This is a genomic window from Streptomyces sp. NPDC001770, from assembly GCF_053596135.1.
Window position 1 is genome coordinate 56013 of the sequence record NZ_JBSFFN010000029.1, and the last position, 57671, is coordinate 113683.

Sequence of the window (57671 nt, forward strand, 5' to 3'; positions counted from 1 at the left end):
CGCCCTCTCCGTCGTCGAACGGACCCGTGAGATCGGCCTGTTGAGGGCGATCGGCCTCTCCCGCCGGCAGCTGCGCCGGATGATCCGCCTGGAGTCGGTGGTCATCGCCCTCTTCGGAGCGCTGCTCGGCCTCGGCCTCGGCATGGGCTGGGGCGCCTCCGCCCAGCAACTCCTCGCACTGGAAGGGCTGAACGCGCTGGAGATCCCCTGGCCGACGATCATCACCGTCTTCGTCGCCTCCGCGTTCGTCGGCTTGTTCGCCGCCCTCGTACCCGCCTTCAGGGCGGGACGGATGAACGTCCTGGCGGCCATCGCCACGGACGGCTGAGCACGGCACCGCGCGGGACCGGGTCCCCGGCACGTTCGGCCGAACGTGCCGGGGACCCGGTGCGTCGCGAGCGGGCCGGGTGGCCGCTACACGCCCCGGCCGGCCTCCCTCGCGGCCCGCTCCACCCGGTCCCGGTGCCCCTCCCACCACGCCTCGTCGCCGGGCGCCGTGTTGCGGCCCTTCTGCCGCTGCCCCACGGCCCCGTCGACGAGTTCCCGTACGACATCGGCGTGGCCGGCGTGCCGGTGGGTCTCGGCGACCACGTGTACGAGGGCCCGGTGCAGGGTCAGCTCGGGGCGCGGCCCGCCGGGCATGCGGCCGACCGTGTCGAGCGGCAGGGACCGGACCGTCTCGTCCGAGTGGGCCCACACCCGGCGGTACCCCTCGACGATCTCCTCGCGGGACTCCCCGGCGGTCGCCCAGAGGTCCGCGTTAGGCTCGGCGTCGCCCGCGATCCACAGCCGGGGGGCGGCACCGGCGAACGGGCGGCCGAAGGTCTCGCCGAGGTACAGCACCTCGGCGCCGGTCACATGCTTCACGAGCCCCAGCAGATTGGTCCCGGTCGGGGTCAGGGGACGCCGGACGTCGTACTCCGAGAGCCCCTCCAGCTTCCACAGGAAGGCGTCGCGGGCGTCCTGCACGTACAACTGGAGATCCGTGGTGAAGTCGCGTGCGGTCATCGCGTCAGTCTGCGCACCCCGCCGTCCGGGCGCACCGCATTTTCGCGCCGGTGGAGCCCGCCGGAGCCGCCCTCCCCGGGCCCGGCGCCGCAGGGCGCCACCCCGCCCGCACCGGCGCCCGTACCGGCCCACGCGAGCCCTCCCGGGCGTCTCCCTGCCACCCCGCCCGCACCGGCGCCCGTACTGGCCCACGCGAGCCCTCCCGGGCGTCTCCCCGCCACCCCGCCCGCACCGGCGCCCGCACCGGCCCCGCGAGCCCTCCCGAGCCCCTCCGCCACCCCGTCCCGCACGCGACCACCCGCCGCGAGTCGTAGGGTGGAGACCCCGGCCCGTTCCACGTGTCGGGCCCTTCGCGTTGCGTCCCCTCACGGCGCGGCGCGCAGCTCCTGGCAGCAGCCGGCTGCCGGGAAGCCCGAAGCCACCCCGGACGGAACCCCTCCATGAGCCTGCACGGTCTGCTGGATCTCGTCGCACGCGATCCCGCGCTCTCCGAAGCGGTGAAGGCCGCCACCGACGGTCACCGGATGCACGTCGACCTGGTGGGGCCGCCCGCCGCCCGCCCCTTCGCCGTGGCCTCGCTGGCCCGGGGGACGGGGCGCACGGTCCTCGCGGTCACCGCCACCGGACGGGAGGCCGAGGACCTGGCCGCCGCGCTGCGCACCCTGCTGCCCGCGGACTCCGTCGCCGAGTACCCGTCCTGGGAGACCCTGCCGCACGAGCGGCTCTCGCCGCGCTCGGACACCGTGGGCCGGCGCCTGGCCGTGCTGCGGCGCCTGGCGCACCCGCGCACCGACGACCCGGAGACGGGGCCGGTGAGCGTGGTCGTGGCGCCCGTACGTTCCGTACTCCAGCCGCAGGTCAAGGGCCTCGGCGACCTGGAGCCCGTAGCGCTGCGGAGCGGGCAGAGCGCCGATCTGGGCGACGTCGTGGCGGCGCTCGCGGCAGCCGCGTACTCGCGGGTCGAACTGGTCGAGAGGCGCGGCGAGTTCGCGGTTCGCGGCGGCATCCTCGACGTGTTCCCGCCGACCGAGGAACACCCCCTGCGGGTGGAGTTCTGGGGCGACGACGTCGAGGAGATCCGGTACTTCAAGGTCGCCGACCAGCGCTCCCTGGAGGTCGCCGAACACGGGCTGTGGGCGGCGCCCTGCCGGGAGCTGCTCCTCACCGACGAGGTACGCGAGCGCGCCGCCGTACTCGCCGAGGCCCACCCGGAGCTGGGCGAGCTGCTGAGCAAGATCGCCGAGGGCATCGCGGTGGAGGGCATGGAGTCCCTGGCGCCGGTCCTCGTGGACGACATGGAGCTGCTGCTCGACGTCCTGCCCAAGGGTGCGATGACGCTGGTCTGCGACCCCGAGCGGGTCCGTACCCGCGCCGCCGACCTCGTCGCCACCAGCCAGGAGTTCCTCCAGGCGTCCTGGGCGGCCACGGCGGGCGGCGGCGACGCCCCGATCGACGTGGGCGCCGCCTCGCTCCGGTCCATCGCCGACGTACGCGACCGGGCCCGCGAGCTCTCCATGATGTGGTGGTCCACCTCCCCGTTCGCCGCCGACGACGAGCTGGACGAGGACACCCTCAAGCTCGGGATGCGCGCCCCGGAGGCGTACCGCGGCGACACCGCCCGCGCACTCGCCGACACCAAGGGGTGGATCGCCGACGGCTGGCGCACGGTGTACGTCACCGAGGGCCAGGGGCTCGCCTCGCGCACCGTCGAGGTGCTCGGCGGCGAGGGCATCGCCGCCCGGCTCGACCCCGACCTCACGGAGATCTCGCCGTCCCTCGTCCACGTCTCCTGCGGCGCCATCGACCACGGGTTCATCGACGCCGCGCTGAAGCTCGCGGTGCTCACCGAGACCGACCTCACCGGCCAGCGCACCGCCACCAAGGAACTCGGCCGGATGCCGGCCCGCCGCCGCAAGACCATCGACCCGCTGACGCTGGAGGCGGGCGACTACATCGTCCACGAGCAGCACGGCGTCGGCCGGTACATCGAGATGGTGCAGCGCACCGTGCAGGGCGCCACCCGCGAGTACCTGCTCGTCGAGTACGCCGCCGCCAAGCGCGGCCAGCCCGGCGACCGGCTCTACATCCCGACCGACCAGCTGGAACAGGTCACCAAGTACGTGGGCGGCGAGGCCCCGACCCTGCACCGGCTCGGCGGCGCCGACTGGACGAAGACCAAGCAGCGCGCCAAGAAGGCCGTCAAGGAGATCGCCGGCGACCTCATCAAGCTCTACAGCGCCCGCATGGCCGCCCCCGGCCACGCCTTCGGCCCCGACACCCCGTGGCAGCGCGAACTGGAGGACGCCTTCCCGTACGCGGAGACGCCCGACCAGCTCTCCACGATCGCCGAGGTCAAGGAGGACATGGAGAAGACGGTCCCGATGGACCGCCTGATCTGCGGCGACGTCGGCTACGGCAAGACGGAGATCGCGGTGCGCGCCGCCTTCAAGGCCGTACAGGACGGCAAGCAGGTCGCGGTGCTCGTCCCCACGACTCTCCTCGTCCAGCAGCACTACGGCACATTCACCGAGCGGTACTCCCAGTTCCCGGTCAACGTTCGGGCGTTGAGCCGATTCCAGTCCGAGGCGGACTCCAAGGCGACCCTCGCCGGACTGAAGGACGGCGCCGTCGACCTCGTCATCGGAACCCACCGCCTGTTCTCCTCCGAGACCAAGTTCAAGGACCTCGGCCTGGTCATCGTCGACGAGGAACAGCGCTTCGGCGTCGAGCACAAGGAGCAGCTGAAGAAGCTCCGCGCCAACGTCGACGTCCTCACCATGTCCGCCACCCCCATCCCCCGTACCCTCGAAATGGCCGTGACCGGCATCCGCGAGATGTCCACCATCACGACCCCGCCCGAGGAGCGGCACCCCGTACTGACCTTCGTCGGCCCGTACGAGGAGAAGCAGATCGGCGCCGCCGTACGACGCGAACTCCTGCGCGAGGGGCAGGTGTTCTACATCCACAACCGGGTGGAGTCCATCGACCGTGCCGCCGCCCGGCTGCGCGAGATCGTCCCCGAGGCCCGGATCGCCACAGCACACGGCCAGATGTCCGAACAGGCCCTGGAACAGGTCGTGGTGGACTTCTGGGAGAAGAAGTTCGATGTCCTCGTCTCCACCACCATCGTCGAATCCGGCATCGACATCTCCAACGCCAACACCCTCATCGTCGAACGCGGCGACAACTTCGGCCTCTCCCAGCTCCACCAGCTGCGCGGCCGGGTGGGCCGAGGCCGCGACCGCGGATACGCCTACTTCCTCTACCCGCCCGAGAAGCCGCTCACCGAGACCGCCCACGAGCGCCTCGCCACGATCGCCCAGCACACCGAGATGGGCGCCGGCATGTACGTCGCCATGAAGGACCTGGAGATCCGCGGCGCGGGCAACCTCCTCGGCGGCGAACAGTCCGGCCACATCGCGGGCGTCGGCTTCGACCTCTACGTCCGCATGGTCGGCGAGGCCGTCGCCGACTACCGGGCCCAGATGGACGGCACGGTCGAGGAGGAGGCGCCGCTGGAGGTCAAGATCGAGCTCCCGGTCGACGCCCACGTCCCGCACGACTACGCCCCCGGCGAGCGGCTGCGCCTCCAGGCGTACCGTGCCATCGCCTCCGCCAACTCGGAGGAGGACGTCCGCGCCGTCCGCGAGGAACTCACCGACCGCTACGGCAAGCTCCCCGAGCCCGTCGAGAACCTCCTCCTGGTGGCCGGCCTGCGCATGCTGGCCCGCGCCTGCGGAGTCGGCGAGATCGTCCTCCAGGGCTCCAGCATCCGCTTCGCGCCGGTGGAACTGCGCGAGTCGCAGGAACTGCGCCTCAAGCGGCTCCATCCGAAGACCGTCATCAAGGCCGCCACCCACCAGATCCTGGTCCCGCGCCCGACCGCCGGCCGCATCGGCGGCAAGCCGGTCGTGGGCCGCGAACTGCTGGCGTGGACGGGAGAGTTCCTGACCACGATCCTGGGGTCGTAAGCCGCATTCCGAAAGGCCCTGGCCTCTACGGGCCCGTACACCGCGGGCCGCCCTCCCGTCGCCGGGAGGGCGGCCCGACGGTGTACGCGGCATCGGCGCCACCCGACGCACGCGGCCCGGCCCGGGCCGCAACTCCGTCCACGGGTTCCCGATGGCAACACTTCGGTGTACGCGCCACGTTCGGGTGGACTTCGGGCTGCCGCGGGCATCCTGGCGCGGGGTGGGCAGCCTTCAGCCGACCGCTGATCCTCGGCCCGAGAGGGTAATTCGTGGGACTGCCTCGTCCGTACACCCGCGCCATCACTGAGGGACCGACCCCTGCCGACCTTGCGGGCGTACCCGCCCTGCCCTACCCCAGCGGCTGGGCCGCTCTCGCCTTCGCCTCCGAACTGAAACCCGGCACCGTGCTGACCCGGCCGCTCGCCGGGGAGGACGTGGTGCTGTACCGGCTCCGGTCGGGAGCGTTACGGGCCATCCGGCCGTACTGCCCCCACCTCGGCGCACACCTCGGACTCGCGCGCGTCGACGGTGACGAACTCGTCTGCCCCTTCCACCAGTTCGCCTTCGGACCCGACGGCACCTGCGTCCGTACGGGGTACGAAAGCCCGCCCCCCAGGTCGCCGCTGACGCGGCTGCCCGTGCACGAGGTCAACGGGGCCGTCTTCGTCTGGCGGCACCACGACGGCCGGGAGCCCGACTGGTTCGTCCCGCCGTGGCACGAGATCGGCCACCGGCCCGCCCGGGAAGCCGCGTGGGAGCTCGGCGGGAACGTCCAGGAGGTCATCGAGAACTCCGTGGACCTCGGCCACTTCGCCACCCTGCACGGCTGGCAGCGGGCGGAGATGGGCGGGCCGGTCGTGTACGAGGACGCCGGCTTCCACGTCTCCATGCGTGCCCACGAGTCGGCACCGCTCCTCGGTGACTTCGTCGTCGAGATCGAGGTGGACGGGTACGGCCTCGGCTGCCTCCACGCCGACGTGTACACCCCCCGGCTCGGGCTGCGGATGTGCACGATGGTGCTGCCGACCGCCATCGGGCCGCACCGGATGCAGTTCCGGCAGCGCAACCGCATCGCCTTCACCGAGCCGTCCGGGCTGCCCGCCCCGCTCGCCCGCACCCTGAGCCGTACCGCCGCCCGGCTGCTGGACCGGGCGGTCTTCCGGTCGAGCTGCGAGTTCACCGCCGCGGACTTCCCGATCTGGAACCACAAGCGGTACCTCCAGCCCCCGAAACTCGCCCACGGCGACGGCCCGATCGGCCCGTTCCGGCGCTGGGCCCGCCGGTTCTACCCGCCGGTGGACGTGAACGTGGACGTGGACGTGAACGGGGCGGGGGGAGGCGGTACGGCGGTGACCGCGTGGGGCGGGCGCGACAGCGAGGTGGCGCGCCGGTCGGGGGCTTGAGGGTCTGCGGGCCTGAGGGTCTGCGGGCCTGAGGGTCTGAGGGCCTGAGGCCCGAAACGGCCGCGACACGGCACCTTCATGCGAATGATCGATTCAGGTGTTTCCCTACCGAACATCCGCGTTGATCACGGGACGCCGGACCTGTTCCGGCGCCCCTCCCGTGAAGGACCTCCCCTTGAGCGAACCCGGCACATCCAGTACATCCGGCACATCCAGCGCCTCAGACGCATCCCGCAGGCGCTTTCTGACCGCCGCCGCCGTCACCGGCTTCGGGGCTTCTCTCCCCGCACTGCTGCCCGGCTCGGCCGCCGCCGCGACCCGCACCACCGACCAGCTCGGCGATGCCACCCGCGACTACCTGGCAACCCAGCGCAAGGCCGGTCTGGCGGCGGTGAAGCGGGGCACCGCCCTCCCTTTCCTCACCGGCACCCAGCTGGCCGCGATGCTGCTGGCCCGGGACGTCACCAGCACCCAGGTGACCCGGGCGTTCCTGGCCCGGATCGACGCCCTCAACGGCGACGGCATGTTCTCGGTGCCCTCCCGCAACCCCGACATCCCCGTCTTCGGCGACAACGGCAAGCTCAACGCATACGTGCGCACCACCTCCGAGCTGGCCCTCACCATCGCCAAGGCCGCCGACAAGGCGCTGGACGCGGCGGCCAGGGGCGGCGATCCCGTGCCGTTCGGCTGCGGTGTACCGGTGGCGCTGAAGGACATCTACGCGGTCAAGGACACCGAACTGACCATCGGCTGCCCGCTGGCGGCCGGGAACATCGCCACCGGCGACTCGGTGGTCGCCGAGCGACTGCGCGCGGCCCACATGCCGATCCTGGGGCTGACCCACACCGGCCCGTGGACCAACGACGACACCTGCCCGCAGACCGCCAACCCGTGGAACCGCGAACTCTGCGTCGGCGGCTCATCCGGCGGCTCGGCCGCCGCGATCGCGTCCCGGCTCGCGGTCGTCGCGACCGGCTCGGACACCGGCAACTCCCTGCGCAACCCCGCGCAGAACGTAGGAGTCGGCTCCATCAAGCCCAGTTACGGCCTGGTGCCCAAGCACGGAGTCACCGTGTCCAGCACCAGCCTGGACACCTGCGGACCGATGGGCCGGTCGATGGCGGACGTGTCGATGCTGCTCGGCGTGATAGCCGGTCCCGACCCCCGCGATCCGCGCTCCGAGCAGGCACCCGGCTTCCCCAACGGCTTCCCGCTGGCGCCGCGTCCCGGCCGCAAGCCGTTCGCCGGTCTGCGGATCGGCTCCACCGTGGAGACCGAGACCTCACCGGCCCGCGACAGGTGGACGGCGGGGATACTCGCCCGGCTGCGGGCCGCCGTCGCACAGTTCGAGGAGCTGGGCGCCGAGATCGTCCCGATCACCCCGCCCGCCTCCAACCTGGGCAACACCGCCTACTGGGCGGCCGCGGCCGTCGACCCGGTGACCGGCGCGAAGGTCTCGGCGAGCAGTACGTACGCCAACGCCGAGAACGCCTGGACGCTGCGAGGGACCTACGCCGTGACGGCGGAGGAGGACGAGGCGATCGAAGGCGCCGTACGCACCCGGTTCCGCACCTCGCTCAGCACCATGGAGACCCAGAAGCAGCAGCTCCAGCAGCGGGCCGCCGCACTGACGGCCGCGGACCTCTTCGGCGCCCACCGGGTGCGCCGGGAGTACTCCGAGATGTGGGCGAAGGTCTTCGAGGAGAACGACATCGTCGCCTGCCTCTGGCCGCAGAAGGTGCAGACCCCGCCGGCCCGGGCCAACGACAGCACCGGCAGTTTCTCGGGCGTCGAGTCCAGCCGCCCGAACACCACGGGCTGGCCCTGCCTGAACCTCCCGGTGGGCCGCGACACGGACACCGGCATCCCGGTCGGCATCGACATGGCCGCCCCGTACGGCGGCGACGCGATCATCCTGCAACTGGCGATCGACTACCAGGAGCACCACCCCTACCACCTCGACATACCGACGGACCTGTGATGACGATGACGACGACCGACCCCACCAACGCCCGGCTGCGCGACCTCGACATCCCGGTGATCATGCCGCGCTTCGACCTCACCGGACTCCCCGCCTTCGAGGCAGCCGTGTCCACCGGCGACATCCCGGCCGCCACCTGCGGTCCGGCGGAGAAGAAGAAGCACAGCGGTTCCCGCTGAACCCCGGCCCGCGGCCCGCGCTGAACCGGCCCGCGCCGAACCGGCGGCGCTCTCTCGTCAACTCCCCCCCCGGGAGGGAGCCGCCACGACGTGGCCCTGCGACCCCTACGGCCCTCCGAACACCCCGTTCGCGACGGACCGGAACGCCTCTTCGGGGTCGCGGCCGCCGAGGAAGTCCGTCAGGTTGTGGCTCAGCACCAGGGAGGCGAAGCCGTGTGCCAGGGACCAGGCGGCCACCCCCGTCCGGCGGGCGTCATCGGCTCCGGGGTGGCCGGTGCCGTCGGGCGCCAGGCCGGCCACGCCCTCGCGGAGCGTGCGGGTGGCGCGTTCGCGGGCGGCGGTCAGGGCGGGGTCGTCGGCGCGGTAGAGGTCGGGCTGGAACATCACCTGGAAGTGCGCGGGGTGGTCGGCGGCGAACCGTACGTACCGGGCGCCCTTCTCCGTGAGGTCGGTGACCTCGGAGAGGGAGTCCGCGAACAGGGTGTACGCCTCCGTGGCCACGGCCGTCAGCAGACCCGCCCGGTCCTTGAAGTGATGCGTGGGGGCGGCGTGCGAGACCCCGGCGCGGCGAGCCAGGTCGCGCAGGCTGAGGGCGGCCGGTCCCTCCGTGGCGATCACCTCCACGGCCGCCGCCAGGATCGTGCGCCGGAGATCTCCGTGGTGGTACGAGGACTGGTCCAGGGACTGGTGCGGGGCCTGGCGCCGGGCCTGTTCGCTGCTCATGTCCGTACCGTACGCCGTATCTAGGCATTGACAAGTTCGGGGGGTGGGTGCAGGGTGGGAATCTAGGCAGTGACTAGATGGCTCGGTCGCGCGGCTTCAACGGCTTGGCGCCTTCACGGCTTCACGGCTTCACGGGGAGATGGAGATCATGGCTGAGGAAACGGTCCAGGGGCGGGGCCAGGGACGGGCGGAGGAGTTGGGGCGCGTCCGGCAGATGTGGCACCTGCTGGAGCCTCTGCACGCCGTCCTGTACTACGCGCCGGAGGCCTTCGAGGAGGCCGCCGCGCTGGGATACGGCATCGAGGAGCGCTGGCCGAGCTACTTCGCCTGGCGGGCCGCGCCGGCCGGAGCGGCCGGAGGTGCCGTCCCCTCGGCGGAATACGTCACCGGGGCCTTCTGCAGCTTCAGCCCCGAGATGGTGCGCGCGTACGTCCCCGGCGTCTGGTCCACCGCCACCCCGGAGGCGGTGCTCGCCGCGAGGGGCGTGGCCGTGGACCGTGCGTACCGGGCGCTGCTCGGGGCCTGGGTCGACGGGCCCGAGGCGGCCGAAGCGGCGGCGCTGGCCCGCCGCGCGGCCGAGGCGGTCACCGCCGCCGAACCGGCCCCCGCCGCCGAACCGGCCGCCCAGGGTCTGCCGCTCGGTGCCGCCAACTCCGCGCTTCCCTGGCCGGACGCCCCGCACCTCGTGCTCTGGCAGGCGGCCACGATCCTGCGCGAGCACCGGGGCGACGGCCACCTCGCCGCGCTGTGGGAGTCCGGTCTCGACCCCGTCGAAGCGCTGGTCTCCTTCGCGGCCGTGGGGGCCGCCCCCGTCGCGGTGTTCGCGAGCCGGGGGTGGAGCGAGCGGGAGTGGAAGGCCGCCCGGGAGCGGCTGACGGCCCGGGGGCTGCTGGCGGGGGACGGTACGGCGACGGAGACCGGGCGGGCGCTCCGTGCGGAGGTGGAGCGGCGCACCGACGAGCGGGCCGCCCGGCCGTGGCGTGCGCTCGGGGAGGCGGACCGGACCCGGCTCGCGGAGTTGCTGGGCACCCCGTGGCTGGAAGTCATCGGTTCCGGGCTGCTGCCCGCCGAGAACACGCTCGGCATCGGGAAGGTCTGAGGGGCGCCGGGCCGCGAAGGAGAGGCCACGGAGACGGGGCCGTGAAGGCGGGGCCGTGAGGACGGGTTCGCGGAGAGGCGGTCGCGGACCGAGCGACGGCGGTCGGAGCGGGGGCCCGGGGCGAGCGGGGGCTGGAATGTGCACCCGGGCCCCCGCGTTCCGTTACATATGGGAAGTATATCCACCCGCGTTCCCCTCCCCGAGCCGGACCCCGCAGGCTCCGGCGACCGGCTCCCGGAGCGTCCCGGGCCGGAGAACGTACGGATGCTGATCGCCGCCGAGCGCGTCTCCACGAGCGAGCAGATCGAGGCGCTCCGGCGCGACTTCGAGGGGATCGTCGAGGCGAACGCCCTGGTCGCCGTCGACGACGAACACGACCCGGAGGGCTCCAGCACCGCGTTCGAGCGGGCCCACGTCGCCGCCCTTCTCGCCCGCGCCGACGCACACCTGGCCGAGCTGGACCGCGCGCTGGAGCGGCTGGACCGCGACGACTACGGCCGGTGCCGGAGCTGCGGCGAGCCGATTCCGGCCGCCCGCCTGGAGGTGCGCCCGGAGGCGACCCTCTGCATCGGCTGCGCGGAGGCGCAGGAGAGCAGCCGTAGGCGCTGAGACGCAGGGGTGCAGCCGTAGGCGCTGAGACGCAGGGGTGCAGCCGTAGGCGCTGAGACGCAGGGGTGCAGCCGTAGACGCGGAGGCGCAGGGGAGCGGCGGTAGGCGCTGAGGCGTACTCCGCAGTCCGGCTGAGAGTCCGTCACGTGAATCCGTGGCCCGAGGACCCACGCGCCATGAATGGCAGCCGACGGGGAAGACGTCCGTAGGATTCCCGGGTTCGGCTCTCTCCCCGTCAGGACGGCTGCCAGTGATATCTCTCCGTACGTACCGCGTGGCTCTGCCCGCCCTGAGCGCCTTCGCCGTACTGGCCCTGGCCGGCTGCGACCCCGACGACCTCGCCGTCCCGGAAGAGACCCCGGGCGCGGGGGCGAACGACGGCGGGCGGTCCACCGAGGGATTCGGCGCGAGCCCGCTGGACAACCCCGACGGTACGAAGCCCGGTCTGGCCCCGCTGACCACCGACGCGGACCGGGCCGAGGCGCGGAAGGTCATCCAGAAGGTACTCACCAAGGGGCGCGGCCCCAAGACCGGTTACGACCGGGACGAGTTCGGCTCCGCGTGGAAGGACACCGTGAACGGCATAGCGCTGGCCCGCAACGGCTGCGACACCCGCAACGACCTGCTCAAGCGGGACGGGCAGCAGGTGCGGTTCCGCAGCGGCTCCGACTGCGTGGTGGCCTCGCTGACGCTCAAGGACCCCTACACCGGTTCGACGATCGCGTGGACCAAGACGAAGGCCACGAAGATCCAGATCGACCATGTGATGCCGCTGTCCTACGACTGGCAGATGGGCGCTTCACGCTGGAGCGACGCCAAGCGCCAGCAGATCGCCAACGACCCGCTCAACCTCATCCCCGTCGACGGCCCCACCAATGGCTCGAAGAGCGACTCCGGCCCCGCCGCCTGGCTGCCGCCGTACAAGCCGATCCGCTGCTCGTACGCGCTCCGCTTCGCCCAGGTCTCACTGAAGTACGAACTGCCGGTGACCACGGCCGACAAGGCGATGATGCTCAAGCAGTGCGGCGCCTGATTCCTGGGCCGCCGGCCTCCACGGGCGCGCGGGCCGGCTCGGTCGAGGACGGGCGCCCCGGGGCCGTCCCCGCGCATCCGGGATCGTCATGGCCGCCCCGCTCCGCCCCGGCCTGCGCGCCGGGCAGCGTCGAGCCCCCCGACTCGACGCTGCCCGGCTCCCCCTTCCCCCAGGCGCACCACCCCCAGGCGCCCCCGACGCCCGGCCCCCCGGTGCCCCCGCCCCACCCCGGCGCCCCCTCCCGCGCCGGGGCGTCATGAGTGGCGCCCCCGCAGCCTCTTCGGCGCCAGCCGCCCCCCAGTCGCCCCCTCGTCGGCCTCAGCTCACGTCCACCATGTCCTCAGCGGCCGGCTTCTCCGCCACGACGGGCTTGTCGAAGTCGGAGAAGGTCATGGTCATCGGCTCGTCGCCGCCCGTGGAGCTGACCTGGAGGAGCTGCGGGTCACTGCCGGTGGAGACCAGGATCGAGTAGGTCTCCTTGCCGTCCTTCTCGCTCAGGCGGAAGGCGGGAGCGCCCGCGTGGGTGGTGGGGCCCACCTTCTTCGCCTCCGTGTCGCCGTCCTCGAACTCCTTGAGGAGTGACTCCAGTTCGCAGAACTCGACCATGTCCTTGGTGTCCGGGTCCGAGGCCTTCTCGGTCATCCAGTGGTCGGCGACCATGTCCACCGCGGCCTGTATGTCCGCCTCGGACTCGCCCTCGGACTGTGCGCGCAGCATGGCCTCGTCGAGCTTCAGGTAGACGGCCTCGCCGATCTTGATGATCGACATCGAGCCCTGGTCGCCCATGCTCATGGAGCCGGTGCACGTCCCGCTGCCGATGCTGGTGGAGAACTGGGCCTTCATGGGGCCGTCGGCCGTCTTCATGTCGAGGGCGAGGTGCAAGGCGGTCGCCTTGCGGATGTTCTTGAGCGCCGCGTTGACGACGTCCGGGCCCGACTTGTCCGCGAAGGGTTCGGCCGTCTTCGTCGCGGACGAGGACGACGAGGCCGCGCCGCCCTCCTCGGCGCCGCAGGCGGCCAGGGTGAGGACGGAGAGGGTGCAGACGGCGGCAGCGGCGGTACGCGCGACTCGGCGCATGGCTGTACTCCAGGAGAAGGAAGAGGCGGAGGGGGCGACGGGAAACGTCGCTCCGGCGCCGTCCGGGCACGCCGGACGACGCCCGGACGGCTCACGGATGACGCCCGGACAGCAACGGAACAACGGGACTTGAGCACCGGCGGCAGTCACCGGTGCGGGCACAGCCCCATCACAGCAGAGCCTGTGAACCGAGTCAACATCGAATTCTGTGAACACTGAACATTCGACTGTGAATCGATCGGTGCGGTGAGCGTCGGTATGCTCGCCTGCACAGCGCGAACGGTGGCGCGAACGGTGACGATTCGGACCAGGGAGAGCAAGTGCCGGAGAACGCCTCTGAGGTGACCGCCGCCGGGATCGCCCGCCTGGCTGGAGTCGGACGGGCCGCCGTCAGCAACTGGCGTAGGCGTCACGCGGACTTCCCCAAGCCGGTCGGCGGTACGGAGGCCAGCCCGGCCTTCGCGCTCGCCGAGGTGGAGGAATGGCTCCGGGGGCAGGGGAAGCTGGTCGAGGTGCCGCTCCGGGAGCGTGTGTGGCAGCAGCTCTCCGGGCATCCGGCCGGTACGGTCGCCGCCCTGATCCACGTCGGCTGCGCCCTGCTGCTCGTGCGCGACCGGCCCACCGCCTGGCTGGAGTTGGCGGCTGTTTCGGACGAGCGTGTCGCCCGCCTGCTGCCCGATGCCCTGGCGCCCGTACTCGACGCCCGGTTCGGGCCGGAGGTGCCGGACCGGCGCGAGGGTGCCGGATCGGCGCCCGGCGCGACCCCCGCCCCGCCCCCCGTCCGGGCCGTCCAGGTGCCCGCGCCCGAGGCGCTGCTGCCGTCCGTGCCGCTGCTGCGCGGGGCTGCCGCGTTGTCGGCCGAGTCCGGGGCGGGGCAGGCCTTCGAGTTCCTGTTCGGCCGCCAACTGGACGCCAATCCACGGCAGTACACCCTCACCCCGCCCGATCTGGCCGCCCTCATGGCCGACCTCGCCGTCCCGGCCGGAGGTTCCGGCCGCCGCCCGTCCCGGAAGACGCCCGCCCCCGCCGTGCTGGATCCCGCGTCCGGGACCGGGGCGCTGCTGCGCGCTGTCGGCCGGCCGGTCGCCCTGTACGCGCAGGAGTCCGACCCCGACCTCGCGGCGCTCACCGCTCTCCGCCTCGCCCTGGGCGCGGGTGGCGGTGCGGCCCCCGAGGCGCCGGAGCTCGCGGTGCGTACCGGCGACACCCTGCGCGCGGACGCCTTCCCGAAGCTGGCGGCCGACGTGGTGCTCTGTCACCCGCCGTTCAACGAACGCAACTGGGGCCACGACGAACTGGCCTACGACCCCCGGTGGGAGTACGGCTATCCGGCTCGTGCCGAGTCCGAACTCGCTTGGGTGCAGCACGCGTTGGCCCGGCTGCGGCCCGGTGGCACCGCCGTCCTGCTGATGCCCCCGGCCGCCGCCTCCCGCCGCTCCGGCCGCCGCATCCGCGCCGACCTGCTGCGCCGGGGCGCGCTGCGGGCCGTCGTCGCGCTGCCCGCCGGGGCCGCCCCGCCGTACGGCGTCCCGCTGCACCTGTGGATCCTGCGCAGGCCGGACCACGGCGTGCAGCCCTCGCCCGCACTCCTTCTCGTGGACACGGCCGAGTCCGCCGACCTGGCGACGGGCGCGACCGGGGCGGCCGGCGGCATCGGCGGGCTTGTCGGCGGCCTTGCCGGAGGTGTCGCGGGAAGCGGCCGCGAACGGATGGACTGGCCGCTCGTCCGGCGTACGGTGCTCGACGCCTGGCACGCCTTCGCCGCCACCGACCCCGGCCCCGGGTCCGAAGCCACCCCCGGCAACGCCCCCGCGCCGGGGCCGAGCCGGGCGGTGCCCGTCATCGAGCTTCTCGACGACGAAGTCGACCTCACCCCCGCCCGCCACCTGCCCCGGCCCGCCACCGGCGGGGGGGTCGCCGAACTGGCCGACGTACGGGACCGGTTGACGGACGGGCTGCGGCTCACCCTCCGGCTGACCCCGCCGCCCGCCGATCTGACCGAGCCCTCGTCCCGGCCGTTCACCACTCTCGGCGAACTCGCCCGCGCGGGCGCCCTCCAGCTCACCACCGGCGGCTCCGGCCACTCCGGCGGCGCCCCTGGCGGCACCCCCGCCTCCGTCCTCACCGAACACGACGTGCTCGGCAACACCCCGCCCAGCGGCCCCCCGGCCGCCGCCGGAGCCGCGTCCGCGAAAGCCCCCGGGGCCACAGGGACCGCCGGGCCCGCCGAGGACGCCGTCGTCCTCCGCACCGGTGACGTCGTCGTACCCGTCCTCGGCGGCGGCTCGGTCGTCCGGGTCGTGGACGAGGCGACCGCCGGGGCCGTGCTCGGCCGCAACCTCCAGCTTCTGCGCCCCGATCCGGCCGTGCTGGACCCCTGGTTCCTCGCCGGCTTCCTGCGCGGCACCGCCAACAACCGCCGCGCCAGCAGCCACGCCTCGACCGCCTCGCGTCTCGACGCCCGGCGCATCCGGCTGCCCCGGCTCCCGCTGGACGAACAGCGGCGGTACGGTGAGCAGTTCCGCGCCCTCGCCGCCTTCGAGGACGCACTGCGCACGGCGGGCCGACTCGGCGGACTGCTGGTCCAGGGCATGTACGACGGGCTCACGGACGGGACGGTCGCCCCGGAGTGAGCTGAGCCACATCCGTTGTGCACAACCGGGGAACGGCTGTCCGCGTGGATGTATACGCTCGCACCACACATCCGCCCATCGCCTCCCGGGAGCGGCACATGCACGGCTACGGCTATCCGCCGGAGCTTCCCTCGGCGCGCCCTTCCTCGACGGCACTGACGGTCCTGCGCGTGGTCTTCGTGGCACTGACCGTGCTGAGTTGCAGCTTTCTTGCCTGGACGGCGATGCTGCGGCTCGCGATCGTGACCCGCCGCCCGCGCGACTGGATACTGCTCGTCCTGTCCCTCGTGCTCACCGCCGGGCTCGTCGCCTACACGGCGACCATTCCCGAGGACCAGGAGGAGCTGACGGACGCCCAGGCATTGTCCTTCCTCGGCTGGGTGCTGGCCCTCATCGTCGCGGTCACCTGGTACTACCTCCAGCAGGACATCCGCCACTTCGGCCCGCACGGTCCCCGCGCCGTCGCGGCCCGCGCGGGGACCGGCCCCGGCTACCCGCCGTCCGGCCCCGCCCCCGGGTACGGCTACCCGAACGTCTCCGGCGCCCACCCGGCCCCGCCCTACGGCGCCCCGCCCGCCCAGCACCTCCCGCAGGGCGGCCCCACCGCGCCCTACCAGCCCTCCCCGCCGCAGCGGCAACTCCCCGTACAACCGCAGCCCACCCCGCCCCCGAAGCGCCCCGGCCCGCCCCAGCGGCTCGACCAGGTACGCGCCGAGCTGGACGAGCTGAGCGACTACCTCCGCAAGGAGGGCGAGGGCCGGTGAGCGGTCGCGTCGTCGCCGGGCGGTACGCACTCGCGGCGATCCTCGGCCAGGGCGGCATGGGCCAGGTCTGGACGGCGTACGACCAGCGGCTCGACCGCCGGGTCGCGGTGAAGCTGCTGCGCCCCGACCGGATGGGCGTGCCCGGCGGCCCGGAGGAGGCCGACGAGCTGCGCCGCAGGTTCGCCCGGGAGTGCCGGGTGACCGCGCAGGTCGACCACCCCGGACTGGTGACCGTCCACGACGCCGGGGGCGACGGCGACGACCTCTTCCTCGTCATGCAGTACGTCGAGGGCTCCGACCTCGCCGACCACCTCGCCGAGCACGACCCCTACCCATGGCCCTGGGCCGTCGCGGTCGCCGCCCAGCTCTGCGCGGTGCTCAGCGCCGTGCACGCGGTGCCGATCGTCCACCGCGACCTCAAGCCCCGCAACGTCATGGTCCGGCCCGACGGCACCGTCACCGTGCTCGACCTCGGCGTCGCCTCCGTACTCGACAACGACACCACACGGCTCACCCACACCGGCTCACCCATCGGCTCCCCGGCCTACATGGCGCCCGAGCAGGCGATGGGCGGGGCGGTCGGGCCGTACACCGACCTGTACGCACTCGGCGTGCTGCTGCACGAGCTGCTCAGCGGGGACGTGCCGTTCTCGGGGTCCACCGCGCTCGGCGTGCTCCACCGCCACCTCTACGAACCGCCGCTGCCGGTCCGGCACCTCCGGGCCGACGTGCCCGAGCAGCTGGAGGCCCTCGTCCTGCGGCTGCTCGCCAAGGACCCACAGGCCCGCCCCGGTTCCGCGCAGGAGGTGTACGAGGCCCTCGCCCCGCTGCTCCCCGCGCGCGGGACACCCGGCGGACCGCTGGACCCGACCCGCCCCTTCCTCCGCCCGCACGCCCCCTGGCCCGACCGGGCGACCGCCCCGGTCCCCGCACCGGCCACCGGCTTCGGCCCGCCGCCCGTACCCGCCGAGCGCCCGGCGTCCGGCCGGGCCGACGTGGCGCGCGCCGTCGACGACGTCAAGCGGCTCCTCGGCGAGGGCCGGATCACGCAGGCCGTCGACATCCTCGGCTCCATCCTGCCGACCGCCGCCGCCGAGCACGGCGAACACTCACCCGTCGTCCGTATCCTCCGCAAGCAGTACGCGGCGACGCTGATGGACGACGGCCAGTACCGCCGCGCCCTGCCCGAACTCCGCCGCCTCGCCGACGACCGCACCGCGGAGGCGGGCCCCGGCGACGCGCAGACCCTCCAGTACCGCTACGACGCCGCCACCTGCCTGGAGCAGCTGGGCGAGACGGCCGCCGCGCTCAACGAGTACCGCGCGGTCCTCCCCTACTACGAGAACGTCTACGGGGCCGTCGCCGGCGACCCCGGCCGAGCCTTCGACATCCGCCACCGCATCGGGCTGCTGCTGCTCGCGGTCGGCGACCACACCGCAGGACGCGCCCAGCTCCAGGCCCTGCTGTACGACACCGAGCGCTCCTACGGCCCGCACCACCCGCTCCCCGCCGAGCTGCGCCGTCAGCTGACCCACCAGCGGGACGTACGCGGCGGCTGACGGCACCACATCCCCAACTCCTCCCGAATCGTTGGTCGAACCAGTGGCCCCCATGGCCACCACTGCCTAACATCGATCACCGCAAGGCTTTGTGCACTGATGCACAAACTCTCATCGGGAGGCTCCTTTGCACCGCCGTCGTCGCACCGCGCTCACCCTCTCCGCCGCGCTCCTGCTCTCCGCACCCGTCCTCACCGCCTGCGGTGGCGAGGCCCACCCCGGCGCCGCCGCGATCGTCGGAGGCCGGCGGATCGAGGTCTCCACCCTCCAGGCCGACGTCGCCGAGGTCCGCGCCGCCCAGGAGAGTTCGCCGCAGTCCGCCCAGCTGGTGAAGGGGTCCGGCCAGCTCCCGCGCGCCGCCCTGCACCGGCTGATCTTCGGCCAGGTCCTCGACCGGGCGGCCGAGGACGCCGGGGTGACCGTCAGCCGCAAGGAGCTCCAGCAGGTGCACCAGGCGGCCGTCGCCCAGTACGGCGGCGAGGACGAGCTGGCCGCGACCCTCCTCCAGGAGCGCTGGATCTCCCCGGAGCAGATCGACGGCGACCTGCGCCAGGAGGTCCAGCTGCCGAAGCTGGCGGCATCGCTCGGCGCGGACCTGCAGACCCAGGAGGGCACCCAGAAGGTGACGGCGGCGCTCACCAAGGCGTCGAAGTCGCTGCACATCGACGTCAACCCGCGCTACGGAGCCTGGGACGACCAGCAGATCCGCCTCGGCACCTACCAGCCGGCCTGGCTCGCCAAGGCCACCGGAACCGACACCGCCGCATCCGGCGGGGACGGTGCCGGAGCGGACGGTTCCGCGCAGCAGGAGACCGTCCCGGCGGGCTGACACACCGCCGGGGTAGGTTCGACGGGTGAACGCTGAAGCACCCGGCCGGGTCGTCCTCCTCACCGCCAGCCACCGAGTCGCACCCGGACTGCTGTCCTGGCCCGCCTGGCAGACGCTGCGCACCGCCGACCGCGTGCTGTGCGGTGCCCCCGGCCACGTGCAGCTGCCGTATCTGCGCGAGGCGGGCGTCACCGTCGAGAACGCCGAGCCGACCGCCGAGGAACTGGTCGACGCCTGCGCCGGCGACCGGACCGTGGTGGTGCTGGTCGGCGGCGAGGGCGACCAGCGGCTCACCGACGGACTCGCACGCCTCGGCGGCTCCGGCCGGGTGCGGATGCCCGACCTCGAGCTGCTCCCCGGCTCGTACGACCTGCCGGGCGCCCGGCTCCTCGACCTCGTCCAGGTCATGGACGTGATCCGGCGGGACTGCCCCTGGACCTTGCGGATGACGCACCGGGGCCTCGCCAAGTACGCCATCGAGGAGACGTACGAACTGGTCGAGGCGATCGAGGACGGCGACCGCGACGAACTCCGCGAGGAGCTCGGGGACGTCCTGCTCCAGGTCGTCTTCCACGCGCGGATCGCCGAGGAGGACGAGGACGCTCCCTTCTCCGTCGACGACGTCGCGGGCGGGCTGGTGGAGAAGCTGATCCGCCGCCACCCGCACATCTTCGGCGACGCCACCGCCGAGACCCCCGACGACGTCCACGCGCACTGGCTGCGTACCAAAGCGGTCGAGAAGCAACGCGACTCGGTCACCGAGGGCATTCCGCTCGGTCAGCCGGCGCTGGCCCTCGCGGCGAAGCTCGGCAGCCGGGTCCGCGGGTCGGACCTGGACGTCACCCCGCCCGCCGGTGACACCCTCGGCTACGAGCTGCTCGCCCTCGCCGTCCGCGCCGAGGCCGAAGGCGTCGACCCCGAAGCCGCGCTGCGCGCGGCGGCCCGCACCTACCGCGACGCGATCCTCGCGGCGGAGGGCGTCAGCACCGCGCCGGACACCGTCGATGAGTGAACGGCCGGTGCACGGAAACCCCGCCGAACCTCAGCGCGAGCCCGCGCCCGAGCCCGGCCGTGAGCCCGGCGGCCCCGCCCCGGCCGGATGCCCCGCGCACCACGCGCCCGCCGCCCCCGAACTCTTCACCTGGGAGTTCGCCACCGATCCGTACCCGGCGTACGCCTGGCTCCGGGAGCACAGCCCGGTGCACCGCACCACGCTGCCCAGCGGAGTCGAAGCCTGGCTGGTCACCCGGTACGCCGACGCGCGGCAGGCGCTCGCCGACAACCGGCTCTCCAAGAACCCGGTCCACCACGCCGGGTCGGCGCACGCCAAGGGGAAGACCGGGATTCCGGGGGAGCGCAAGGCCGAGCTGATGACCCATCTGCTCAACATCGACCCGCCCGACCACACCCGGCTGCGCCGGCTCGTGTCGAAGGCGTTCACCCCGCGCCGGGTCGCGGAGTTCGCGCCCCGCGTACAGGAGCTGACGGACCGGCTCATCGACCGGTTCGTGGCCGGGGGCACCGCCGACCTCATCCACGACTTCGCGTTCCCGCTCCCCATCTATGCCATCTGCGACCTGCTCGGAGTGCCCGAGGAGGACCAGGACGACTTCCGGGACTGGGCCGGGATGATGATCCGCCACGGCGGCGGACCGCGCGGCGGAGTGGCGCGCTCGGTGAAGCGGATGCGCGCCTACCTCGCCGAACTCATCCACCGCAAACGGGAGAACCCGGGCGACGACCTGATCTCCGAACTCATCAGGACCAGCGACCACGGCGAGCACCTCACGGAGAACGAGGCCGCCGCCATGGCCTTCATCCTTCTCTTCGCCGGCTTCGAAACCACCGTCAACCTCATCGGCAACGGCACCTACTCCCTGCTCCGCAACCCCGGGGAACGCGCCCGGCTGGAAGCGTCCTTGGCGGCGGGGGAGGAGGGGCTGCTCGCCACCGGCATCGAGGAGCTGCTCCGCTTCGACGGCCCGGTGGAGCTCGCCACCTGGCGGTACGCCACCGAACCGCTGACCGTCGGCGGCGAGGAGATCGCGGCCGGCGACCCCGTCCTCGTGGTGCTCGCGGCGGCCGACCGCGACCCCGCGCGCTTCGAGGACCCCGACACGCTCGACCTCGCTCGCCGTGACAATCAGCACCTCGGCTACGGCCACGGCATCCACTACTGCGTAGGTGCGCCGCTCGCCCGGCTGGAGGGCCGGACCGCCCTCGCGACCCTGCTGAGACGTCTTCCTGACCTGCGTCTTGCGGGAGAAACCACCGATTTGCGGTGGCGCGGAGGGCTCATCATGCGTGGACTGCGCACCCTTCCGGTGGAGTTCACACCGGGACCGGCGCTCGGCGGAAGTGACGCTCCGTCAACACTGTGATGTTCACGTGATCTGCGAGGCATCGACTTGTGACACACGTTCGAGTCCCGCTAGGTTCACGGTTCGACGCATCAGTTCACCCGTCAGTCACACGGAAGGCACTCCCATGGGCTCCGCGAACGGCAGACACCGCCGCCCTCGCCAGGCACCCGCCATCGTCGTCGCAGCCGGCGTGACAGGCTCCGCCCTGGCGATTCCGCTCCTCGCCGCGGGCAGCGCCGGCGCCGCGGACGCGACCACCTGGGACAAGGTCGCCGAATGCGAGAGCGGCGGCACCTGGAGCGCCGACTTCGGCAACGGCTACTACGGCGGACTGCAGCTCTCCCAGGAGACCTGGGCGGCCTACGGCGGTACGGACTACGCGCAGCGCGCGGACCTCGCCAGCCGCACCCAGCAGATAGCCGTGGCGGAGAAGGTGCTCGACGCCAAGGGCCCGCAGGCGTGGCCCGGGTGCGCGGTCATCTCCGGTCTCGCGCCCGTCGGCTCGCTCATCGGCGTGGACCCGGGCTCCGTCTCCGACGCGGGCGCCTCGGCCGGCACGATCCCGGACGCGGACGGCGCACCCGCCTCGGCCGGCACCACGGAGTCGACGGACACCTCGGGCTCGGCCGGTGCCTCCGGCTCGACCGGCTCGACCGGGAGCAGCGCCACGCCGAGCCCCGACGCCTCCGTCACCCCCTCGCCCTCCGGCTCGGCCGTCCCGGGCAGCACCACGCCCGGCAGGAGCGGGGCGAAGGGCGGCGCGTCGGCCGGTACGACGGACGGCGCGACGGACGCGGCGACCGGCGACACCACGACGGGCGGCAAGCACCGCGGGACGCCCGACCCGGACGAGGCCGCCGCCGACGCCTCGCGCGACTCCGGCCGGCACGCCTCGCGCGGCGACAGCGACGCGCGGGACGACACGGCGCTCGCGACGGACGGGACGTACACCGTCCAGTCCGGGGACAACCTCTGGGCGATCGCCGACGCGCAGCACCTGTCGGACGGCTGGACCGAGCTCTACCAGGCCAACGAGGACGTGATCGGCTCCGACCCCGACCTGATCCTGCCCGGCCAGGAGCTCGACCTGACCACGCAGACGGCCACCGGAACGACGTCGACCGCTTCCACGACGACCGCGACCACTTCCGACACGCCGGAGACCGTTCCCGACACGGCGGAGACCGCTCCCGCCAACTGATCAAATTCGGGAAAACCGCCCGAAAAGAGGGGCAGTTAGGGGGCCTATGTCCACTTTTGCGAAAGTGAGACATGGGTCTCTTCGCTGTTTCGGCGTGTCGTGGTCACGGGGGTTCGCGGATGTCCGCTTTGACCTGCGGAAACGGTTATTCAGGCATGGCCAGTAAGGTCTGATTGTCTGATATGTCCATCATTGAATGTGGGGGTTCCCTCTGTTTACGGTCAGAGCCGCTCGCACCGCGGGCCCCGTCGACCGTCACGCCGAATCCTGCCGTCGGTCGAAGGGAACAGACGCGAAAGCGCCGTAGGCAGGAGCGGGGGACCCAGGTAAGCCGCCGGAATCGGACGGCCCGTCGGAAACGGCGGGCGGGCCGGGACCAGCTAGGGGTGAAGCCACACGCAAGGACGTGTGGCCGGGCAACTCATTGGCCCGAACCCGACAGCTCACCTCGTAGGCGTCGGTGAGGAGATCTTCCATGCTGCTGTCCAGCAAGGGTAAGCACCGCCGCTCGTCCAAGGCCGTCCGTGTGGCCACGCTCGCCGGCGTAGCCGGTGCCGCCATCGCCCTTCCGCTGATGGGCGCCACCAACGCCTCCGCCGCCTCCGTCGCCACCTGGGACGCCGTCGCCCAGTGCGAGTCCGGTGGCAACTGGTCCATCAACACCGGCAACGGTTACTACGGTGGCCTCCAGTTCTCGCAGTCCAGCTGGGCCGCCGCCGGCGGTACGAAGTACGCTCCCCGCGCCGACCTGGCCACCAAGGAGCAGCAGATCGCCACCGCCGAGGTGCTCCTCGACCTCCAGGGCCCGAGCGCCTGGTCCTGCGCCGGCGCCGGAAACCTCACCAACGACGGTGTGGACCCGGGCGTCGACACGGGCTCCTCCTCCGCGAGCACCGGCACCTCCGCGAACGCCGGCTCCACCGCGACCGACGACAGCGCCTCCACGGCGACGCCGGACCGCTCCACCGACTCGCAGGCCGCCTCCCGCAGCGAGGAGCGCCCCGCCGCCGAGAAGTCCGAGACCGTCACCACGCCCACCGGTGACAAGGTCGAGAAGGGCGACGGCGAGTACAAGGTCGTCACCGGCGACACCCTCAGCACCATCGCCGAGAAGCAGGGCGTCAAGGGCGGCTGGCAGAAGCTGTTCAAGCTGAACCACGACATCGTCGACGACGCCGACCTCATCTTCCCGGGTCAGCAGCTCCACCTGAAGTAGTCACGAACCTCTCCTCCCCGGAACGGGGGTGTCCGGCGGCACCCCTTTCCCACTCCCTGGCCCGGCGCGCACTCCCCCCGCACGCCGGGCCAGGGCCTTTTCCCGGAGCACCCCGGCCCCGGGGGGAGGGGAAGCCGGCCCTCGAAGAGGAGAAGGAGGAGCCTCCTTCCCCGGCCGTACGGCAGACCGCCGGACGCCGTATCGCCACACGTTATGTTCCGTACGGAAACAATGTGTAGGCTCGCCGTGTCACTGGACGGACGGTCGGCTGGCCGATGTCCTGTGTCCGGTTAGGCTCTAGTCGCAAGGCTCAAGAGCCCCGCACAGTCAGCGTCACATCCCAGAAGGAGATGCTCGTGCCGTCCATCGACGTCGTCGTAGCCCGGGAAATCCTCGACTCGCGGGGTAACCCCACGGTCGAGGTCGAAGTTGGTCTCGACGACGGCAGCACGGGCCGTGCTGCCGTTCCGTCCGGCGCATCCACCGGCGCGTTCGAGGCCGTCGAGCTTCGCGACGGTGACCCCAAGCGTTACCTGGGCAAGGGTGTCGAGAAGGCCGTCCTCGCCGTCATCGAGCAGATCGGCCCGGAGCTCGTCGGCTACGACGCCACCGAGCAGCGCCTGATCGACCAGGCGATGTGCGACCTGGACGCCACGGAGAACAAGGGCTCGCTCGGCGCCAACGCCATCCTCGGCGTCTCGCTCGCCGTGGCCCACGCCGCCTCCGAGGCTGCCGACCTCCCGCTCTTCCGCTACCTCGGCGGCCCGAACGCGCACCTGCTGCCCGTTCCGATGATGAACATCCTGAACGGTGGGTCGCACGCCGACTCCAACGTCGACATCCAGGAGTTCATGATCGCCCCGATCGGCGCGGAGTCCTTCTCCGAGGCCCTTCGCTGGGGTGCCGAGACCTACCACACGCTGAAGAAGGTCCTGAAGACCAAGGGCCTCTCCACCGGCCTCGGCGACGAGGGCGGCTTCGCCCCGAACCTCGAGTCCAACCGCGCCGCCCTCGACCTCATCGTCGAGGCCATCAAGGAGGCCGGCTTCGTCCCCGGCCGCGACATCGCGCTCGCGCTCGACGTCGCCGCGTCCGAGTTCTACAAGGACGGCAAGTACGAGTTCGAGGGCAAGTCCCGCTCGGCCGCCGAGATGACCGAGTACTACGAGGAGCTCGTCTCCGCGTACCCGCTGGTCTCCATCGAGGACCCGCTGTACGAGGACGACTGGGCCGGCTGGAAGGTCATCACCGACAAGCTCGGCACCAAGGTGCAGATCGTCGGCGACGACCTCTTCGTGACCAACCCCGAGCGCCTCGCCCGCGGCATCGAGGAGGGCTCGGCCAACGCCCTGCTCGTCAAGGTCAACCAGATCGGTTCGCTGACCGAGACCCTCGACGCCGTCGAGCTCGCCCAGCGCAACGGCTTCAAGTGCATGATGTCCCACCGTTCCGGTGAGACCGAGGACGTCACCATCGCCGACCTCGCGGTCGCCGTGAACTGCGGCCAGATCAAGACCGGCGCCCCGGCCCGCTCGGACCGCGTCGCCAAGTACAACCAGCTGCTGCGCATCGAGGAGATCCTCGACGACGCCGCCGTGTACGCCGGCCGCTCCGCGTTCCCCCGCTTCAAGGGCTGATCCACTGCCCGTGAGGGCACCAGCCTCCGTCCGTCCCCGCACTCGGTCCCGTACCGTGTGCGGGGACGGACGTGCGTGACGGGGAGGCATGAACATGGCCGTGAAGGACCGCGACCGGTTCTCCACCGCGACCAGGCTGCGGCTGCTCGGCGAGCAGACGGCGGCCCGCGTCTACCGCTCCCAGAACCGCCGCCAGGCCCACCGCTCCCGGCTCACCGGCCGCGCCGCGTTCCTGGCGCTCATCGTCTGCACCCTGATCGTGGCGCTGGCGTACCCCATGCGGCAGTACGTCTCCCAGCGCGAGGAGATCGCCGACCAGGAGCGGACGCTCCAGGACGCCGGGAAGCGCGCCGAGGAGCTGCGGGACGAGAAGGCCCGCCTCCAGGACGACGCGTACATCCGCCGGCTCGCCCGCGAACACCTCCACTACGTGCTCCCCGGCGAGACCGGCTACACCGTCGTCGACCCCGACGCGGCGGGCGACGACCGGGGCGAACCCGGCGCCGGCGGCCGGCCCTGGCACTCCAACCTCTGGGACGGCGTGGACACCGCGGACGGCTCCGGCAGCGACTCCGACGGCGGCTGAGCCCCGCCCCGCCCGGCCGGGCGCACCCGTCCGCCAGGCACACTGGTCCGAGCAAGAACCGCGCCTTCCGGCGCACCCCGCGGCGCACCGCACCCCACGGCAGCACCTCCGAGCAGAACCAAGGCAGGCATGGACACGCCCCCTCCGCAGACCGAATCCACTCCGCCCACCGACGCGGACATCGCCGCGTTCGAGCAGCAGCTCGGACGGCCGCCGCGCGGGCTGCGTGCCATCGCGCACCGCTGCCCCTGCGGCAACCCGGACGTGGTGGAGACCCAGCCCCGTCTCGAGGACGGCACGCCGTTCCCGACGACGTTCTACCTGACGTGCCCGCGTGCCGCCTCCGCGATCGGCACGCTGGAGGCGAACGGCGTCATGAAGGAGATGACCGAGCGCCTGGGCACCGATCCGGAGCTCGCCGCCTCCTACCGCGCCGCGCACGAGGACTACATCGCCCGCCGCGACGCCATCGAGGTGCTGGAGGGCTTCCCCAGCGCCGGCGGCATGCCGGACCGGGTGAAGTGCCTGCACGTCCTCGTCGGCCACTCGCTGGCCGCGGGCCCCGGCGTGAACCCGCTCGGCGACGAGGCCCTCGCCATGCTCCCCGAGTGGTGGGCCAAGGGCCCCTGCGTGACGCCGTGCACGCCCGAGAAGCCGGCCGGGGAGTCCGCGTGACCACCACCCGCGTCGCGGCCGTCGACTGCGGCACCAACTCCATCCGGCTGCTCGTCGCCGACATCGATCCCGCCACCGGTGCCTTCACCGAGCTGGACCGCCGGATGCGGATCGTCCGCCTCGGCCAGGACGTCGACCGCACCGGCCGCCTCGCGCCCGAGGCCCTGGAGCGTACGTTCGCCGCCTGCCGCGAGTACGCCGGGGCCATCGAGGAGCTGGGCGCCGAGACGATCCGGTTCGTCGCCACCTCCGCCTCCCGTGACGCCGAGAACAGCGCCGACTTCGTCCGCGGCGTCCACGAGATCCTCGGCGTCGAGCCCGAGGTGATCACCGGCGACCAGGAGGCCCAGCTCTCCTTCGACGGCGCCACCAAGGAACTCCACGGCAACAGCGGCCACGGCTTCGCCTCCCCGTACCTCGTGGTGGACATCGGCGGCGGCTCCACCGAGTTCGTCCTCGGCGACGAGACGGTCCGCGCCGCCCGCTCGGTCGACATCGGCTGCGTCCGCATGACGGAGCGCCACCTCGTCCAGGACGGCGCGAAGATCGACCCACCGACCGAGGCCCGGATCGCCGCGATCCGCGCCGACATCGACGCGGCCCTCGACCTCGCCGCCGAGACCGTCCCGCTCACCGAGGCCACCACCCTCGTCGGCCTCGCCGGTACGGTCACCACGATCGCGGCCATCGCGCTGGACCTGAAGGAGTACGACTCCGAGGCCATCCACCACTCCCGCATCTCCCTCGCCCGCGTGGAGGAGATCACCACCCGTCTGCTCGCCTCCACCCACGCCGACCGCGCCGCGATCCCCGCGATGCACCCCGGCCGGGTCGACGTCATCGCTTCCGGCGCCCTGATCCTCCAGGCCCTGATGCGCAGGACGGGGGCCCGGGAGATCGTGGTCAGCGAGCACGACATTCTGGACGGGATCGCGTTCTCGGCGGCGCCGGGCTCCGAGTGATCTGCTGAGCGGCGGCCGGGTTCGGGGCATGGTGCTCCCGGGCCCGGCCGTGTCTCAGATGCTGCGGTAGACGTCGCGCCGGTCGCCGACCTTGACGACGAGGACCACGAGTTCGTCGTTCTCGATCCGGTAGGCGACCCGGTGGTTCCCGACCCGGAGGCGGTAGAGACCTGAGGACCCGACAAGTTTCTTGACGTCGGCGTCTTCGCGGTACGGGTCTTCGCCGAGCGCGGTCAGCGCGGCCAGGATGCGCATGGCGGCAGGCCGGTCGATGGCACGGAGTTGCCGCTGCGCCGTGGCGGTGAACCGGAACGCGTACTTCACGCCGCGCCTTCGGAGCGTTCGGTGAACAGATCGGCCAACAGCTCGGCCATGGTCACGGTCGGGCCGCCCTGGGCCAGGACCGCTTCCGCTTCCCTCGCCAGCAGGACGTCCGCCGCGTCCTCCAGCGCGTAGAAGTCGGAGATCGGGACCACAGCGGCAACGGGCTCCCCGTTGCGTGTGATCACCGTGGGCGTGCCCTCCTCGGCGCGATTGATGTGGTCCGCAAGGTGGGCGCGGGCTTCTCGCACGGTCGCGGTCGTCTCAGCCATGAGAAAAGTGTACGCGTAACCGTGTACACACGCCGAGTCGAGCGAAGCGCACTTTGGGAGCGATGCTCGACGGGATCGCGTTCTCGGCGGCCTGAGGCCGGTCTCGTAGGCATCTCGTACGCACGCGGAAGCGGCTTACCCCGGGCTGGGGGTGGGCCGCTCGTGCGTGGGGGACCGGCCGGCCCTGCTCCGCCGCCGTGTGACAAGGGCAGGCGGGTTGGTACGACAGTGGTCGCCCGGCAGTGATTCGGGATTTCTCCGGTCATGCCGCGACGTCAGGAGGGCGCCACGGGCCGAATCCGAACTGGAGGAAGGATGGGGTAGTTGCGCACGAGTTGCGGAGCGATCCGTTCGGTCGTCTTCAGTTCGGCGAGCGACTTGTCACTGTTTCCGTCCCACGGCCAGGGGTGCGGGCCAGGTCCACACGGATCGACATGCTCACTTCAGACCGTGCCCCGGGGCCGGTCGGGGAAGAGGTCCGCCGCCAGTTCGGCCGTGGTCACGGTCGGGCCTCCTCGGGCCAGTACTGCTTCCGCACCCCGGGCCGGCAGCGCGTCGGCCGCGGTTTCCAGTGCTTCGCCGGAGGGGGTCGGGCCGGGAGGGACCGCCGACGTACGGCCGGCACCTCTGGGCCCCGAGCGGTGGAGGGGCGTTCGGCGGACGTGTCACCCCAGAGGGCTCTTCCTCATGCGCCGGTAGTAGCGAATGACCCAGACTATGTCGAACAGGCCCCGCACGTATGGGCTGCCGCGCTTCATCAGCGGGGGCATGCCCTTGTCTTCTCGTTCCGTGAAGTCGTTCGTCATCTCCTGCCGCCAACTGTCGATCGTGAAACCAAGAATGACGACGGAGACGAAGACGGCCGGAGCGGCGCCTTGGGGCGAGACCACCAATCCGGCGGCAGTTGCGACAACCGCCGCGCAGATTGAAATCGCGGATATCGCCTTGTGTCCGCGACACCACAGGAAGATGGCTGCACAGAGGGCCGCGCTGCCGGCGCAGGCGGGAGCCAGAGCGAAGAGAGTCACCAGGGTCCTCCGTGTCGTCCTTGTGGCCATCATTGTTTCGCGCTGCTCCGATGTCGCCGGCCACGACGAAGGGGCATGACACGTATCTACTGAAGCGACGCCGCGCAAGACGTCGTTGGCGTGGCCGCGTCCCGCCACGGGATCCGCCGCGAGCCGGGGTGCGCGGCGGGCCGTGAGCCGGGTCACGGCCCCGGGCATCCGGATTAAATAGGCGACCCCTTGACGTAGATCATCGGGGCTTCCCATGCTGGCAGCATGCCATCCGAGGTCAGTCCGCCGACTCGCTCCGAGCGAGGTGCAGCGCTCCGTACCGGCGTGCCGCGTCACGGGTGGACCGGCTGTCCGGGTTCGCGCTGACCTTTCAATTCCCTTACCTGTAGCGGGCGTTTGCTTGCGGCTGTCCATGCCGCGGCATCGTCGCGCCTGTCCGCGTGCCGTGCGCCGGGGCGAACACCCGTCCTCGTAGCCGTACTTGATTCGGGCGCGCGGCGCCCGGCGCCCCGCACCCACGCCGAAGGAGAGCTGACCGATGACCAGCCACGAGAACCGACCGCCCGTCGGCCGCCGGGCCCTGTTGGCCGGTGCCGCCGGACTGGGAGCGGCGGTGACTCTGCCCGTACAGGCGGCGCACGCCGAACCCGCCACACAAGCCGCACCGGCTGTCCGTCCCGCCGCGTCCGCGAAGCCCGCGCCTGAGGTGTCCGGTGGCCGACCGCGCGGCCGGTACCCCGCGAACTGGCCCGACCTCGCCGCCTACGGCACCGCCGACACCCGCGAGGACCTCTGGCCGAGGGAGGACAACTCCTTTGTCCTGCCAATGGAGTTGCGCCCGCGCGACGAGGTGCTCGGGCGGGTCTGGATGCGTGACACGTACGTCAACTGCTTCGTCGTGGACGGGCGTCCGCTCTACGTCGCCACGGGCACCACGCGGGTGCCGGGCCTCGACATCGCCGGGCCGTGGAACGACGGCATCTTCGTGTGGACGGCGCGCGACCTCAAGGGGCCCTGGAAGCTGGCGGACACGACCGGTGTCCGGCCCGGCGCGGAGAAGGGCAAGGTGTGGTCGCCCGAGTTCGTGGACGAGAACCGTCCCGGCCGCACGGTCGTCGCCCCCTGGCAGGAGTACTGGTACGACGACCGGTTCGGCAAGCGCGGCGAAGCCTGGGCGCCGGAGGTGCACCGCTTCCGCGACACGTGGTACATCGTCGCGTGCATGGGCGACCACTCCAGGAAGGTCGGCTCGTTCCTGCTCGTCAGTGAGGGCGGCGTCGAGGGCCCGTACCGGCTGATCGAGGGCAACCTCGACAAGCCGTTCGGGGACCCCTTCATCGGCGGCCCCGCGTTCATCGCGCCCGGCGCGTACCACCACATCGACGGCAGCCTGTACTCCGAGGGCGACGACGCCTGGCTGGTGCTGCACAACAACCTGTACGCCACGTTCCGCGACGACATGGAGGACATCGTCCCCGCGACGGGCCTCCCGGCCTTCCGCCAGACGCCCTACACGCCCGAGCCGTACCTCGAAGGCGCGTACGTGTTCAAGTACGGCGGCAAGTACTACCTCCTCCAGGTCGCCTGGGACCGGACATCGGTCAACGCCGACGGCACCACCCGCCAGGGCTACGACACCGCCGCTACCGGACGCGTCCAGTACCAGTACGACGCCGTCGCCGCCGTCTCCGACACCTTCGAGGGTCCGTACTCGCAGCGGTGGACCGTCGGCGTCGGCGCCGGCCACAACAACTTCTTCGAGGACCACCGCGGACAGCTGTGGGCGACCTTCTTCCGCAACCCGAACCTCGGCTACTGGTCCAACGCATCCCGCCTCGCCGACGCCGCCGTGCCCGGGGTCGTCCAGGTGGAGTGGACCGGCCCGAAGGGCAACCGGCTGTACGTCCGGCGCCGCGACTGAGGAGGGCGCGGGCGGGGAGGGTGCGGCCGAGGAGGGAGCGCGGTCCGTAAGCCGGAGGCCCCCGCCTGCGGACGGAAGACCCGTGAAAGGCCCCCGTGGGCCGGAGCCTGCGGGGGCCTCGCGTCGGTGAGCTCCGGCTTGACGGCCCATCCCCGGTAGTCCCAGGGGCTGAGGAGACGCGCGCCTGCTCGAGCCAGATGCTTGATGTTGCGGCTCACCAGCGTCCAGTTGTTCGCCAGGGCAGTGGCGGCGATCAGCGCATCGGGCGGATCGATGCCGGTTCCGGCACTTTGAGCCTCCGATGGAGGGCGAGATACGCGAGTGCCTCCCGCTCGCCGACGGAGGCGATCCGGCCCCGGTACCGGCTACGGATGTTCATGAGCGCAAGGTCGAATGCGGTGCGTCGCTCCGAGGCGGGCATCCGCTCGATGGCCGTCCGAGAATGATGTGAATCGCACTCTTACGGACCCTCTGGGCGTGAACACGGACCGCCGCACTCAGCGCATCCCGCCCCCGGACCCACTCTCTGCGCCGTCTCGCCCGTCCCCGTCGCCCTCCTCCGCCGCCCCCGAGTGGTCCCCGAGTACGTCCGTCAGAAGCTCGGCCACCGTCGTGGTGGGGTCGACCCCGGCCAGGACCGCCTCCATGTCGAGGACGTCGGCGGCCTCCTCCAGGGCTTCGAAGTCCGCGATCGGCACCACGGCGGCCACCGGGGTGCCGTCGCGCGTGATCACCGTGGGTTCGCCCTGTTCGGCGTGGTCGATGGGGGCGGCGGGGTCCGCGCAGGCCTCCCGGACCGTCACGGTTCTCCTTGTGGTCATATGTCCAGTGTGTGCGCACCTGGGCCGGGTCCGCGCGTCCGGCTGCCTGCCCGCCCGTCGGCCCGGCCCGTGACCTCGTCCGGGACCCTCCCGGCGCGCAACCTCACCTCACGGAATTCGTGCGCTCACATGCGGCCCAGCCTGCACTTCTGATGCTTCACTGGGGTGTCCCGGTGGGCGGCGAGGGGGCCCGGAGGGGGTGTTCGGGAGGGCGTCGCAGCCACCTTCGTGAACTTCTTCACAAGGAATTCGGTCCGCACGGGCCAAGTTCTTCGCTCGCAGGGGTTCGAATGGGCCTGTGCGTACGTTTTGTGCGCTACGCGCGGGTGTCCCCCGCGTGGCGCGCGCGGGCTGGACGGAGGGGGGCGAAAAGGGCGCCAGGGGCTGTCGTCCTGGGGTCAAGGGCCAGCTCACAGGCGGTGAACAACGTTCGCCAGGAGGCTGTGGTTCCCCTTATGGACCATGACCTGGGTCACGCGGGTCGCGCAGTGTAGCAGAGGGGGCGCCCAACCTTGTGAAGGGGCTCACGAGGTACCCCCCGGGGTGGGGTGGATACTCGATTGCATGAGCACCACGGAGCGTCCCAGGATCCTCGTTGTAGGCGGTGGGTACGTAGGCCTGTACGCAGCTCGACGCATTCTCAAGAAGATGCGCTACGGAGAGGCGACCGTCACGGTCGTCGACCCGCGCTCGTACATGACGTACCAGCCCTTCCTCCCCGAAGCTGCCGCAGGCAGCATCTCGCCTCGGCATGTCGTCGTCCCCTTGCGACGCGTGCTGCCCAAGGCTGAGGTTCTCACCGGTCGTGTGACGACCATCGATCAGGAGCGCAAGGTCGCTACGGTCGCGCCGATCGTCGGCGAGGCCTACGAGCTGCCCTTCGACTACCTCGTCATCGCGATGGGCGCGGTCTCCCGCACCTTCCCGATCCCCGGCCTCGCCGAACAGGGCATCGGTATGAAGGGCATCGAGGAGGCCATCGGCCTGCGCAACCACGTCCTGGAGCAGCTGGACAAGGCTGACTCCACGACCGACGAGGAGATCCGCCGCAAGGCGCTCACCTTCGTCTTCGTCGGCGGCGGCTTCGCCGGTGCGGAGACCGTCGGTGAGGTCGAGGACATGGCCCGGGACGCGGCCAAGTACTACACGAACGTCAAGCGCGAGGACATGCGCTTCGTTCTCGTCGACGCCGCCGACAAGATCCTTCCCGAGGTGGGCCCGAAGCTGGGTGCCTACGGCAAGGAGCACCTGGAGAGCCGTGGCGTGGAGATCTACCTCTCCACCTCCATGGACAGCTGCGTCGACGGCCACGTCGTGCTGAAGAACGGCCTTGAGGTCGACTCCAGCACCATCGTGTGGACCGCCGGCGTGAAGCCGAACCCGGCGCTCTCCCGCTTCGGTCTGCCGCTCGGCCCCCGCGGCCACGTGGACACCAGCGAGAAGCTCCAGGTCCAGGGCACCGACTACATCTGGGCCGCCGGCGACAACGCCCAGGTCCCGGACATGGTCGGCCGCCGCGCCGGCAACCCGAACGCCTGGTGCCCGCCGAACGCCCAGCACGCGCTGCGCCAGGCCAAGGTCCTCGGCGACAACGTGGTCTCCGGCATGCGGGGCTTCCCGCAGAAGGAGTACAGCCACGCCAACAAGGGTGCGGTCGCCGGTCTCGGCCTGCACAAGGGCGTCGCGATGATCGTCATGGGCAAGGTGAAGATCAAGCTCAAGGGCCGTCTCGCCTGGTACATGCACCGTGGCTACCACGGCATGGCGATGCCGACGTTCAACCGTAAGATCCGCGTCTTCGCCGACTGGACCCTCGCGATGTTCCTCAAGCGTGAGGTCGTCTCCCTGGGTGCCATGGAGACGCCGCGCGAGGAGTTCTACGAGGCGGCCAAGCCGGCTCCGGCTCCCGCCGCGGCGAAGCCCGAGGGCGAGAAGGCCAAGGCCTCCTGACCTCGGCGGCGCTCCCGCGAGGGTGCGTCGGCTCCGTCCACCGACGAGCCTCCGGCACGTGCACGACCCTGTGCGACCTGCAGTACCTGTACGACCCGAAGGGGCCGTCCGCCATCCGTGGTGCGGGCGGCCCCTTCGGCGTGCCCGGGTGGGCTTCCCGCCGGGTCCGGCGGCGGGGAGGGGGCCGCGATTCCGGCGGGTACTTGGTGGCTACATGTACTTTGCCCAAGCATTGCCCAGTAGCGGGATGACGGGTGCCCCGGCCAGAGTTGACACATGTGTTACCTCGTCGCGGCGCTGAGGCGCACAGGCGGGGCGATGATGCATGTGTACGCATATGGGCATTTTGGGAAACACCACCACGGAGGTGTGCGCCATGGCAGACGCCGCGTCGCGGCTGACCGCTCTTCTCACGGATCTGCTCGGAGAACGTCTTCCGGTCCGAATCCGGGCCTGGGACGGCAGTGAGGCCGGACCGCCGGGTGCCCCCGCTCTCGTCATCCGCCACCGCCGCGCGCTGCGCCGACTGCTGTGGAAGCCGGGCGAGCTGGGGCTGGCCCGGGGCTGGGTGGCCGGCGAGATCGACGTCGAAGGCAATCTGTACGAGGCGCTCGACAGCATCGCCGCCCTCCTCTGGGAACGGGGCGTCGACGCCAAGGAAACGGTCCACCCGCTGCGCGACCCGAAGGTACGGGCCTTCGCGAAGGGCCTCGCCCAACTCGCGGGCCCCTACCCGCCGCCCGCCCCGCCCGCCGAGGAGATGCACCGCAGCCGCACCGGCCCGCTGCACACCCGGCGCCGGGACAAAGCGGCCATCAGCCACCACTACGACGTGGGCAACGACTTCTACGAGATGGTCCTCGGCCCGTCCATGGTCTACTCCTGCGCCTACTGGGAGGACGGCGGCACCCTGGAGGACGCCCAGCGCGACAAACTCGACCTGGTCTGCCGCAAGCTCGCCCTCAAGGAGGGTGACCGCCTGCTCGACGTCGGATGCGGCTGGGGCTCCATGGCCATCCACGCGGCCCGCGAGTACGGCGCCGTCGTCACCGGCGTGACCCTCTCCGTCGAACAGGCCGCCTACGCCCGCAAGCGGGTCGCCGAGGAGGGGCTGACCGACCGCGTCGAGATCCGGGTGCAGGACTACCGGGACGTGCGCGACGGGCCCTACGACGCGATCTCCTCCATCGGCATGGCCGAACACGTCGGCTCGGTCCGCTACCGCGAGTACGCCGACGACCTCTTCGCCCTTCTCAAGCCCGGCGGCCGGCTGCTCAACCACCAGATCGCCCGGCGCCCCGAGAGGGACGAAGAGGCTTACCAGATCGATGAGTTCATCGACGCCTATGTCTTCCCGGACGGTGAACTCGCCCCGGTGGGACGGACGCTCGGGATTCTGGAGGAGGCCGGTTTCGAGGCCCGGGACGTCGAAGCGCTGCGTGAGCACTACGCGTTGACGCTGCGTCAGTGGGTCGCCAACCTGGAGGACAACTGGGCCGCCGCGGTCGCGGCCACCTCGCCCGGGCGGGCCCGGGTCTGGCGGCTCTACATGGCGGCGTCCGCCCTCTCCTTCGAGCACAACAAGATCGGCGTCAACCAGATCCTCGCCGTCAGGCCGACGGACGCCGGACACTCCCGCATGCCCGTCCGCTCCCGCCGGTGGACGGCCTCCGCCACCGACTGACCGCCCTGCGGAGGAGCCGTACGCACCAGGGGCCGGAGACCGCGTCGAAAGCTGCGGTCTCCGGCCCCTGGCTCCGTAACAACATCCCGTGACGGCATCCCGTGACGGGACCCGTAACGGCCCTGCGCTCACTCCGTCTTGATCGCCGTCAGCATGTTCAGCCGCGCGGCGCTGCGGGCAGGCCAGAGGGAGGCGAGGACGCCGACCAGTGCGGCCAGCAGCAGGAAGATCCCGATGCGGCCCCACGGGACGACCAGCTCGTACTGGGGGAGCGCGGCGGCGATCGTACGGCCGATCGCCCACCCCAGGAACGTCCCGAGCAGGACGCCGACCACCGCGCCGAAGAGCGAGATCACCACGGCCTCAAGCCGGATCATCCGCTTGACGCGTGCCCGGTCCAGGCCGATCGCCCGCAGCATCCCGATCTCCTGCTTGCGCTCGAACACCGACATCGCCAGGGTGTTGACCACCCCGAGCACCGCGATGAGCAGCGCCATCGCCAGCAGGCCGTACATGATGTTCAGCGCCAGGTTCACGAAGCCGCCGAACATGTCGCGCATGTCCTGCCGGTCCATCACGGTCATCGCCGGGTTGTCGCCCAGCGCGTCCACGACGGCCTGCTCGTTCGCGGCGGAGGCGCCGCCGTCCGTCGTCAGCCAGATCTCCCGGATGTCGGGGGTCCTGGTGTGGGCGTTCGCGAGGTCCTCGGGGAGAAGGAGGGGGGAGACGAACTCGTTGGCCTCGTAGACCGCGCCGATCGTCACCTCGCCCTTCTTCTCGTCCTCGAAGGTCACCGGCAGGGTGTCACCGGTCTTCCAGTGGTTGTTCCGGGCGGTGTCGGAGTCGACCGCGATCCGGCCGTCGGCGAGCGAGTCCAGCGAACCGGTGACCGTCTTGAGCGCGAAGAGCTTCTCCACGTCGCCCGGGGTGACGCCGGACGCCGCGTGGTGCCTGCCGCCGACCGTCAGCCAGTTCGCCTGCTGCGGGGAGACCGCGGTGATGCCGTCGGCCTTCCGCAGCGCGGTGAGGGCGGACGAATCCAGCGCGTCGCCGCTCGCCATCGAGACCAGGTAGTCGGCCTTGATGTTGTCCGTCGTCATCCGGTCGACCGCCTGGCCGAGGGTGACGCCCAGCACCGAGATGCCGGTGACCAGGGTCAGCCCGATCGCCAGGGCCGAGGCGGTGGCGCCGGTACGGCGCGGGTTGCGCACCGCGTTCTGCGCGGCCAGCTTTCCGGACACCCCGAACACCCGGGTCAGCAGCGGGCGTACGAGCGCGATCGCCGGCCGCGACAGCAGCGGGATCAGCACGATGATCCCGATCAGCGCCAGGAAGGCACCGGCCGCGATCAGCTTCCGGCCGTTGGCGTCCGCGGCGGCGGCGCCGCCGACGATCCCGGCCGCCCCCAGCAGGGTGATGGCGCCGCCGATGGAGTTCCGTACGACCAGCGAACGGGTGCTCGCCACCGCGTGCACACTGCTCATCGCGGCCACCGGGGCGATCTTCGCGGCCCGGCGGGCGGGCAGCCAGGCGGCGAACACCGTGATCAGGACACCGACCGCGAACGCGGCGAGCACCGTGCCGGGGGCGACCACCAGCGGACCGGCCGGGATCTTCCCGCCGATCACGCTCATCGCGGACCGCAGCGCGGCGGCCAGACCGGTACCCACCGCGAAGCCGACCGCCGAGGCGACGAGGCCGACCACGGCCGCCTCCATCAGCACCGACCGCTTCACCTGCCGGCGGGAGGCGCCGACGGCGCGCATCAGGGCGAGCTCCCGGGTGCGCTGGGCGATCAGCATGCTGAAGGTGTTGGCGATCAGGAAGACGCCCACGAAGAGCGCGATACCGGCGAAGACCAGCAGGATCGTGTCGAGATTGCCCAGCCCGTCCTCGATCTGCTTCGCCTGCTCGTCGGCGAGGGCCTGCCCGGTGCGGGCGTCGGCGCCCCGGGGCAGCAGGGACTTCACCTCGGCCAGCAGCGCGGCGTCGGAGGCGCCGGGGGCCGCGGTGACCGTGGCCTCCTGGAACTCACCGGCCCGCAGGAACAGCTTCTGCGCGGTGGCCTCCTGGAAGAGGACCAGGCTCCCGCCCGCGTTGACCGCGCCGTCCTCGGTGGTGAAGACGCCGGTGAGGGCGTACTCCTTCACCGGCCCGTTGGTCGCCACGCGCACCGTGTCGCCGACGTGGTAACCGCCCTTGTCGGCGGAGGCGCGGTCCAGGGCGATCTGGCCGTCCTTCACCGGCCCGTTGCCGGAGGTGAAGGTGTACGCGGGGTCCTTGCCGTCCTTGCCGGGGGCGAAGTTGCCGCCGTTGGTGGACCAGCCGCTGCCGATGAGCTTGCCGTCACGGTCGGCGGCCCCGGCGAAACCGGAGACCCGCCCGGTGACCCCGGCGACACCGTCCAGCGCCCGGATCTTCTCCAGGGTCGCCCCGTCGATGCCGGTGGCGTCGGTGTCGTGGCGGCCCGCCGAGGTCGACACGGCGACGGCCACGTCGTCGTAGCTCTTGGCGGACTGGTTGCGGAAGGCGTTGCCGAGCGTGTCGGTGAAGATCAGCGTGCCGGAGACGAAGGCGACGCCGAGCATGACCGCGAGCACGGTCATCAACAGCCTGGCCTTGTGCGCGAGCACATTGCGCAGGGCGGTACGGAACATGTGTGTGTCCTGGGATGAGGTCCGGGGAGGACCGGGGGAGGGCGCGGCACGCCCGGGGGACGGGGGCGGTACGGAGAACGGGGATGTACGGGGACGGGGGCGCGGACGGGGGCCGCCGGGGCAGGGGCTTCACGCCGAACTGCCGGCCGGGGCCGGTACGGCGTGGGGGCCGACGACCGGCCCGCCCGGGTCAGCTGGTGCGGCCCTTGGCGTCGAACGCCTTCATCCGGTCCAGCACGCCGTCGGCCGTGGGCCGCGCCATCTCGTCGACGACCGCGCCGTCCGCGAGGAAGATCACCCGGTCCGCGTAGGAAGCGGCGACGGCGTCGTGGGTCACCATCACGACGGTCTGGCCCAGCTCGCGCACGGAGTTGCGCAGGAAGCCCAGGACCTCCGCGCCCGACCGCGAGTCGAGGTTTCCGGTCGGCTCGTCCCCGAAGATGATCTCGGGCTGTGAGGCCAGCGCGCGGGCCACCGCGACACGCTGCTGCTGGCCGCCGGAGAGCTGGGTCGGCCGGTGCTTCAGCCGGTCCGCGAGCCCGACCATGTCGATGACCTGCTGGAGCCAGGCGGCGTCGGGCTTGCGGCCCGCGATGTCCATCGGCAGCGTGATGTTCTCCAGCGCGGTCAGCGTCGGCAGCAGGTTGAACGCCTGGAAGATGAACCCGATCTTGTCCCGGCGGAGCTGGGTCAGCTGCTTGTCCTTGAGCGAACCGAGCTCGGTGTCACCGATGCGCACCGACCCGGAGCTGAAGGTGTCGAGCCCGGCCACGCAGTGCATCAGCGTGGACTTGCCGGAGCCGGACGGGCCCATGATCGCGGTGAACTCGCCCTGCGGGAAGTCCACGGAGACCCGGTCCAGGGCGACCACCTGGGTCTCGCCCTGGCCGTAGACCTTCGACAGCTCCGTGGCGCGCGCGGCGACGCCGGTGGCACGGGGGACGGGGGGTGCGGTGGTCACAGGGACGCTCCTGAGGGGACGGGGGTGGGGTGACGCGGCCCCGGGACGGGTCCGGGACAGGACCGGCGGTACCTTCGGGGCCCTCTCATTCTCCGCGTTCCCGGCGGCCCGCTCGTCAGTCCCCGTGCCCGTTCCGGTGGCACTCTTGAGTCGCACCGGGGTGGGACCCGCCTCCTCCTCCGGTATGACACCGGGGCCGCCGCCGGGCCGTACCGCCAGGTCAGCGCGGCGGCGCCGTCGAGCCGCGCGGGACGAGACGGGCGGCGGCGTCCTCGCGGCCCTCGGCCGCGCCCTCGGCGACCAGGGTCAGCAGGGTGCGCGCCGCCAGCGCCCCGTACGCCGGGATGTCCCGGCTCAGCGCGGTCAGCGGCGGCCGGACCACCTGTGAGAGCTGCGAGTCGTCCCAGGCGACCAACGAGAGGTCGGCGGGCACGTCGAGACCCATCTCCTGGGCCACCGAGAGCCCCGCGACGGCCATGATGTCGTTGTCGTAGATGATCGCGGTCGGCCGGTCCGGCGCGCTGACGAGCCGGCGGGTCGCGTGCGCGCCCTCGTCCCCGGAGTAGTCGGTGTGCACCACCACCGGGGCACCCAGGCCGAGCTCGGCACACGCCCGGTGCTGCTCCCGGTCGCGGAGCCGGGTGTGCGTCAGCTCCGCGAGCCCGGCGACGCGGGCCACCCGGCGGTGGCCGAGCGCGTGCAGGTACGCCAGGGTGTCGCGGAGCGCCGCCGCGTCGTCGGACCACACCGGCACCAGCGGACCGGCCGCGGACGGGTGGCCGATCGCGACGGCCGGCAGGCCGAGCCCGGCGACGCCCGTGACACGCGGGTCCGGTTCCCCCGGGCGCGGCTCGCGCAGATCGGCGAGGAACACTCCGTCCACCCGCCCCTCGCCCCACCAGCGCCGGTACACCTCCAGCTCCTGCGCCGGACCGCTCACCACCTGGAGCAGCAACGCGCAGCCCCCGGAAGAGAGTTCGCTCTCTATGCCGCTGATCAGCTCCATGAAGAACGGCTCCACCCCGAGCATCCGGGCGGGGCGGGAGAGCGCCAGGCCGACCGTGTCCGCACGGGCACGGGTGAGCGCGCGGGCCGCGCTGTTGGGCTGCCAGCCGATCTCCTCGGCGATGGCCTTGATGGCCGCGCGCGTGGTGGGGGAGACCCCCGGACGGTCGTTGAGCGCGTAGGACACCGCGACCTTGGAGACCCCTGCGCGCAGCGCGATGTCGGCGATCGTCGGGCGGTTCTTGGGCAATGGGACCTCGCTTAACCGGTTCATGACCACCGGCATCGTAACCCCTGGCCACCCCCCGTGCGCCATGGTCACGACCGTCTGCGGGCGCCCTCGAATTCCCTCCGTTTGACCCGAACATACCGTCAACTCCCCTACCTGCAAAGGGTGGGAGCGCTCCCGCGAACCCTTGACACGCTCTCGGAGCCCCCATACCTTCACGGCACTTACCCGGTTCAGTGACTCCGCTCGCAGGGACGGCGGGGAGAGGAAGGGCTATGGGTACGGGTATCCGGGTGCGGATCGCCTGCGCACTTGCCGTGATCGCGCTCACCGCCACCGCGTGCACCGGAGGGAGCCCGGCGACGGGCAAGGGGCCGGGCGGCGCGCAGGGCGGGTCGTTACCGCGCGACGAGACGCTCTACACCACCGGCACGCAGTGGGGGCCGCCGGCCAACTACAACCCGCTGCGCGACTGGGACCACGCGACCGGCACCAAGGGGCTGGTCTACGAGACGCTGTTCCACTTCGATCCGAACGCCGGGAAGCTGACCCCCTGGCTCGCCGAGTCCGGCGCGTGGAAGGACGCGAAGACCTACGAGGTGAAGCTGCGGCCCGGGATCACCTGGTCCGACGGCGAGCCGCTCACCGCCAAGGACGTGGCGTACTCCTACGGCCTCGGCAAGATCGAGGCCTCCTCCTTCCACTCCCTGTGGAGCTGGCTCTCCGGCGCCGAGGCGGTCGACGACACGACCGTCCGCTTCACCTTCGCGTCCGCCCACTACCAGGAGTGGGACTTCAACCTCTACGGCCGGCCGATCGTCCCCGAACACGTGTGGAGCGGACGCTCCGAGGAGGAGATCCTCAACGGGGTCAACGACAAGCCGGTCGGCACCGGGGCGTACACCCTCAAGAGCAAGTCCCAGGACCGGGTGGTCTGGCAGCGCCGCGACACCTGGTGGGGCACGAAGGCGCTGGGCATGACGCCCGCACCGCGCTACATCGTGGACGTCTCCAACCCGAGCAACGAGGTCGTCATCGGCCAGCTCGGCCAGGGCCAGCTCGACCTGAGCAACAACTTCCTGCCCGGCGCCTCCTCGCTGGTCAAGGCCAAGAAGGTCGTCTCCTACTACGACCAGCCGCCCTACATGCTCTCCGCCAACACCGCCTGGCTGGTGCCCAACACCACCCGCAAGCCGCTGGACGACGCCGCCTTCCGCAAGGCGCTCGCCGCCTCCGTGGACATCGACAAGATCGTGAAGGGCGTCTACGGCGACCTGGTCAAGAAGGCAGACCCGACCGGTCTGCTCCCGCAGTGGGACCAGTACATCGACAAGGGCGTGGTGGCCTCGGACGGATTCTCGTACGACACCGCCGGCGCGAAGAAGATCCTCGCCGACGCCGGGTACCGCGACACCAACGGCGACGGGCTGGTCGAGAACAAGGACGGCTCGAAGATCGCACTCAAGCTGGCCGTGCCCACCGGCTGGACCGACTGGATGGAGGCCGCCAAGGTCATCGCCGCCGGGGCCAAGGCCGCGGGCATCTCCGTGACGACGGAGTTCCCCGACCAGAACGCCCTCAACGAGCAGCGTGCCAAGGGGGACTTCGACCTCGTCCTCAACAACGACCGCCAGCTGTCCAACACTCCGTGGACGTACTACGAGTACATGTTCCAACTCCCCGTCCAGAAGCAGCAGAACACGGTGAACTTCGGACGGTACGAGAACCAGGAGGCGTGGAAGCTGGTCCAGCGGCTCGGCCAGGTGCCGACCGACGACGCCGCCGGGATGAAGGCGGTGACGAGCGAGCTCCAGAAGATCCAGCTGGACGAGATGCCGCTCATCCCCCTCTGGTACAACGGCCTCTGGTCGCAGTCCACCACCGGCACCTGGACCAACTGGCCCTCGGACAAGGCGGGAGCGCCCGCCTACGCCCCGGCGCTCTGGCGCAACTGGCTGGAGATGGGCGGCTTCGAGATGCTGACCCGGCTCAAGCCGGCGAAGTAGCCGCAGGCCGGGCCGGTACGGGCGGACCCACCGCCGCCCGTACCGGCCCGGCGGCCCGCCCCGACCCCCGCGCACCCCTCCGTGCCGCCGACCGCACTCACCCGCGTACCCCGTACCCCTCCGTGCCGCCGACCGGGGGCCCGCGCCCACCCGCGTACCCCGTGCCGCCCCGGCCCTCTGAACGCGCCGCCCCGCCACGCGCCGCCCCCACGGCGCCCGCGCCCCGGCGGGGCACCTCGACGGGAGCTCCCTTGCGCCGCTACTTCGCCCGAAAACTCCTGGTCTACGCACTGACCTTCGTCGTCGCCGTCACCGTCAACTGGATGATCCCGCGCTTCATGCCGGGCGACCCGGTGGCCGCCATGGTCTCCCGCGCCCGCGTCTCCCAGCCGGAGGCGGCCGAGGCGATGCGCGCCTACTACAACAACCTCTTCGGCTTCGACCAGCCCGTCTGGCAGCAGTACCTGCACTTCTGGGGCGCCCTCTTCCAGGGCGACTTCGGGATCTCCGTCTGGGTGTTCCCCACCCCCGTCTCCGACGTGCTGCTCGACGCCCTCCCGTACACCCTGGGGCTGATGATCCCGGCGGTGCTGCTCAGCTGGATCGTCGGCAACTGGGCCGGTGCGCTCGCCGCCCGCCGCAAGGTGCTCGACAACACCGTGCTCCCGGCGGGCTACCTGCTCACCGCGATGCCGTACATGTGGATCGCGGTGATCCTCGCCTGGGCCCTCGGCTCGAAGGCCGGCTGGTTCCCGATCTCCGGCGGCTACAGCCTGGACATCCAGCCCAGCTGGACCCTCGACTTCGTCCTCGACCTGGCGCACCACTGGGTGCTGCCGTTCCTCTCGCTCTTCCTCGTCGCGCTCGGCGGCTGGGCCATCGGCATGCGCAACATGATCATCTACGAGCTGGAGTCCGACTACTCCTCGTACCTCTCCGCCCTCGGCGCACCCCAGCGGCTCATCCGGCGCTACGCCTTCCGCAACGCCGTGCTGCCCCAAGTCACCGGTCTCGCACTGCAATTGGGCGTACTGGTCGCCGGGGCGCTGGTCACCGAGATCGTCTTCGCCTATCCCGGACTCGGCTCGCTCATCCTCGCCGCCATCCAGAACCAGGACTTCTTCCTGCTCCAGGGGGCGTTCCTCTTCATCGTCATCGGCGTGCTGATCGCCAACTTCGTCATCGACGTCGTGTACGTCCTCGTGGACCCCCGGACCCGTACCGGCATGGCAGGAGGCCAGTCATGAGCGCACCGCCCGGACCGGCGGGGACCACCCCGGAGGCCGTCGGGACCACCCCGGAGGCGAAGGCCGCCGGACCCGCCCGCGAGACGCTGCACTACGCCATCCGCAATCCGAAGCTGCTCATCGGCTTCACCGTCGTCCTGATCCTGCTCGCCCTCGGACTGTTCGGGCCGCCCCTGCTCGACACCACCGACCCGAACGCCTACGGCGGCCCGCAGGCCGCGCCGCCCGACTCCACGTACTGGATGGGCACCACCACCTTCGGCCAGGACGTGTACGCCCAGTTCGTGCACGGGCTGCGCGCCACCTTCCTGGTCGGCGCGGTCGGCGGGGCCATCGCCGCCGTCGTCGCGATGCTCGTCGGCTTCTTCGCCGGCTACCGGGGCGGGGTCCTGGACGAACTCCTCACCATGGTCACCAACGTGGTGCTGGTCATCCCGGCGCTCGCGGTGCTGCTCATCATCAACGCGTACCTGGGCGTGCGCTCCGTACCCGTGCAGGGCGTGTTCATCGGCCTCACCTCCTGGCCCTGGGCGGCCCGCGCCATCCGCGCGCAGACCTTCACCCTGCGCACCCGCGAGTTCGTGGACCTCGCCCGGCTCAGCGGCAACGGCACCTGGCGGATCGTGTTCCGCGAGATCGCGCCCAACATGAGCTCCTACCTCTTCATGATGTTCATCCTGCTCTTCGGCGGGTCCGTCCTCATCGCCTCCTCGCTCGACTTCATCGGCCTCGGACCGACCGGCGGCGTCTCGCTCGGCCTGATGCTCCAGAGCGCCCAGCAGTGGAGCGCGCTCCAACTCGGCATGTGGTGGTGGTTCGTGCCCCCGGGTGCCGGGATCACCGCCATCGTCGGCGCGCTGTACGTCGCCAACGTCGGCCTCGACGAGGTCTTCAACCCGAAGCTGAGGGAGTCCTGAGCACATGACGCTGACCGTCACCGACCTGCGGGTCCACTACCGCACCCTGCGCGGCGAGGTCCGGGCGCTGGACGGCGTCGGCTTCGACGTGGCCGACGGCGAGATCCTGGGCCTGGCGGGCGAGTCCGGCTGCGGCAAGACCACCCTCGGCAAGTCCCTGATCCGGCTGGACGGCCGGATGCGGCACGCCGGCGGCACCGTCACCCTCGACGGCGAGGATGTCCCCATCGCCGACGACCGGGCGATGAACGCCTTCCGCTTCCACCGGATCTCACTCGTACCGCAGTACTCGATGAGCGCCCTCAACCCGACCCGGCGCATCGGCCGCATGATCCGCGAACTCCTCGCTTCGCGCGGGGTGAGCGTGGACACCGCCGAACTCCACCGGCGGCTCGACCTGGTGGGCCTCGACCGGGACGTCCTCGACCGCTACCCGATCGAGCTGTCCGGCGGCATGAAGCAGCGCACCGTCATGGTGATCTCCACCCTGCTCGACCCCGCCGTCCTCATCGCCGACGAGGTCACCTCCGCCCTCGACGTCTCCACCCAGAAGGCGGTCGTCACCGCGCTCACCGGACTGCGCGACGCGGGCCTCGTCACCAGCATGCTCTTCATCACCCACGACCTGGCCCTGACCTCGCACATCGCCGACTCGATCATGGTGATGTACGCGGGGAAGCTCGCCGAGAAGGCGCCGACCCGGGCCCTCACGGCCGAACCCCGCCACCCGTACACCCGGATGCTCCTCGGCTCGCTCCCCGAGGTCGGCGTCCGCCACCGCGACCGCCCGCTCAGCGGCATCGCCGGCTCCCCGCCCTCGCTCCTCGACCCGCCGGCCGGCTGCCGCTTCCGCGACCGCTGCCCGCTCGCCGACGCCGGATGCGCCGAGGAGCCGCCGGTCGTGGAGATCGCCCCCCGTCACTCCGTCGCGTGCTGGAAGGCATGATGCTGACCCTGGACCGAGTCACCAAGACCTACCGCGCGGGCGCCTTCGGCGGCGGCTCCGTCACCGCCGTCGACCGGGTCTCCTTCGACGCGGCGCCCGGCGAAGTCGTCTCCCTCATCGGCGAGAGCGGCAGCGGCAAGTCCACCATCGGCCGCATGATCCTCGGCCTCACCCAGGTCTCCGGCGGCAGCCTCACCCTGGACGGCGCTCCCGTCCGCCCGGGCAAGGACTTCTACCGCCGCGTCCAGGGCGTCTTCCAGGACCCGTTCTCCTGCTACAACCCCGTCTTCAAGGCCGACCGCGTCTTCGCCATGATCCGCCGCGCCTACCACCCCGGCGTCGGCGACCGCGAGTGGGCGGAACGCGTCGAGAAGGCGGTACGCGACGTACGCCTCGACCCCGGCCAGGTACTCGGCCGCTACCCGCACCAGCTCAGCGGCGGCCAGCTGCAACGCCTCCTCATCGCCCGCGCCCTCCTGCTCGACCTCAGCTTCCTGGTCGCCGACGAGATCACCAGCATGCTCGACGCCTCCACCCGCATCGACGTGCTCAACCTGCTCGCCGGGCTGAAGGAACGCGGCCTCGGCGTCCTCTACATCACCCACGACCTCTCCCTCGGCACCTATCTCGCCGAACGGACCGTGGTGCTCCGCCGGGGCCGGGTCGTCGAACGCGGCGACACCCAGAAGGTGTTCGGCAACCCCCTCCACCCGTACACCCGGACCCTGCTGGCCGCCGTGCCCCGCCTCAACACCCCCTGGGACCCGCCGGAGCCCGTGGAGCGGTGCGCGTACCACGCGGGGGCGGCGGAACCCGGCGACTCCGGCGACTCAGCCGACTCCGGCGACTCCGCCGGTCTTCGCGAGGCCGAGCCCGATCACCATGTGGCCTGTGCCGGACTCCCCGACTGCGGAAGGATCACCGCGTGACACTCCACCGACTGCCCCTCGCCGACGGCTGGACGCTGCGCCCGGACGGGCCGGTCCCGCTCGCACTCCCCGACGGTGGGGTGCCCGCCACCGTCCCCGGGTGCGTCCACACCGACCTCCTCGCGGCGGGGCTCATCGACGACCCGTACCTGGACGACAACGAGAACCGGCTCGGCTGGATCGGCCGCACCGACTGGACGTACCGCACCACCTTCCGGCGGCCCGTCGTGCGGGACTCCTGTGCGGACCTCCGCTTCGACGGCCTCGACACCGTCGCCACCGTCACCCTGAACGGCACCGAGCTCGGCCGCACCGCCAACCAGCACCGCTCCTACCGCTTCCCCGTCGAGCACCTGCTCCGCGAGGGCACCAACACCCTGGAGATCCGCTTCACCGCCCCGTACGCCTACGCGGAAGCGCTCCGCGAACGCCTCGGCGACCGCCCCGGCGCCTACGCGGAGCCGTACCCCTTCATCCGGAAGATGGCCTGCAACTTCGGCTGGGACTGGGGCCCGACCCTCGTCACCTCCGGCATCTGGCGCCCCGCCGCCCTGGAGACCTGGACCGGCCCCCGGATCGCCGGGGTGAAGCTCCTCGGCGACGTCGGCCCGGACGGCGTGCCGCGCCTCTCGGTGGCGCTGACGGTGGACCGCCGGGGCGAGCGCGGCGGGGGTGGCGCGAGCGGCGGGGGTGGCGCGAGCGGCGACCACGCGGGAACGCTCGCCGCGCACGTCGAAGTCGCGGGCGAGCGGCACGCGTTCACCGTGCCCGCCGGCGAGACGACCGCGACCCTCGTGGTGCCCGTGCCGGGGGCGGAGCGCTGGTGGCCGCACAGCCACGGCGAGCAGCCGCTGTACGCCGTCGAGGTCCGGCTCGGCGGCCACGCCTGGCAGGGCAGGACCGGCTTCCGCACGGTCGCACTCGAGCGCGAGGCGTTCCGGATCGCCGTCAACGACGAACCGGTGTTCGTCCGGGGCGTGAACTGGATCCCCGACGACTGCTTCCCGTCCCGGATCACCCGGCAGCACCTCTCCGACCGGCTCGACGAAGCCGTCGCCGCCGGGGTCAACCTCGTACGCGTCTGGGGCGGCGGCCTCTACGAGAGCGACGACTTCTACGAACTGGCCGACGAGAAAGGCCTGTTGGTCTGGCAGGACTTCCTCTTCGCCTGCGCCGCCTACCCGGAGGAGCAGCCGCTGTACGACGAGGTCGCGGCCGAGGCCCGCGAGAACGTCGCCCGCCTCGCCCCGCACCCCTCCCTCGTGCTGTGGTGCGGCAACAACGAGAACCTGGAGGGCCACGCTGACTGGGGCTGGGCCAAGGAGCTCGGCGACCGTACCTGGGGGTACGGCTACTACCACGAGCTGCTCCCCGCGATCTGCGCCGAACTCGATCCCACCCGCCCGTACTGGCCCGGCTCGCCCTACTCCGGATCGCCCGAACTCCCTCCCAACGCACCGGAGTCGGGAACGGTCCACCTGTGGGACGTGTGGAACCGGGTGGACTACCGCCACTACGCCGACCACGCTCACCGCTTCGTCGCCGAGTTCGGCTTCCAGGGCCCGCCCGCGTACGCGACCCTCCGGCGCGCGATCAGCGGCCCGCTCGCACCCGACGCCCCGTACGTACGCCACCACCAGAAGGCCGAGGACGGCGACGCCAAACTGCTCCGGGGCCTCGGCGACCACCTCCCGCGGCCGGGCGGCACCGGCACCGCCTCCTTCGACGACTGGCACTGGCTCACCCAGCTCAACCAGGCCCGCGCCGTCGCCTTCGGTATCCGCCACTTCCGCTCGCAGGCCCCCTACTGCATGGGCTCCATCGTCTGGCAGCTCAACGACTGCTGGCCTGTCGTCTCCTGGTCCGCCCTCGACGGCGACGGCCGCCGCAAACCCCTCTGGTACGCACTGCGTTCGGTGTACGCCGACCGCCTCGCCGTCCTCCGTGACGCCACCCTCCACCTGGTCAACGACGCCGCCGCCCCCTGGGACGGCACCCTCCGCCTGACCCGGCACGCGCTCGACGGCACGGTCCTCGCCGAGGAGCGGCTGCCCGTCACCACGGCCGCGCGGAACGTCACCCGCGTACCCCTCCCGCCGTCCGTCGCCACCCCGGCCGACCCGGCGCGCGAGCTGCTGACGGTACGGCTCGGGGACCTGCGGACCGTGGAGTTCTACGCGGAGGACCCCGCCGTGGACCTCCCCCCGGCACGCTGGACGGCGACCGTCACCCCTGACGGTCCGGCTGCCTACGAGGTACGCGTGACCGCCCACACCCTCCTGCGCGATCTCGCGCTCTTCCCCGACCGCCTGGACCCGGCGGCCCGGGTGGACGAGATGCTCGTGACCCTGCTGCCCGGCGAAACCACCCTCTTCCACGTCACCGGAGCCCCCCTCGCCGACCCGGACGCCCTCACCCGGAGGCCGGTGCTGCGGTGCGTGAACGACGACGTGCGCGACCGCCTGATCGAGGCGTCCGGCTGACGGCAGGGGAACGGGGGTGGCGAGGCCCTGGCGAACGGTGGTGGAGGTCCGGCGTATTCGTCCGTAAGAGTGCGGCGACTTTCCGTCAATCCCGTTCGCCGGGGAGAGGGACCATGATCGGGTCCGGGCCGTGGTCATGACCTCGGAGCGTGGTCTGACGCACCATCAAGCGATCAATAAAATAAGACAACATCGCGCGACTGCGCCGCTGGTGGGGGGCACCCCCGGATAGGGTCAAGGCCCGACGCGGAGCCGCGCGCCAGCCCGGGTGGTGGAACGCAGACACGGCGAGCTTAAACCTCGCTGCCCCTCGGGGGCGTGCCGGTTCGAGTCCGGCTCCGGGCACCCATTCTCATCGCGGCTCCGACCCTGGACAGGGGTCGGATTCCGTCCGTGTTCCCGCGGTGGCGCCGGCGCATCCGCGCCCCTCGGCCCGACCCGCCACCCCGATGCGGCTGAACTCCGGAGTGCGGGCCCGTCGGGACCCGCCGTGGCCGTGCCGACCCTGCTGGGCCGGCACCTGTCCACGGCCGCGGCGACGCGGGAGGAGGCCGTGGCGCTCGCGGGTGCGGTGGTGGCGCTCGCGGGTCCGGTGGCGGAACACCACCCCTGGGGCGACCCGGGGGTGTGAGCCGTACCGATCGTGCGGGGGCCGAGCGGTGCGTGCCAAAGGTCAGGAACTCCGTCGAAGGGCCCTGACCGGCAGCCGTCGGACGCTTTCAGCCATCTCCTCCCGGCCCTCATCCAGGCACCCCCCGGCGCCCGAATCCCTACGTGAACACACAACGAGAGGGACCTCGCGCGGTGGAGCCCGATGCCGCATACCGTGCGTATTTACGGCATACCATCCAGTGCTCGACCTGCCGCGCGGGTGAGCGCTGCGCGTCCGCGTCGCGGCTGGCCGAGGAATGGCGGAGGTTCCGTTGATCTGTGTGGACTGCGATCAGGCCATTCTCGGGCCGGCCGTGCTGGTGTCGGAGGCGGACAGCATGTCCGGGGCGCGGGCCGATGCCTACGCCCACCCGCCCAATTCTCCGGAGTGCGTGCCCCGTACGCCCGGCAAGGCCAAGCTGCGACGCCTCATCGACGGCGGGGTGGGACCGGGGCGCGCAGGTGCGGGGTGAGCGGCGTTCCCGGCGGCGCCTTCCGCGGCCGTCCCACCGGCCCCTCCGTTCCGCGAACTTCCGGGCCGACGAAATCCCGCTGCGCGAAGGCGCGTTGGGCGCGAGGATGAGGGGATGCGGAAGATTCCCACGCTGTTCCTGCGCGACTTCGCGACCCGCCCGGCGGGCGTACGTCCCGAGGTGACGCCCGGTTGCGACTGGGTGCTCGCCGGAGAGGGCGTGGCCACCCGCAAGTACGACGGCACGTGCGTACGGGTGGACGGGGCGGGGAACTGGTGGGCACGGCGCGAGGTGCGGGCCGGGCGGGCGGCGCCGCCGGAGTTCGTGCCGCTGTCCACGGACCCGGCCACGGGGAAGACGGTCGGCTGGGAGCCGGTCGCCCTGTCGCCCTTCGCGGGGTTCCACGCGGAGGCGCTGGCCGGAGCCGGGCGGCAGGAGTGGCCGCCGGGGACGTACGAACTGATCGGGCCGAGGATCAACGGGAACCCCGAGCGCGGCGAAGCGCACCGGCTCGTCGCGCACGCCACCGCCGAGCGACTCGACGTGGCGGAGCCGACGTTCGCGGGAATCCGCGCCCGGGTGCGCGCGCTGTCGGCCGACGGGTGCGAGGGCATCGTCTGGCACCACCCCGACGGCCGGATGGCGAAGATCAAGGCCAGGGACTTCCCGGAAGCCGGCGGCCGGACGGCTGGAGGGAGCGGGTGAGCCGCCCCGCTTCGTTGGGCTCCGGGCGGGGGAGGCTCGGCCTCAGGGCCGGGGCCACGGCCGTCCGCCGAGGCGTTCCAGGTCGGAGTTGAACCGGCGGAGGTAGTCGGCGAAGGCGGCGACGTCCTCGCGCGGCCAGTCGACCATCACCCGGCCCAGGGCGGCGACCGTCCCCTCGCGCTCCTCGTCGAGGATGCGGCTGCCTTCCGCGGTGATGCGGAACTTGCGGGCCATCCCGCCTGCCGGGTCGGGGATGCGCTGGACGAGTCCGGCGCGCATCGCCGCCGTGGTCTGGCGGTTGAGCGTCGAGACGTCGAGGTCGAACGCGTCGCTCAACTCCCCGATGGACATGGGCCCCTGGATGCGGATGCGACTGAGCAGGATGTACGCGCTGCGCTCCAGGACGCCGTCCTCGCGGCGGCCCTTGCGGTGGTTCAGGAGCCCGTGGCGACTGAGCAGCATCTGCTCGTACTCGACGTCCTTGACGGCCCTGTCCATGGGGGAATGCCTCCAGCTTCCTGCCGGGCCGGTACGTGGGGGTCCCGGGGTGGCCCGGCTCCATCCTGACACATGGTGTGCATCGAGCACATGACATGCATAATGCAATGGGCGTGCACGATGCTCACCCTTGTCCCGCCCTGCTCCGGCCCGCCCGATTTTCGTCCCGGACCTCCCGTCCCGACCCACATCGAGGAATCGCGTTATGGACGCCCCCCAGCCCACGGCCCGCACAGGCGGCGTGATCACCACGCTGGCCCTCGCCGGCACCGCCGCCGCGATCATGCAGACCCTGGTCACCCCGCTGATCGCCGAGCTCCCGCAGATCCTGCACACCTCGTCCTCGAACACGGCCTGGGTCATCACGGTCACGCTGCTCGTCGCGGGCGTGTGCGTACCGGTCACCGGCCGCCTCGGCGACCTCCTCGGCAAGCGCCGGATGCTCCTGGCGTGCGCCGTCCCGCTGATCGTCGGCTCCGTGGTCTGCGCGCTGTCCTCCTCCATCGTGCCGATGATCGTCGGCCGGGGTCTCCAGGGCATGGGCATGGGCATGGTGCCGCTCGGCATCGCACTGCTCCGTGACGTGGTCCCCGCCGAGAAGCTCAGCAGCTCGATCGCCCTGGTCAGCGCCTCCATGGGCATCGGCGGCGCCCTCGGCCTGCCGATCTCCGCCGCCGTCGCCGAGTACACCAGCTGGCGAGTCCTGTTCTGGGGCTCCGCGGTGCTCGCGCTGATCGTCGCCGTACTGATCCACACCTTCGTCCCGGACGTCCCGGCCGGGGCCAAGGGCCAGCGCTTCGACGCACCCGGAGCGGTCGGGCTCGCCATCGGCCTGGTCTCCCTGCTGCTCGCCATCTCCAAGGGCGCCGACTGGGGCTGGGGCTCGGGCACCACGCTCGGTCTGTTCGCCGTGGCCGTCGTGGCCCTGGGCGTCTGGGGCTTCTACGAGCTCCGCACCCGCGACCCGCTGGTCGACCTGAGGACCACCGCCCGCCCCCGTGTCCTCATGACCAACATCTCCTCGATCCTGGTCGGCGTCGGCATGTACTCCTTCATGCTGATCGCCCCGCAGCTCCTCCAGTTCCCCGAGGCCACCGGCTACGGCCTGGGCCAGTCGATGCTGGCGTGCGGCCTCTGGATGGCCCCCGGCGGCGTGATGATGATGATCGTCTCGCCGCTCGGCGGAAAGCTGATCAACGCCCGCGGCCCGAAGATCGCCCTCGTCCTCGGCGCGCTCGTCATCTCCGCCGGCTACGGCCTTTCCCTCTTCCTCATGGGCTCCGCCTGGGGCCTGATGATCGTCGGAATCGTCATCAACAGCGGCGTCGGCCTCGCCTACGGCGCGATGCCCGCCCTGATCATGAGCTCCGTCCCGATCTCCGAGACCGCCGCCGCCAACGGCTTCAACACCCTGATGCGCTCGCTCGGTACGACCATCGGCTCGGCCGTCATCGGTGTGGTCCTCGCCCAGATGACCATCGACCTCGGCGGCCACTCCCTCGCCTCCGAGGACGGCTTCCGCGTCGGCCTGACGGTCGGCTGCGGTGTCGCCCTGGTCGCCGCCGCCGTCGCCGCCTTCATCCCGGGCCTCGTCCGCCCGGCCGCCGACAAGGACGAGGCCGGCGAGGCCCCGGCCGAGAAGGCCGCCGTCGAAGCCGCCTGATCCGTCGCCGTACCGCCCGAAGCGCTACGACCAGGAGGGCCCCGCACACACTGACGTGTGTGCGGGGCCCTCCTCGCTCGTGCAGGGGACCCGGACTTCACCGCTTGCGGACGGGGCTCCGTACGGAGGCTCCCCGCCGTCAGGCCGGGTCGTCGGCCTCGAACGGCAGCCGAACGCCGTCCCCGTGCAGGTGGATGCCGGGACTCGGGCCGCCCTCATCGCCGAGGCCCGTCACACCCCCTGCTTCGCCACGTACTCCCGTGCCGCCGCCAGCGCCTCCGGGTGCAGCGCCTCGCCCGCCGGGAGGAGGCGCGGCAGCAGGGTGCGGTCGGTGAAGGAGCGGAACTCCAGCGCGGCGGTCACCCCGTGGTCCGGGCGGTGGACGATCTCGATCGGGTCCCCGGCGCTGATGGAGCCGGGGGTGATGACCCGCAGGTACGCGCCGGTGACCGCCTCCTGGCTGAAGCGCTTCACCCAGCGCTCCTCCTGTACGTGGCCCGCGAACGTCCGGCACGGGATGCGCCCTGCGGTCACCTCCAGGACCAGGTCCGGTCCGATCCGCCACCGCTCGCCGACCAGCGCCTCGCTGACCGCCAGGCCCACGGTCGTCAGGTTCTCGCCGAAGATCCCGTTCGGCAGCGGCCTGCCCACCTTCCGCTCCCAGGCGTCGAGCTCCTCGCGGGCGTACGCGTACACCGCCTGGTCGCTGCCGCCGTGGTGGCGCAGGTCGCAGACGGCGTCCCCGGCCAGACCGCTGCCGCCGGTGCCCTTCGGTCCCGGGTCGGTCACCCGGACCGGGCCCTCCACCGGGCGCTTGTCGATGCCGGTGAGGCCGTTGCGGGAGCTGGTGTGCTCGGAGTGGCGGGCGGTCCCGACGTTCACGGTCAGCAGATGCATGGAGCAAGGTTAGAGCCCGGGGCATCAAAGTCGCACGGTAGTTTTTCGCGATCATCAGAAGTGACGCTTATGGTGGAAGGGTGATCGAAGCCCGTCATCTCCGCGTCCTGCGCGCCGTCGCCACCACCGGCTCGTTCTCCGCCGCCGCCCGCGAACTGGGCTTCACCCAGCCGGCCATCAGCCAGCAGATGAAGGCGCTGGAATCGTCGGCCGGCACACCGCTCCTGATCCGTACGGGCCGGGAGATGCGGCTCACCCAGGCCGGCGAGGCCCTCGTGCGGCACGCCTCCGGCATCCTCGCCGGGCTGACCGCGGCCGAGGAAGAGGTCGCCGCCATCGCGGGGCTGCGCGCGGGCCGGGTCCGGCTCGTCTCCTTCCCCAGCGGCAGCTCCACCCTCGTCCCGGGCGCCCTCGCCGCACTGCGCGCCGAGCACCCCGGCACCCAGGTCTCGCTGGTGGAGGCCGAACCGCCCCGCTCCGTGGAGATGCTCCGCGACGGGGACTGCGACATCGCGCTCGCCTTCCGGTACGGGAACTCCGGTGCCGGTGAGGGCGCGGAAAGCGGTGACGGCGACTGGAACGACCTGGTGGTCCGGCCGCTGCTCGCGGACCGTCTGATCGGGCTGCTGCCCGAGGACCACCGGCTGGCCGGGACGGACGCCATCGACATCGGCGAACTCGCCGGGGACCCGTGGATCGCCGGCTGCCCGCGCTGCCGCCGGCAGCTCGTGGAGGTCTGCGAGGAGTCCGGCTTCACCCCCCGTATCGACTTCGCCACCGACGACTACCCCGCCGTGATCGGACTGGTCGGCGCCGGGCTCGGAGTGGCGGTACTGCCCGCGCTGGCGATCGAGTCGGTACGGCCCAAGGGCGCCGTGACCGTGACGGTGGAGCCCGCCGTGGTGCGCGAGATCGTGGCGCTGACCCTGCCGGACCTGGCCCGGGTTCCCGCCGTGGCGGCCACCCTGGACCAGCTGTCGCTGGCGGCGGAGCGCTGATCCCCCCGGTTCCGCCGGTCCCGCCGAGTCGGTCGACCGGGCCGGTTCGCTGATCGCGCGGTGACTGAAGAAACGTTCCTGCGGTTACGGGCCGGCGTGCGCCCCTCAGTCGTGCCGCGCGCTGTCGCCCGTACCGGACGGGGCCGCCGTGATCAGGCGGTTGCGGGCGCGGCCCATCAGTTCCTCGCGTTCGTCCTCGGTCAGGCCGCCCCACACGCCGTAGGGCTCGCGGACCGCCAGCGCGTGGGCGGCGCACTCGGCGCGGACCGGGCAGCGCATGCACACCTCTTTCGCCGAGGTCTCGCGGGCGCTGCGGGCGGCTCCGCGTTCGCCCTCGGGGTGGAAGAACAGTGAACTGTCGACCCCCCGGCAGGCCGCGAGCAGCTGCCAGTCCCACAGGTCCGCGTTGGGTCCGGGAAGGCGGGAGAAATCTGCCATTGCTTGTCCCCTCGAAACCGTGCTCTGCCGGAGGCGTCGTCCCGGCAGTCGCAGTCCGTCGTCGTCCGTCGGTGGGCCGATCCTCAGACCCCAGTCCCTCGGTTCCGCAGGGGCTGAGGCGTGACCGTACATCTATGGTCGTAGTAGATGTAAATATGACTGATTGCGAATCTAGTCACAGACACCAGCAAAAGGGAAGAAAACCCGCCAAATAGGGCACGTCAACCGGTGAAGTTTCGGTTGAAGGGTGAAGCGCCCGAGTCGATCCGCTCCGTGTGTGCGACCTCACGTAGAGTGCCGAACCCTACGGTCCGACCCGTAACTCTTTCGAGTGACCATCGTTGAGAGTGCGGAGGCGGTTGGCGACTAACCGGCTCGGGCACATGTCCGAGGGGGTCAACCGCACAGGTGACGACTTGTATCAGCCTGGAGGCTCAAGGTGACGCGCATCAGCTGCGGAGGACGGTCATGACATCCGTCCTCGTCTGCGACGACTCCCCGCTCGCCCGAGAGGCGCTCCGTCGCGCGGTTGCGACCGTGCCCGGCGTCGAGCGTGTGACGACGGCGGCCAACGGCGAGGAAGTACTCCGCCGCTGGGGAGCCGACCGTTCGGATTTGATTCTGATGGACGTCCGCATGCCCGGCCTGGGAGGTGTGGAGACCGTCCGGCGGCTGCTCTCCGCCGACCCCGGCGCCCGGATCATCATGCTGACGGTCGCCGAGGACCTGGACGGTGTCGCGCTCGCGGTCGCCGCCGGTGCCCGCGGCTATCTGCACAAGGACGCCTCGCGCGCCGAGCTGCGGGCCACCGTGACCCAGGCGCTGGCCGACCCGACGTGGCGGCTCGCCCCGCGCCGGCTGCGGTCCGCGGAGATGGGCGCGGCCCCCACGCTCACCGCGCGTGAGATCCAGGTGCTCGAAGGCATGAGCCACGGCCGGTCCAACGCGGAGATCGGGCGCGAGCTCTTCCTCTCCGAGGACACGGTCAAGACCCACGCCCGGAGGCTGTTCAAGAAGCTCGGAGCCTCGGACCGTGCCCACGCCGTGGCGCTCGGATTCCGCTGGGGCCTGGTGCGCTGAGCCGTGCCGTCCCCGACGTGCCGGAACCGTCCCCGTCCGCGGACCCGCGGACGGGGCGACGGAGGGCACGGGCGGGGCGGCCCGCTCACGGCGGGCCGGTCGCGGCGGAGGTGGGTGACGCTTCCCGCCCGATGACGCATCCTTGAGCTGTGGAGTTCCTCGGGAACGACGATTCGGACCAGCGGATCCAGCGGAAGGGGAGGGCGCAGGACATGACATCCGGCGCACCCGCTCGTAACGCTTCGGTGCACAACTCGGAACGCGATGGCGCGGACAGGTCGGCACCAAGGCACCATGGTCCGATGCGCGACGACGAGACGACGGTGATCGCTGCCCTGGTGCATCGGGCCGTGGACGGCGACGCGCAGGCAACCCACGACCTGCTGGCCCACGTCCACCCCCTCGCCCTGCGGTACTGCCGGTCCCGGCTGAACCGGCTGCCCGGTGACGCTCGTCACTTCGTCGAGGACCTGGCGCAGGAAGTCTGCGTCGCCGTACTGATGGCGCTGCCCCGCTACCGCGACACCGGCCGCCCCTTCGAGGCGTTCGTCTTCGCCATCGCCGGGCACAAGGTCGCCGACCTCCAGCGCGCCGCGATGCGCCACCCCGGGTCCACGGCCGTTCCGTCCGACGAAATGCCCGAGCGCCCCGACGACTCCCTCGGCCCGGAGGAACGCGCACTGCTCAGCAGCGACGCGGCCTGGGCCAAGAAGCTCCTCGCCAACCTCCCGGAGAACCAGCGCGAGCTGCTCGTCCTGCGGGTCGCGGTCGGCCTGACCGCCGAGGAGACCGGACAGATGCTGGGCATGTCCCCGGGCGCCGTACGCGTCGCCCAGCACCGCGCGCTCAGTCGGCTGCGCGCCCTCGCCGAACAGTGACTTCGGACGCACCCGTGACGCACCCGCGCCGCCCGCCCCGGGGCGGGCCCCCGGATTCCCCGGGCGTCCCGGGGTTCTGGAGGAACCTACGGAGAGGCTCGACGATCTTGGTCGTGGAATGAGACACCCCCGAAGGCCGTTAGCATGGACATCCGCACCGATCAAGACCATTTGGGGAAGGTGTCATGACTGCAAACGTCGACGGAGTGCCTGAGAAGTTCGCGACGCTCGGGCTGACATACGACGACGTGCTGTTGCTGCCGGGCGCGTCGGAGGTCCTGCCCAACGCGGTCGACACCTCGACCCTCATCTCCCGCAACGTGCGCGTGAACATCCCCCTGCTGTCCGCCGCCATGGACAAGGTGACCGAGTCGCGGATGGCGATCGCGATGGCCCGTCAGGGCGGCGTGGGCGTGCTGCACCGCAACCTCTCGATCGAGGACCAGGTGAACCAGGTCGACCTGGTCAAGCGGTCCGAGTCCGGGATGGTCACCGACCCGATCACCGTGCACCC

50 protein-coding genes, 1 tRNA gene, 1 pseudogene and 1 riboswitch (2 of these 53 cut by a window edge) are annotated in these 57671 nt (G+C 71.8%); of the genes and pseudogenes, 38 read left to right on the forward strand and 14 right to left on the reverse strand.

All coding sequences use genetic code 11. The annotated features are described in order from the left end of the window. Positions 1–328 carry the 3' portion of an ABC transporter permease gene (locus ACWCSV_RS24180; RefSeq protein ID WP_451145465.1) on the forward strand. The gene continues 2255 nt to the left of window position 1, outside the view, so the window shows 328 of its 2583 coding nt (coding positions 2256–2583); its start codon lies beyond the left edge, outside the window; the stop codon is at positions 326–328. Between the two features lie 86 nt (positions 329–414). Here the strand turns inward: ACWCSV_RS24180 and ACWCSV_RS24185 are convergent, their stop codons facing one another. Further along, positions 415–1008: a DinB family protein gene (locus ACWCSV_RS24185; protein ID WP_451145467.1), complete on the reverse strand. Its 594-nt coding sequence runs from the start codon at positions 1006–1008 to the stop codon at positions 415–417. 440 nt (positions 1009–1448) lie between these two features. Here ACWCSV_RS24185 and mfd point away from each other — a divergent pair, with 440 nt between their 5' ends. The 4 genes from mfd (at position 1449) to ACWCSV_RS24205 (ending at position 8542) form a co-directional block, all read left to right on the forward strand. Beyond that, positions 1449–4979, forward strand: coding sequence for a transcription-repair coupling factor (mfd, locus tag ACWCSV_RS24190; protein WP_451145469.1), 3531 nt, complete (start codon positions 1449–1451; stop codon positions 4977–4979). 269 nt (positions 4980–5248) lie between these two features. Beyond that, the gene (locus ACWCSV_RS24195; RefSeq protein WP_451145471.1) at positions 5249–6382 is read left to right on the forward strand and encodes a Rieske 2Fe-2S domain-containing protein; all 1134 of its coding nucleotides are present in this window, start codon (positions 5249–5251) and stop codon (positions 6380–6382) included. Between the two features lie 175 nt (positions 6383–6557). Continuing rightward, a complete protein-coding gene (locus ACWCSV_RS24200; protein WP_451145473.1) occupies positions 6558–8363 on the forward strand; it encodes an amidase in 1806 nt (601 codons plus the stop codon). Beyond that, positions 8363–8542, forward strand: coding sequence for a hypothetical protein (locus ACWCSV_RS24205; protein ID WP_451145475.1), 180 nt, complete (start codon positions 8363–8365; stop codon positions 8540–8542). The genes ACWCSV_RS24200 and ACWCSV_RS24205 overlap by 1 nt, the downstream gene beginning before the upstream one ends. A 105-nt stretch (positions 8543–8647) precedes the next feature. Here ACWCSV_RS24205 and ACWCSV_RS24210 read toward each other — a convergent pair whose 3' ends face one another. After that, on the reverse strand, positions 8648–9265 hold the full coding sequence (locus tag ACWCSV_RS24210) for a TetR/AcrR family transcriptional regulator (protein ID WP_451145477.1): 618 nt from the start codon (positions 9263–9265) through the stop codon (positions 8648–8650). A 148-nt stretch (positions 9266–9413) separates the two neighbouring features. Between ACWCSV_RS24210 and ACWCSV_RS24215 the strand changes: the two genes are divergently transcribed. The 3 genes from ACWCSV_RS24215 to ACWCSV_RS24225 all read left to right on the forward strand — a co-directional run bounded on the left by ACWCSV_RS24215 (position 9414) and on the right by ACWCSV_RS24225 (position 12006). Continuing rightward, positions 9414–10364 carry an SCO6745 family protein gene (locus ACWCSV_RS24215; protein WP_451145479.1) on the forward strand — a complete coding sequence of 317 codons (951 nt, stop codon included), beginning with the start codon at positions 9414–9416 and terminating at the stop codon, positions 10362–10364. A gap of 264 nt (positions 10365–10628) precedes the next feature. Then, entirely contained in the window at positions 10629–10973 is a 345-nt protein-coding gene (locus ACWCSV_RS24220; RefSeq protein ID WP_451145553.1) for a TraR/DksA family transcriptional regulator, read from the forward strand. 250 nt (positions 10974–11223) lie between these two features. Continuing rightward, a complete protein-coding gene (locus ACWCSV_RS24225; protein ID WP_451145481.1) occupies positions 11224–12006 on the forward strand; it encodes an HNH endonuclease family protein in 783 nt (260 codons plus the stop codon). A 318-nt stretch (positions 12007–12324) separates the two neighbouring features. Here ACWCSV_RS24225 and ACWCSV_RS24230 read toward each other — a convergent pair whose 3' ends face one another. Beyond that, on the reverse strand, positions 12325–13083 hold the full coding sequence (locus ACWCSV_RS24230) for a hypothetical protein (protein WP_451145483.1): 759 nt from the start codon (positions 13081–13083) through the stop codon (positions 12325–12327). Between the two features lie 320 nt (positions 13084–13403). Here ACWCSV_RS24230 and ACWCSV_RS24235 point away from each other — a divergent pair, with 320 nt between their 5' ends. The 12 genes from ACWCSV_RS24235 (at position 13404) to ACWCSV_RS24290 (ending at position 27508) form a co-directional block, all read left to right on the forward strand. Continuing rightward, complete coding sequence (locus ACWCSV_RS24235; RefSeq protein WP_451145485.1) at positions 13404–15716, forward strand: N-6 DNA methylase; 2313 nt, start codon at positions 13404–13406, stop codon at positions 15714–15716. 44 nt (positions 15717–15760) lie between these two features. After that, complete coding sequence (locus tag ACWCSV_RS24240; RefSeq protein ID WP_451145487.1) at positions 15761–16480, forward strand: hypothetical protein; 720 nt, start codon at positions 15761–15763, stop codon at positions 16478–16480. Then, on the forward strand, positions 16477–18039 hold the full coding sequence (locus tag ACWCSV_RS24245) for a protein kinase domain-containing protein (protein ID WP_451145488.1): 1563 nt from the start codon (positions 16477–16479) through the stop codon (positions 18037–18039). Before ACWCSV_RS24240 ends, ACWCSV_RS24245 begins: the two co-directional genes overlap by 4 nt. A gap of 127 nt (positions 18040–18166) precedes the next feature. Continuing rightward, on the forward strand, positions 18167–18868 hold the full coding sequence (locus ACWCSV_RS24250) for a SurA N-terminal domain-containing protein (RefSeq protein ID WP_451145490.1): 702 nt from the start codon (positions 18167–18169) through the stop codon (positions 18866–18868). 25 nt (positions 18869–18893) lie between these two features. Beyond that, complete coding sequence (locus ACWCSV_RS24255) at positions 18894–19880, forward strand: nucleoside triphosphate pyrophosphohydrolase (RefSeq protein WP_451145492.1); 987 nt, start codon at positions 18894–18896, stop codon at positions 19878–19880. Further along, on the forward strand, positions 19873–21249 hold the full coding sequence (locus ACWCSV_RS24260; protein ID WP_451145494.1) for a cytochrome P450 family protein: 1377 nt from the start codon (positions 19873–19875) through the stop codon (positions 21247–21249). The genes ACWCSV_RS24255 and ACWCSV_RS24260 overlap by 8 nt, the downstream gene beginning before the upstream one ends. Before the next feature lie 106 nt (positions 21250–21355). Next, a complete protein-coding gene (locus ACWCSV_RS24265) occupies positions 21356–22432 on the forward strand; it encodes a transglycosylase family protein (RefSeq protein WP_451145496.1) in 1077 nt (358 codons plus the stop codon). 289 nt (positions 22433–22721) lie between these two features. Continuing rightward, a riboswitch (cyclic di-AMP (ydaO/yuaA leader) is annotated at positions 22722–22904 on the forward strand. Positions 22905–22907: 3 nt separating this feature from the next. Continuing rightward, positions 22908–23648 carry a transglycosylase family protein gene (locus tag ACWCSV_RS24270; protein ID WP_451145498.1) on the forward strand — a complete coding sequence of 247 codons (741 nt, stop codon included), beginning with the start codon at positions 22908–22910 and terminating at the stop codon, positions 23646–23648. Positions 23649–23998: 350 nt separating this feature from the next. Next, a complete protein-coding gene (gene eno / locus ACWCSV_RS24275) occupies positions 23999–25285 on the forward strand; it encodes a phosphopyruvate hydratase (protein ID WP_266708104.1) in 1287 nt (428 codons plus the stop codon). A 94-nt stretch (positions 25286–25379) separates the two neighbouring features. Next, on the forward strand, positions 25380–25871 hold the full coding sequence (locus ACWCSV_RS24280) for an FtsB family cell division protein (RefSeq protein WP_451145500.1): 492 nt from the start codon (positions 25380–25382) through the stop codon (positions 25869–25871). Positions 25872–26000: 129 nt separating this feature from the next. Then, complete coding sequence (locus ACWCSV_RS24285; protein WP_451145502.1) at positions 26001–26546, forward strand: DUF501 domain-containing protein; 546 nt, start codon at positions 26001–26003, stop codon at positions 26544–26546. Next, a complete protein-coding gene (locus ACWCSV_RS24290; RefSeq protein ID WP_451145504.1) occupies positions 26543–27508 on the forward strand; it encodes a Ppx/GppA phosphatase family protein in 966 nt (321 codons plus the stop codon). The genes ACWCSV_RS24285 and ACWCSV_RS24290 overlap by 4 nt, the downstream gene beginning before the upstream one ends. Before the next feature lie 54 nt (positions 27509–27562). Here ACWCSV_RS24290 and ACWCSV_RS24295 read toward each other — a convergent pair whose 3' ends face one another. The 3 genes from ACWCSV_RS24295 to ACWCSV_RS24305 all read right to left on the reverse strand — a co-directional run bounded on the left by ACWCSV_RS24295 (position 27563) and on the right by ACWCSV_RS24305 (position 29129). Continuing rightward, positions 27563–27832, reverse strand: a complete 270-nt coding sequence (locus ACWCSV_RS24295) for a type II toxin-antitoxin system RelE family toxin (protein WP_451145506.1) — start codon at positions 27830–27832, stop codon at positions 27563–27565. Next, on the reverse strand, positions 27829–28101 hold the full coding sequence (locus ACWCSV_RS24300; protein ID WP_451145508.1) for a type II toxin-antitoxin system Phd/YefM family antitoxin: 273 nt from the start codon (positions 28099–28101) through the stop codon (positions 27829–27831). The genes ACWCSV_RS24295 and ACWCSV_RS24300 overlap by 4 nt, the downstream gene beginning before the upstream one ends. 665 nt (positions 28102–28766) lie before the next feature. After that, positions 28767–29129 carry a hypothetical protein gene (locus ACWCSV_RS24305; RefSeq protein WP_451145510.1) on the reverse strand — a complete coding sequence of 121 codons (363 nt, stop codon included), beginning with the start codon at positions 29127–29129 and terminating at the stop codon, positions 28767–28769. A 529-nt stretch (positions 29130–29658) separates the two neighbouring features. On the opposite strand from ACWCSV_RS24305, the gene ACWCSV_RS24310 reads away from it, so the two are divergent. Continuing rightward, entirely contained in the window at positions 29659–31041 is a 1383-nt protein-coding gene (locus ACWCSV_RS24310; protein WP_451145512.1) for a family 43 glycosylhydrolase, read from the forward strand. A 253-nt stretch (positions 31042–31294) separates the two neighbouring features. Here ACWCSV_RS24310 and ACWCSV_RS24315 read toward each other — a convergent pair whose 3' ends face one another. Both ACWCSV_RS24315 and ACWCSV_RS24320 read right to left on the reverse strand, forming a co-directional pair. Further along, entirely contained in the window at positions 31295–31420 is a 126-nt protein-coding gene (locus ACWCSV_RS24315; RefSeq protein ID WP_451145514.1) for a hypothetical protein, read from the reverse strand. 178 nt (positions 31421–31598) lie between these two features. Further along, positions 31599–31862, reverse strand: a pseudogene (locus tag ACWCSV_RS24320) (type II toxin-antitoxin system Phd/YefM family antitoxin); the annotation flags it as partial. Between the two features lie 564 nt (positions 31863–32426). Here ACWCSV_RS24320 and ACWCSV_RS24325 point away from each other — a divergent pair. Next, positions 32427–33812 carry an NAD(P)/FAD-dependent oxidoreductase gene (locus ACWCSV_RS24325; protein ID WP_266708118.1) on the forward strand — a complete coding sequence of 462 codons (1386 nt, stop codon included), beginning with the start codon at positions 32427–32429 and terminating at the stop codon, positions 33810–33812. A gap of 376 nt (positions 33813–34188) precedes the next feature. Then, the gene (locus ACWCSV_RS24330) at positions 34189–35496 is read left to right on the forward strand and encodes a class I SAM-dependent methyltransferase (RefSeq protein ID WP_451145516.1); all 1308 of its coding nucleotides are present in this window, start codon (positions 34189–34191) and stop codon (positions 35494–35496) included. 128 nt (positions 35497–35624) lie between these two features. Here the strand turns inward: ACWCSV_RS24330 and ACWCSV_RS24335 are convergent, their stop codons facing one another. From ACWCSV_RS24335 to ACWCSV_RS24345, 3 genes are all read right to left on the reverse strand, one after another. Then, complete coding sequence (locus tag ACWCSV_RS24335) at positions 35625–38153, reverse strand: ABC transporter permease (protein WP_451145518.1); 2529 nt, start codon at positions 38151–38153, stop codon at positions 35625–35627. A 190-nt stretch (positions 38154–38343) separates the two neighbouring features. Continuing rightward, on the reverse strand, positions 38344–39114 hold the full coding sequence (locus ACWCSV_RS24340; protein ID WP_451145520.1) for an ABC transporter ATP-binding protein: 771 nt from the start codon (positions 39112–39114) through the stop codon (positions 38344–38346). A 220-nt stretch (positions 39115–39334) separates the two neighbouring features. Further along, positions 39335–40369 carry a LacI family DNA-binding transcriptional regulator gene (locus ACWCSV_RS24345; RefSeq protein ID WP_451145555.1) on the reverse strand — a complete coding sequence of 345 codons (1035 nt, stop codon included), beginning with the start codon at positions 40367–40369 and terminating at the stop codon, positions 39335–39337. A 254-nt stretch (positions 40370–40623) separates the two neighbouring features. Between ACWCSV_RS24345 and ACWCSV_RS24350 the strand changes: the two genes are divergently transcribed. The 10 genes from ACWCSV_RS24350 (at position 40624) to ACWCSV_RS24395 (ending at position 50705) form a co-directional block, all read left to right on the forward strand. After that, positions 40624–42354: an ABC transporter substrate-binding protein gene (locus tag ACWCSV_RS24350; RefSeq protein WP_451145522.1), complete on the forward strand. Its 1731-nt coding sequence runs from the start codon at positions 40624–40626 to the stop codon at positions 42352–42354. 251 nt (positions 42355–42605) lie between these two features. Further along, on the forward strand, positions 42606–43601 hold the full coding sequence (locus ACWCSV_RS24355) for an ABC transporter permease (RefSeq protein ID WP_327177516.1): 996 nt from the start codon (positions 42606–42608) through the stop codon (positions 43599–43601). Continuing rightward, positions 43598–44518: an ABC transporter permease gene (locus ACWCSV_RS24360; RefSeq protein WP_451145524.1), complete on the forward strand. Its 921-nt coding sequence runs from the start codon at positions 43598–43600 to the stop codon at positions 44516–44518. The genes ACWCSV_RS24355 and ACWCSV_RS24360 overlap by 4 nt, the downstream gene beginning before the upstream one ends. Before the next feature lie 4 nt (positions 44519–44522). Beyond that, a complete protein-coding gene (locus ACWCSV_RS24365) occupies positions 44523–45464 on the forward strand; it encodes an ABC transporter ATP-binding protein (protein WP_451145526.1) in 942 nt (313 codons plus the stop codon). Further along, entirely contained in the window at positions 45449–46393 is a 945-nt protein-coding gene (locus tag ACWCSV_RS24370; protein WP_451145528.1) for an ATP-binding cassette domain-containing protein, read from the forward strand. Before ACWCSV_RS24365 ends, ACWCSV_RS24370 begins: the two co-directional genes overlap by 16 nt. Beyond that, positions 46390–48876 carry a glycosyl hydrolase 2 galactose-binding domain-containing protein gene (locus ACWCSV_RS24375; protein ID WP_451145530.1) on the forward strand — a complete coding sequence of 829 codons (2487 nt, stop codon included), beginning with the start codon at positions 46390–46392 and terminating at the stop codon, positions 48874–48876. Before ACWCSV_RS24370 ends, ACWCSV_RS24375 begins: the two co-directional genes overlap by 4 nt. 262 nt (positions 48877–49138) lie before the next feature. Then, positions 49139–49221 (forward strand) — tRNA-Leu (locus ACWCSV_RS24380). 145 nt (positions 49222–49366) lie between these two features. Beyond that, positions 49367–49507, forward strand: coding sequence for a hypothetical protein (locus ACWCSV_RS24385; RefSeq protein WP_451145532.1), 141 nt, complete (start codon positions 49367–49369; stop codon positions 49505–49507). A 301-nt stretch (positions 49508–49808) separates the two neighbouring features. Beyond that, the gene (locus tag ACWCSV_RS24390) at positions 49809–50000 is read left to right on the forward strand and encodes a hypothetical protein (RefSeq protein WP_450773726.1); all 192 of its coding nucleotides are present in this window, start codon (positions 49809–49811) and stop codon (positions 49998–50000) included. A gap of 114 nt (positions 50001–50114) precedes the next feature. Further along, positions 50115–50705, forward strand: a complete 591-nt coding sequence (locus ACWCSV_RS24395; protein WP_451145534.1) for a hypothetical protein — start codon at positions 50115–50117, stop codon at positions 50703–50705. A 42-nt stretch (positions 50706–50747) separates the two neighbouring features. Here ACWCSV_RS24395 and ACWCSV_RS24400 read toward each other — a convergent pair whose 3' ends face one another. Continuing rightward, entirely contained in the window at positions 50748–51203 is a 456-nt protein-coding gene (locus ACWCSV_RS24400; RefSeq protein WP_451145536.1) for a MarR family winged helix-turn-helix transcriptional regulator, read from the reverse strand. A gap of 205 nt (positions 51204–51408) precedes the next feature. Here ACWCSV_RS24400 and ACWCSV_RS24405 point away from each other — a divergent pair, with 205 nt between their 5' ends. Next, entirely contained in the window at positions 51409–52866 is a 1458-nt protein-coding gene (locus tag ACWCSV_RS24405) for an MFS transporter (RefSeq protein ID WP_451145538.1), read from the forward strand. A 231-nt stretch (positions 52867–53097) separates the two neighbouring features. Here ACWCSV_RS24405 and ACWCSV_RS24410 read toward each other — a convergent pair whose 3' ends face one another. After that, complete coding sequence (locus ACWCSV_RS24410; RefSeq protein ID WP_451145540.1) at positions 53098–53763, reverse strand: MOSC domain-containing protein; 666 nt, start codon at positions 53761–53763, stop codon at positions 53098–53100. Between the two features lie 80 nt (positions 53764–53843). Here ACWCSV_RS24410 and ACWCSV_RS24415 point away from each other — a divergent pair, with 80 nt between their 5' ends. Further along, positions 53844–54761 (forward strand): LysR family transcriptional regulator, encoded by a 918-nt coding sequence (locus tag ACWCSV_RS24415; protein ID WP_451145542.1) that lies wholly within the window; start codon positions 53844–53846, stop codon positions 54759–54761. Between the two features lie 105 nt (positions 54762–54866). Here ACWCSV_RS24415 and ACWCSV_RS24420 read toward each other — a convergent pair whose 3' ends face one another. Beyond that, the gene (locus ACWCSV_RS24420) at positions 54867–55199 is read right to left on the reverse strand and encodes a WhiB family transcriptional regulator (protein WP_451145544.1); all 333 of its coding nucleotides are present in this window, start codon (positions 55197–55199) and stop codon (positions 54867–54869) included. Positions 55200–55667: 468 nt separating this feature from the next. Here ACWCSV_RS24420 and ACWCSV_RS24425 point away from each other — a divergent pair, with 468 nt between their 5' ends. The 3 genes from ACWCSV_RS24425 to guaB form a co-directional block, all read left to right on the forward strand. Further along, entirely contained in the window at positions 55668–56279 is a 612-nt protein-coding gene (locus tag ACWCSV_RS24425) for a response regulator transcription factor (RefSeq protein WP_003948568.1), read from the forward strand. 302 nt (positions 56280–56581) lie between these two features. Next, positions 56582–57157, forward strand: a complete 576-nt coding sequence (locus ACWCSV_RS24430; protein WP_266708156.1) for a sigma-70 family RNA polymerase sigma factor — start codon at positions 56582–56584, stop codon at positions 57155–57157. A gap of 185 nt (positions 57158–57342) precedes the next feature. Then, positions 57343–57671 carry the 5' portion of an IMP dehydrogenase gene (gene guaB, locus ACWCSV_RS24435; RefSeq protein ID WP_451145547.1) on the forward strand. The gene runs 1174 nt beyond the window's last position, so 329 of the gene's 1503 nt are visible here — the first part of the coding sequence; the start codon lies at positions 57343–57345; the stop codon falls past the right edge of the window.

Bases quoted from the DNA above. Each gene is read 5' to 3' on its own strand.
- ACWCSV_RS24185 (WP_451145467.1), bottom strand. From the start codon at position 1,008: ATGACCGCACGCGACTTCACCACGGATCTCCAGTTGTACGTGCAGGAC.
- mfd (WP_451145469.1), top strand. From the start codon at position 1,449: ATGAGCCTGCACGGTCTGCTGGATCTCGTCGCACGCGATCCCGCGCTC.
- ACWCSV_RS24205 (WP_451145475.1), top strand. From the start codon at position 8,363: ATGACGATGACGACGACCGACCCCACCAACGCCCGGCTGCGCGACCTC.
- ACWCSV_RS24210 (WP_451145477.1), bottom strand. From the start codon at position 9,265: ATGAGCAGCGAACAGGCCCGGCGCCAGGCCCCGCACCAGTCCCTGGAC.
- ACWCSV_RS24215 (WP_451145479.1), top strand. From the start codon at position 9,414: ATGGCTGAGGAAACGGTCCAGGGGCGGGGCCAGGGACGGGCGGAGGAG.
- ACWCSV_RS24220 (WP_451145553.1), top strand. From the start codon at position 10,629: ATGCTGATCGCCGCCGAGCGCGTCTCCACGAGCGAGCAGATCGAGGCG.
- ACWCSV_RS24230 (WP_451145483.1), bottom strand. From the start codon at position 13,083: ATGCGCCGAGTCGCGCGTACCGCCGCTGCCGCCGTCTGCACCCTCTCC.
- ACWCSV_RS24260 (WP_451145494.1), top strand. From the start codon at position 19,873: ATGAGTGAACGGCCGGTGCACGGAAACCCCGCCGAACCTCAGCGCGAG.
- ACWCSV_RS24265 (WP_451145496.1), top strand. From the start codon at position 21,356: ATGGGCTCCGCGAACGGCAGACACCGCCGCCCTCGCCAGGCACCCGCC.
- ACWCSV_RS24270 (WP_451145498.1), top strand. From the start codon at position 22,908: ATGCTGCTGTCCAGCAAGGGTAAGCACCGCCGCTCGTCCAAGGCCGTC.
- eno (WP_266708104.1), top strand. From the start codon at position 23,999: ATGCTCGTGCCGTCCATCGACGTCGTCGTAGCCCGGGAAATCCTCGAC.
- ACWCSV_RS24280 (WP_451145500.1), top strand. From the start codon at position 25,380: ATGGCCGTGAAGGACCGCGACCGGTTCTCCACCGCGACCAGGCTGCGG.
- ACWCSV_RS24285 (WP_451145502.1), top strand. From the start codon at position 26,001: ATGGACACGCCCCCTCCGCAGACCGAATCCACTCCGCCCACCGACGCG.
- ACWCSV_RS24300 (WP_451145508.1), bottom strand. From the start codon at position 28,101: ATGGCTGAGACGACCGCGACCGTGCGAGAAGCCCGCGCCCACCTTGCG.
- ACWCSV_RS24310 (WP_451145512.1), top strand. From the start codon at position 29,659: ATGACCAGCCACGAGAACCGACCGCCCGTCGGCCGCCGGGCCCTGTTG.
- ACWCSV_RS24315 (WP_451145514.1), bottom strand. From the start codon at position 31,420: ATGAACATCCGTAGCCGGTACCGGGGCCGGATCGCCTCCGTCGGCGAG.
- ACWCSV_RS24325 (WP_266708118.1), top strand. From the start codon at position 32,427: ATGAGCACCACGGAGCGTCCCAGGATCCTCGTTGTAGGCGGTGGGTAC.
- ACWCSV_RS24330 (WP_451145516.1), top strand. From the start codon at position 34,189: ATGGCAGACGCCGCGTCGCGGCTGACCGCTCTTCTCACGGATCTGCTC.
- ACWCSV_RS24335 (WP_451145518.1), bottom strand. From the start codon at position 38,153: ATGTTCCGTACCGCCCTGCGCAATGTGCTCGCGCACAAGGCCAGGCTG.
- ACWCSV_RS24350 (WP_451145522.1), top strand. From the start codon at position 40,624: ATGGGTACGGGTATCCGGGTGCGGATCGCCTGCGCACTTGCCGTGATC.
- ACWCSV_RS24360 (WP_451145524.1), top strand. From the start codon at position 43,598: ATGAGCGCACCGCCCGGACCGGCGGGGACCACCCCGGAGGCCGTCGGG.
- ACWCSV_RS24365 (WP_451145526.1), top strand. From the start codon at position 44,523: ATGACGCTGACCGTCACCGACCTGCGGGTCCACTACCGCACCCTGCGC.
- ACWCSV_RS24395 (WP_451145534.1), top strand. From the start codon at position 50,115: ATGCGGAAGATTCCCACGCTGTTCCTGCGCGACTTCGCGACCCGCCCG.
- ACWCSV_RS24400 (WP_451145536.1), bottom strand. From the start codon at position 51,203: ATGGACAGGGCCGTCAAGGACGTCGAGTACGAGCAGATGCTGCTCAGT.
- ACWCSV_RS24405 (WP_451145538.1), top strand. From the start codon at position 51,409: ATGGACGCCCCCCAGCCCACGGCCCGCACAGGCGGCGTGATCACCACG.
- ACWCSV_RS24410 (WP_451145540.1), bottom strand. From the start codon at position 53,763: ATGCATCTGCTGACCGTGAACGTCGGGACCGCCCGCCACTCCGAGCAC.
- ACWCSV_RS24420 (WP_451145544.1), bottom strand. From the start codon at position 55,199: ATGGCAGATTTCTCCCGCCTTCCCGGACCCAACGCGGACCTGTGGGAC.
- ACWCSV_RS24425 (WP_003948568.1), top strand. From the start codon at position 55,668: ATGACATCCGTCCTCGTCTGCGACGACTCCCCGCTCGCCCGAGAGGCG.
- ACWCSV_RS24430 (WP_266708156.1), top strand. From the start codon at position 56,582: ATGCGCGACGACGAGACGACGGTGATCGCTGCCCTGGTGCATCGGGCC.